The organism is Desulfobacter sp. (genome assembly GCA_028768525.1).
Lineage (GTDB): Bacteria > Desulfobacterota > Desulfobacteria > Desulfobacterales > Desulfobacteraceae > Desulfobacter.
This window is the reverse complement of record CP054837.1, coordinates 5,870,001-5,927,671: the sequence shown is the minus strand read 5'-3', so window position 1 is coordinate 5,927,671 and position 57,671 is coordinate 5,870,001. Positions and strand designations below refer to the sequence as shown.

The 57,671-nt window shown below is 50.6% G+C and carries 49 protein-coding genes, 2 tRNA genes and 2 rRNA genes (1 of these 53 only partly in view); 24 read left to right on the top strand and 29 right to left on the bottom strand.

Features of this window, described 5'->3' with window-relative positions; translation table 11 throughout:
• Nucleotides 1-44: 44 nt before the first annotated feature.
• Entirely contained in the window at nucleotides 45-1,001 is a 957-nt protein-coding gene (locus HUN04_26170; protein WDP93017.1) for an ornithine cyclodeaminase family protein, read from the bottom strand.
• A 165-nt stretch (nucleotides 1,002-1,166) separates the two neighbouring features.
• Between HUN04_26170 and HUN04_26165 the strand changes: the two genes are divergently transcribed.
• Nucleotides 1,167-1,793, top strand: coding sequence for a phosphoesterase (locus tag HUN04_26165; GenBank protein ID WDP93016.1), 627 nt, complete (start codon nucleotides 1,167-1,169; stop codon nucleotides 1,791-1,793).
• Here HUN04_26165 and HUN04_26160 read toward each other — a convergent pair whose 3' ends face one another.
• Together HUN04_26160 and amrA are read right to left on the bottom strand one after the other, a co-directional pair.
• Entirely contained in the window at nucleotides 1,794-2,063 is a 270-nt protein-coding gene (locus HUN04_26160) for a transcriptional regulator (GenBank protein WDP93015.1), read from the bottom strand.
• A gap of 93 nt (nucleotides 2,064-2,156) precedes the next feature.
• A complete protein-coding gene (gene amrA, locus HUN04_26155) occupies nucleotides 2,157-2,732 on the bottom strand; it encodes an AmmeMemoRadiSam system protein A (GenBank protein ID WDP93014.1) in 576 nt (191 codons plus the stop codon).
• A 338-nt stretch (nucleotides 2,733-3,070) separates the two neighbouring features.
• On the opposite strand from amrA, the gene HUN04_26150 reads away from it, so the two are divergent.
• Nucleotides 3,071-3,400: a hypothetical protein gene (locus tag HUN04_26150; protein ID WDP93013.1), complete on the top strand. Its 330-nt coding sequence runs from the start codon at nucleotides 3,071-3,073 to the stop codon at nucleotides 3,398-3,400.
• A 32-nt stretch (nucleotides 3,401-3,432) separates the two neighbouring features.
• Here the strand turns inward: HUN04_26150 and HUN04_26145 are convergent, their stop codons facing one another.
• On the bottom strand, nucleotides 3,433-5,010 hold the full coding sequence (locus HUN04_26145) for a DUF3369 domain-containing protein (GenBank protein ID WDP93012.1): 1,578 nt from the start codon (nucleotides 5,008-5,010) through the stop codon (nucleotides 3,433-3,435).
• Between the two features lie 12 nt (nucleotides 5,011-5,022).
• Entirely contained in the window at nucleotides 5,023-6,387 is a 1,365-nt protein-coding gene (gene purB, locus HUN04_26140) for an adenylosuccinate lyase (GenBank protein ID WDP93412.1), read from the bottom strand.
• A gap of 301 nt (nucleotides 6,388-6,688) precedes the next feature.
• On the opposite strand from purB, the gene HUN04_26135 reads away from it, so the two are divergent.
• From HUN04_26135 to HUN04_26125, 3 genes are read left to right on the top strand one after another with little or no spacing between them, the layout of a single operon-like run.
• Entirely contained in the window at nucleotides 6,689-6,973 is a 285-nt protein-coding gene (locus tag HUN04_26135; protein WDP93011.1) for an integration host factor subunit alpha, read from the top strand.
• A gap of 26 nt (nucleotides 6,974-6,999) precedes the next feature.
• The gene (locus HUN04_26130) at nucleotides 7,000-8,253 is read left to right on the top strand and encodes a M48 family metallopeptidase (protein WDP93010.1); all 1,254 of its coding nucleotides are present in this window, start codon (nucleotides 7,000-7,002) and stop codon (nucleotides 8,251-8,253) included.
• 5 nt (nucleotides 8,254-8,258) lie between these two features.
• The gene (locus tag HUN04_26125) at nucleotides 8,259-8,774 is read left to right on the top strand and encodes a YfcE family phosphodiesterase (GenBank protein WDP93009.1); all 516 of its coding nucleotides are present in this window, start codon (nucleotides 8,259-8,261) and stop codon (nucleotides 8,772-8,774) included.
• A 27-nt stretch (nucleotides 8,775-8,801) separates the two neighbouring features.
• Here the strand turns inward: HUN04_26125 and HUN04_26120 are convergent, their stop codons facing one another.
• A complete protein-coding gene (locus tag HUN04_26120; GenBank protein ID WDP93008.1) occupies nucleotides 8,802-9,440 on the bottom strand; it encodes a DnaJ domain-containing protein in 639 nt (212 codons plus the stop codon).
• Nucleotides 9,441-9,619: 179 nt separating this feature from the next.
• Here HUN04_26120 and HUN04_26115 point away from each other — a divergent pair, with 179 nt between their 5' ends.
• Nucleotides 9,620-11,332, top strand: a complete 1,713-nt coding sequence (locus HUN04_26115) for a DUF89 family protein (GenBank protein ID WDP93411.1) — start codon at nucleotides 9,620-9,622, stop codon at nucleotides 11,330-11,332.
• On the opposite strand, the gene HUN04_26110 is transcribed toward HUN04_26115, so the two are convergent.
• Nucleotides 11,329-12,942: a DUF4125 family protein gene (locus tag HUN04_26110; GenBank protein WDP93007.1), complete on the bottom strand. Its 1,614-nt coding sequence runs from the start codon at nucleotides 12,940-12,942 to the stop codon at nucleotides 11,329-11,331. The two genes, HUN04_26115 and HUN04_26110, sit on opposite strands and share 4 nt — an antisense overlap.
• Before the next feature lie 196 nt (nucleotides 12,943-13,138).
• On the opposite strand from HUN04_26110, the gene HUN04_26105 reads away from it, so the two are divergent.
• Nucleotides 13,139-14,023, top strand: coding sequence for a DMT family transporter (locus HUN04_26105; protein ID WDP93006.1), 885 nt, complete (start codon nucleotides 13,139-13,141; stop codon nucleotides 14,021-14,023).
• A gap of 18 nt (nucleotides 14,024-14,041) precedes the next feature.
• Here HUN04_26105 and HUN04_26100 read toward each other — a convergent pair whose 3' ends face one another.
• Nucleotides 14,042-14,449: a hypothetical protein gene (locus HUN04_26100; GenBank protein WDP93005.1), complete on the bottom strand. Its 408-nt coding sequence runs from the start codon at nucleotides 14,447-14,449 to the stop codon at nucleotides 14,042-14,044.
• A 104-nt stretch (nucleotides 14,450-14,553) separates the two neighbouring features.
• Nucleotides 14,554-15,219, bottom strand: a complete 666-nt coding sequence (locus HUN04_26095; protein ID WDP93004.1) for a uracil-DNA glycosylase — start codon at nucleotides 15,217-15,219, stop codon at nucleotides 14,554-14,556.
• A gap of 279 nt (nucleotides 15,220-15,498) precedes the next feature.
• Here HUN04_26095 and HUN04_26090 point away from each other — a divergent pair, with 279 nt between their 5' ends.
• The gene (locus tag HUN04_26090; GenBank protein ID WDP93003.1) at nucleotides 15,499-15,666 is read left to right on the top strand and encodes a hypothetical protein; all 168 of its coding nucleotides are present in this window, start codon (nucleotides 15,499-15,501) and stop codon (nucleotides 15,664-15,666) included.
• Nucleotides 15,667-15,844: 178 nt separating this feature from the next.
• Here HUN04_26090 and HUN04_26085 read toward each other — a convergent pair whose 3' ends face one another.
• Complete coding sequence (locus tag HUN04_26085; protein ID WDP93002.1) at nucleotides 15,845-16,615, bottom strand: amidohydrolase family protein; 771 nt, start codon at nucleotides 16,613-16,615, stop codon at nucleotides 15,845-15,847.
• Between the two features lie 352 nt (nucleotides 16,616-16,967).
• On the opposite strand from HUN04_26085, the gene HUN04_26080 reads away from it, so the two are divergent.
• Together HUN04_26080 and HUN04_26075 are read left to right on the top strand one after the other, a co-directional pair.
• Entirely contained in the window at nucleotides 16,968-17,414 is a 447-nt protein-coding gene (locus tag HUN04_26080; protein WDP93001.1) for a hypothetical protein, read from the top strand.
• Between the two features lie 36 nt (nucleotides 17,415-17,450).
• Nucleotides 17,451-17,909: a PEGA domain-containing protein gene (locus HUN04_26075; protein WDP93000.1), complete on the top strand. Its 459-nt coding sequence runs from the start codon at nucleotides 17,451-17,453 to the stop codon at nucleotides 17,907-17,909.
• 500 nt (nucleotides 17,910-18,409) lie between these two features.
• Here the strand turns inward: HUN04_26075 and HUN04_26070 are convergent, their stop codons facing one another.
• The 3 genes from HUN04_26070 to HUN04_26060 form a co-directional block, all read right to left on the bottom strand.
• Entirely contained in the window at nucleotides 18,410-19,276 is an 867-nt protein-coding gene (locus HUN04_26070; GenBank protein ID WDP92999.1) for an IS3 family transposase, read from the bottom strand.
• 32 nt (nucleotides 19,277-19,308) lie between these two features.
• Nucleotides 19,309-19,578, bottom strand: a complete 270-nt coding sequence (locus HUN04_26065; protein ID WDP92998.1) for a transposase — start codon at nucleotides 19,576-19,578, stop codon at nucleotides 19,309-19,311.
• Nucleotides 19,579-19,921: 343 nt separating this feature from the next.
• A tRNA-Arg gene (locus HUN04_26060) sits at nucleotides 19,922-19,998 on the bottom strand.
• Nucleotides 19,999-20,136: 138 nt separating this feature from the next.
• On the opposite strand from HUN04_26060, the gene tadA reads away from it, so the two are divergent.
• The 4 genes from tadA (at nucleotide 20,137) to HUN04_26040 (ending at nucleotide 23,252) form a co-directional block, all read left to right on the top strand.
• On the top strand, nucleotides 20,137-20,631 hold the full coding sequence (gene tadA / locus HUN04_26055; GenBank protein ID WDP92997.1) for a tRNA adenosine(34) deaminase TadA: 495 nt from the start codon (nucleotides 20,137-20,139) through the stop codon (nucleotides 20,629-20,631).
• Nucleotides 20,591-21,877, top strand: coding sequence for an adenylosuccinate synthase (locus HUN04_26050; protein WDP92996.1), 1,287 nt, complete (start codon nucleotides 20,591-20,593; stop codon nucleotides 21,875-21,877). The genes tadA and HUN04_26050 overlap by 41 nt, the downstream gene beginning before the upstream one ends.
• Before the next feature lie 46 nt (nucleotides 21,878-21,923).
• Nucleotides 21,924-22,000, top strand: a tRNA-Pro gene (locus HUN04_26045).
• Between the two features lie 115 nt (nucleotides 22,001-22,115).
• On the top strand, nucleotides 22,116-23,252 hold the full coding sequence (locus HUN04_26040; GenBank protein ID WDP92995.1) for a HAMP domain-containing histidine kinase: 1,137 nt from the start codon (nucleotides 22,116-22,118) through the stop codon (nucleotides 23,250-23,252).
• Nucleotides 23,253-23,291: 39 nt separating this feature from the next.
• On the opposite strand, the gene HUN04_26035 is transcribed toward HUN04_26040, so the two are convergent.
• The 8 genes from HUN04_26035 to HUN04_26000 all read right to left on the bottom strand — a co-directional run bounded on the left by HUN04_26035 (nucleotide 23,292) and on the right by HUN04_26000 (nucleotide 31,433).
• Nucleotides 23,292-24,428, bottom strand: coding sequence for a TRAP transporter substrate-binding protein (locus HUN04_26035; GenBank protein WDP92994.1), 1,137 nt, complete (start codon nucleotides 24,426-24,428; stop codon nucleotides 23,292-23,294).
• 175 nt (nucleotides 24,429-24,603) lie between these two features.
• Nucleotides 24,604-25,434 carry a menaquinone biosynthesis protein gene (locus tag HUN04_26030; protein ID WDP92993.1) on the bottom strand — a complete coding sequence of 277 codons (831 nt, stop codon included), beginning with the start codon at nucleotides 25,432-25,434 and terminating at the stop codon, nucleotides 24,604-24,606.
• Nucleotides 25,424-26,512 (bottom strand): amidohydrolase family protein, encoded by a 1,089-nt coding sequence (locus HUN04_26025; GenBank protein ID WDP92992.1) that lies wholly within the window; start codon nucleotides 26,510-26,512, stop codon nucleotides 25,424-25,426. The genes HUN04_26030 and HUN04_26025 overlap by 11 nt, the downstream gene beginning before the upstream one ends.
• 86 nt (nucleotides 26,513-26,598) lie before the next feature.
• The gene (gene mqnC, locus HUN04_26020; GenBank protein WDP93410.1) at nucleotides 26,599-27,648 is read right to left on the bottom strand and encodes a dehypoxanthine futalosine cyclase; all 1,050 of its coding nucleotides are present in this window, start codon (nucleotides 27,646-27,648) and stop codon (nucleotides 26,599-26,601) included.
• A gap of 27 nt (nucleotides 27,649-27,675) precedes the next feature.
• Nucleotides 27,676-28,773, bottom strand: coding sequence for an aminofutalosine synthase MqnE (gene mqnE, locus HUN04_26015; GenBank protein ID WDP92991.1), 1,098 nt, complete (start codon nucleotides 28,771-28,773; stop codon nucleotides 27,676-27,678).
• A complete protein-coding gene (locus tag HUN04_26010; GenBank protein WDP92990.1) occupies nucleotides 28,773-30,221 on the bottom strand; it encodes a DNA topoisomerase I in 1,449 nt (482 codons plus the stop codon). Before HUN04_26010 ends, mqnE begins: the two co-directional genes overlap by 1 nt.
• A 5-nt stretch (nucleotides 30,222-30,226) precedes the next feature.
• Nucleotides 30,227-30,652, bottom strand: a complete 426-nt coding sequence (locus HUN04_26005; GenBank protein WDP92989.1) for a hypothetical protein — start codon at nucleotides 30,650-30,652, stop codon at nucleotides 30,227-30,229.
• 16 nt (nucleotides 30,653-30,668) lie between these two features.
• Entirely contained in the window at nucleotides 30,669-31,433 is a 765-nt protein-coding gene (locus HUN04_26000) for a ParA family protein (GenBank protein WDP92988.1), read from the bottom strand.
• Nucleotides 31,434-31,941: 508 nt separating this feature from the next.
• Here HUN04_26000 and HUN04_25995 point away from each other — a divergent pair.
• The 10 genes from HUN04_25995 (at nucleotide 31,942) to HUN04_25950 (ending at nucleotide 52,109) form a co-directional block, all read left to right on the top strand.
• Nucleotides 31,942-33,795 carry an SUMF1/EgtB/PvdO family nonheme iron enzyme gene (locus HUN04_25995; protein WDP93409.1) on the top strand — a complete coding sequence of 618 codons (1,854 nt, stop codon included), beginning with the start codon at nucleotides 31,942-31,944 and terminating at the stop codon, nucleotides 33,793-33,795.
• Between the two features lie 15 nt (nucleotides 33,796-33,810).
• Nucleotides 33,811-34,716 carry a site-specific tyrosine recombinase XerD gene (xerD, locus tag HUN04_25990; GenBank protein WDP92987.1) on the top strand — a complete coding sequence of 302 codons (906 nt, stop codon included), beginning with the start codon at nucleotides 33,811-33,813 and terminating at the stop codon, nucleotides 34,714-34,716.
• Between the two features lie 126 nt (nucleotides 34,717-34,842).
• Nucleotides 34,843-37,695, top strand: a complete 2,853-nt coding sequence (locus tag HUN04_25985; GenBank protein ID WDP92986.1) for a response regulator — start codon at nucleotides 34,843-34,845, stop codon at nucleotides 37,693-37,695.
• Nucleotides 37,696-37,796: 101 nt separating this feature from the next.
• The gene (locus HUN04_25980) at nucleotides 37,797-39,356 is read left to right on the top strand and encodes a PfaD family polyunsaturated fatty acid/polyketide biosynthesis protein (GenBank protein ID WDP92985.1); all 1,560 of its coding nucleotides are present in this window, start codon (nucleotides 37,797-37,799) and stop codon (nucleotides 39,354-39,356) included.
• 121 nt (nucleotides 39,357-39,477) lie between these two features.
• Nucleotides 39,478-47,121 carry an SDR family NAD(P)-dependent oxidoreductase gene (locus HUN04_25975; GenBank protein WDP92984.1) on the top strand — a complete coding sequence of 2,548 codons (7,644 nt, stop codon included), beginning with the start codon at nucleotides 39,478-39,480 and terminating at the stop codon, nucleotides 47,119-47,121.
• Between the two features lie 325 nt (nucleotides 47,122-47,446).
• Nucleotides 47,447-47,920: a hypothetical protein gene (locus HUN04_25970; GenBank protein ID WDP92983.1), complete on the top strand. Its 474-nt coding sequence runs from the start codon at nucleotides 47,447-47,449 to the stop codon at nucleotides 47,918-47,920.
• A 47-nt stretch (nucleotides 47,921-47,967) separates the two neighbouring features.
• The gene (locus HUN04_25965) at nucleotides 47,968-49,395 is read left to right on the top strand and encodes a zinc-ribbon domain-containing protein (protein WDP92982.1); all 1,428 of its coding nucleotides are present in this window, start codon (nucleotides 47,968-47,970) and stop codon (nucleotides 49,393-49,395) included.
• 12 nt (nucleotides 49,396-49,407) lie between these two features.
• Nucleotides 49,408-50,415 carry a response regulator gene (locus HUN04_25960; GenBank protein ID WDP92981.1) on the top strand — a complete coding sequence of 336 codons (1,008 nt, stop codon included), beginning with the start codon at nucleotides 49,408-49,410 and terminating at the stop codon, nucleotides 50,413-50,415.
• Nucleotides 50,412-50,756 (top strand): hypothetical protein, encoded by a 345-nt coding sequence (locus HUN04_25955; GenBank protein WDP92980.1) that lies wholly within the window; start codon nucleotides 50,412-50,414, stop codon nucleotides 50,754-50,756. Before HUN04_25960 ends, HUN04_25955 begins: the two co-directional genes overlap by 4 nt.
• Nucleotides 50,757-50,885: 129 nt before the next feature.
• Nucleotides 50,886-52,109 (top strand): DUF4388 domain-containing protein, encoded by a 1,224-nt coding sequence (locus HUN04_25950; GenBank protein ID WDP92979.1) that lies wholly within the window; start codon nucleotides 50,886-50,888, stop codon nucleotides 52,107-52,109.
• Between the two features lie 38 nt (nucleotides 52,110-52,147).
• Here the strand turns inward: HUN04_25950 and HUN04_25945 are convergent, their stop codons facing one another.
• The 8 genes from HUN04_25945 to HUN04_25910 form a co-directional block, all read right to left on the bottom strand.
• Nucleotides 52,148-52,423 carry a hypothetical protein gene (locus HUN04_25945; protein ID WDP92978.1) on the bottom strand — a complete coding sequence of 92 codons (276 nt, stop codon included), beginning with the start codon at nucleotides 52,421-52,423 and terminating at the stop codon, nucleotides 52,148-52,150.
• Between the two features lie 12 nt (nucleotides 52,424-52,435).
• A complete protein-coding gene (locus HUN04_25940) occupies nucleotides 52,436-52,774 on the bottom strand; it encodes a roadblock/LC7 domain-containing protein (GenBank protein WDP92977.1) in 339 nt (112 codons plus the stop codon).
• On the bottom strand, nucleotides 52,771-53,262 hold the full coding sequence (locus HUN04_25935) for a hypothetical protein (protein ID WDP92976.1): 492 nt from the start codon (nucleotides 53,260-53,262) through the stop codon (nucleotides 52,771-52,773). The genes HUN04_25940 and HUN04_25935 overlap by 4 nt, the downstream gene beginning before the upstream one ends.
• Before the next feature lies 1 nt (nucleotide 53,263).
• Nucleotides 53,264-55,273, bottom strand: a complete 2,010-nt coding sequence (locus tag HUN04_25930; GenBank protein WDP92975.1) for a hypothetical protein — start codon at nucleotides 55,271-55,273, stop codon at nucleotides 53,264-53,266.
• Nucleotides 55,274-55,283: 10 nt separating this feature from the next.
• Nucleotides 55,284-55,889 (bottom strand): GTPase domain-containing protein, encoded by a 606-nt coding sequence (locus HUN04_25925; protein WDP92974.1) that lies wholly within the window; start codon nucleotides 55,887-55,889, stop codon nucleotides 55,284-55,286.
• 51 nt (nucleotides 55,890-55,940) lie between these two features.
• A complete protein-coding gene (locus tag HUN04_25920; GenBank protein ID WDP92973.1) occupies nucleotides 55,941-56,330 on the bottom strand; it encodes a roadblock/LC7 domain-containing protein in 390 nt (129 codons plus the stop codon).
• Nucleotides 56,331-56,662: 332 nt separating this feature from the next.
• Nucleotides 56,663-56,779: ribosomal RNA gene (gene rrf, locus HUN04_25915) — 5S ribosomal RNA — on the bottom strand.
• 238 nt (nucleotides 56,780-57,017) lie between these two features.
• Nucleotides 57,018-57,671: ribosomal RNA gene (locus tag HUN04_25910) — 23S ribosomal RNA — on the bottom strand (it continues 2,341 nt past the right edge of the window).

The window sequence follows — 57,671 nt, the reverse complement described above, 5'->3', positions numbered from 1 at the left end:
TTTTTCCAGACCAGCACCCTGAAAACATGACAAATGCTGAATTTTTAAAAATCAAGTTCAACACCGAAACCATTTTCTTTTGACAATTCATAGAGCACGGCAGCCACGGCCAGGTCAAACAGGGCCATGCCCACGGATTTAAAGAAGGTGGTACCGGCAGCTTGACCGCCTGCAGCCCCGGCTAAGGATGCAAAGGGATGGATGTTATCTTCTTTCACAATGTTACGTTCCAGGGGAATACAAATATCTCCGGATTCCTTTGCTGCAAAGGGGGTATCCACATACACCTGATCCGCTGTTTTAATTACAGCATCGGGAAACTCCTTCATGTCAGGCCTGAAGGACCCGATGGAGATAAAGGTTTTTCCCTTGACCAAATCACAGTCATCACTGAACAGAGGCCTGGCACTGGTTGTGGCCGCTATGACAAGCGCGGCATCCTTAACCAGGCTATCGGCATCCTCTGCCACCCGACAGGTGAGCCCGGGACAGTCCGCCGCCAATGATTCAGCCATTTTCTCTGCGGCAGCCCTGTTGGGATCAAAAATACTCAGGCTGCTGATTTCACGGTTCAGCAGCAGATACCTGGCCTGGCTCATCCCCTGGACCCCGGCCCCGAAAATCCCTGCTGTTTTTAATCCCGGATTCGTCAGCCTGTCTACAGCCAGCCCACCGACGGCGCCTGTGCGCTCGGCTGTCACGGCGGCACCGTCCATAATGGCCAAAGGCCTTCCGCTCATATTATCGGAAAGCGTCATGATCCCGTTCACCACCGGCACCCCCATCTGCGCCGCACCTGGAAATACCGAAACCAGTTTGGTGGCAAAGTAATCCCCTGCAAAGCAGGGCATGAGCAGCAGCGTATTGTCCCCGTCCCCCACGTGAATGCGGTCAGGCATATTGAATCCGCCGTTATTCATCAATTCATAGGCCCTTTGGACAGCATCCTGAATCCGTCCGCGATCAATTCGGGCAATATCTTTTTTATTAAGAAAGAGCATGAACTACCTCCGGAAACGTTATCAATTAGTCTCCCCATACCATAGTCATAAAAAAATCGCCATGAAAAGGGCAGTGGGCATGCAATTCACCTCAATTTATGCTATTTAAGCCCATTCCGATTTAAACAATAACACTAATTTTTTTTAAACATAAAAGGAAAGCGTATGGCCTCAGGCGGTGAACAAATACTATGCATCAACCGAAATACCCTGCCCTCCGCATGGGTTGAAAAACAAACCGTTCTTCCCATGGAGATTACCACATTCACCGAACAGTGCAGCCGGAGTGGATTTGCCTTTGCCGACCGGGCAGGGGCGGAGGAAGACCCTGGCAGAAAACAGATCATACCCTATATCCTGCTCCAGACCCGGGACGGATCCCTCACCGCCGCCTATACCCGCAGAGGCAGTGAAAAACGCCTCCATGACCTCTGGTCATTGGGTATCGGCGGCCACATCAATCCCATTGACAGCCGTAATAACGACAACGGAGGCCCCTGCCCCCCTTTCAAGGACATTTTAATCACAGGAATGGAAAGGGAACTTGATGAAGAGCTTATCCGGCGGCCGAAAAAAGACAGGCCTGAATTCATGGGAATCATCAGCGAAGATATCACCCCGGTGGGCAGTGTGCATCTGGGCGCTGTATTCAGAATCCTGACAGAAACCCCTGACGCCTATCTCCCCGGAGATGAGTTGTACCGTTTTACCTGGCTGCCCACCAATGACCTTGGCGGGATTAATATGGAGTTGTGGTCAGAACTGGCATTGGAACTGATTAACCGCCAGTGATTAATCGTTGAACTGATTCAGCAGTTTCAGCATGACTGAATCCTTGTTTTTCAGCACCTTGGAGCCCCGGGTGATTTTGCACAGGCTTATCCCGTACTTCTCGGCAATCTTGCGCTGGGTCATCCCCCTGTGGAGGTCCTTGAGCAGTTTCCAGCGAAGCGAAATATCCTCAAGCTCGGCCGGGGTAAAAAGGTCTTGAAAAAAATTGCTTAGCTCGTCCAGTTCTTTAATGGACAGGACCATTTCCAGAAGTTCTTGATCTACACTCATATTTAAAACTCACACAATTGTTAATCCGGTCATACCGCTTTTTTTGAATTTGCAGCGAATGTACCTGTTTTGCCGGAATTTACAAGTTAAAAATCATATTTTTTCAGAAAATGACCGGACTTCATAGGTATACACCTCCGGTACATCCGTTTCCCAGGCCGTTGGCGAAAGCCCGGCTTTCATACATAGACGGCTTAAAAAATCCTCTGCCTCAGGTAGTTGCTCCCACACCTGGGGCAGAAATGTGGCCCTGGCCCCTCTACTTTTAATAATCACCCCATGGATACCGGGCTTAAGCTTATCCACCAGTTCTTCCGGGCTGGCAAACCCGAGCTTTTCAGGCAGAGAAAGCAGACTGATCTCAATATCCATCTCATGGAATTCCTCAGCCGTCAAAGGGGTAAACCGGGTATCGCTGAACGCAGCCTGGCGTGCATTCTCCCGAACACCTTCACCCAAGGGATTCACCGGTTCAATGGTCCCGATGCATCCCCTCAGTGCCCCATGGATGTGAAGGGTGACAAAAAGCCCCTGTCTTTTCTTTAAAAACTCCGGGGTTTCCGCCCCTTCCGAAGGGACGTCACCGAATCCCAGTTTTTCTCCGATGCTGGCCCTGGCCAGTGCCAGAAGGATCCGGCCCTGTTCTTCCATTTTTGCGTCGCCTCCCATTTATACCACCTCCTGCAACTGAATTTGGAATGCAGATTAACACCCCGGCCCATATATTTAAAGCGAAACTTTGGCCTGCCGGGCATTCCACGCAAAATTCAAAACGAAACTTTAAAATACGGAGCAATTCACAGCAATTCAACGTAATTCAAAGATAAACCACATAGATTATCAACAGGCAAAACGTGGAACCATTGTATTTCCGACCCATTTTTTCCTCTTGTTTTCAAACGCTTAACAATAACCGGATTTGACTCGGTTATCAATCTCTACTATCGTGAAGTTTAATCGCAGAGGCAGACGAAAAACAAACTCACCACGAACCGGACAAACCTACAATGACGATTATTGACCGAAAACTAAGGCTCAAACTGATGGAAAACGGGGTGGAACCCACCCTGATTCCAGGTTTTATTCGTAGCCTTGCCAATGCATTTCTGGTCAATCCTGATATGTCCCTGTGCCAGGCAAACAAGCGTCTGAAATACCTGGGCTGGGAGGATATTGAAATTGATTACCACACCTTTTCGCTGGCAATCAATTCACTGGAAACCAAGGGCCTCAATCAATTGGAGTACAAATCCGCCCCCTGGTATATCTCAAGCTTCAAAACCGGTCCGGTCATCAAAAGCAGGCAACCGGTCCATTGCGGACTCCCCGTCACCTGATTACCTGTTATGCCTTTGGCGGATGCCCCGCCCTACTCGGGAAACCTGCGGTTTATCTCGTAAAACTCGTCAAGATGGCCTAAAAAGAGGTCAACAAGCTTGGAATCAAAATGGCTGCCTGAATCCCGCTTAAATGTATCCACGATCTTTTCCACCGGCCATGCCTCCTTATAGCACCGTTTATGACTCAGGGCGTCGAAAACATCTGCCACAGCTGCAATACGACCGTAAATATGGATGTCTTCACCTTTCAGCCCCCTGGGATATCCCGAACCGTCCCATTTTTCATGGTGTTCATAGGCTGTTATGGCCGCCGCCTTCATAATGGGCCGGTTTGATTTGTTCAGAATCTCATGGCCGATACGAGCATGGTCACGCATCACTTCAAATTCCTGACGGGTAAGCCTGCCGGGCTTATTCAGGATGGATTCCGGCACACCTATTTTTCCCACATCGTGCATGGGAGAGGCCAACCGCAGCAACTCGGCCTCATCATCATCCAATCCGTATTTTTTGGCCAACAGGTAACAGACCTCAGCCACTCTTGTAACATGGTGGGCGGTTTCCTGGGAGCGGGTTTCCACCACTTCCCCCAGAATCAAGATCACCTCTTTCTGGGTATTTATGATTTCCCTGGCAAGAGTGATATTGTCGAAGCCAATGGATACGTTGTTGGCATAAACCCGGAGCAGATACCTGTCTTCGGAGGAAAGACGGTCCGCATTTTTAAGCAGCAGCACACTGGAAACCCCTTCTTTGGTGCGGAAGGTCTCGATATATGTATCGGCCACAAACACCTCGCCCCCGGTCTTGGAAATACGGACGTATTCATTAAGTGCCTCTGTGGTCAAAACAGCCTCAATGGGAGTGCCGTCCATGCCCTCAAACTCACCGCTCCCGGCAATCATCAGCACCTTGCCTGTGGGCATACCGATAAAAAAACCTGAAGAAAATGGCGCCTCCTCCTTGCATTTAAAGATACGGCAAAGCTGTGCAAGGACCTGGCTGCCAAAGGCCCTGAAAGAGGTTTGATTAAATACGAGGGCAGTGGAATTAATAATGGCCTCCAAGCCTTCCTGGTTCCGCTCAATGGCCTTGAGGTTTTTATAGGCCCTCAGGCAGGCGGTTACGCTGGTAAAAAGACGCTGGGCGGTAAACTCTGGCTTGGTGCGGTATTCATTAATGTCGTACCTGGAAATGATGGCATGCTCGGGGGCTTTTCCCGGCTGACCGGTCCTAAGCACGATCCGGACAGTTTTGTTCTCCATTTTTTCCCGGATGTATTCCACCAGTTTAAGCCCGGTATCCTCCTCCTCCATGACCACATCCAGAAGGACCATGGCGATATCGGGTTCCTGATCAAAGATGGCTTTGACCTCCTGCCCGGAATAGGCACTGATCATTGCGACTTCCCGGTCCTCAAAGGTGAATCCCTTCAATGTGATCCGGGTGATGTCGTGCACATCCTTTTCATCATCAACAATCAGAATTTTCCAGGCACCCTCGATATCTTCCGGTCGCAGGGACTCCTCGCAGGGTTGGGAGTCTTCTCCGGCAAATTCAAGGGGGCCGTCAACTGCCTTTTGAGATTTCAGCCCCATATCTGCCATTTCTCTCCTTGATTATTTATTTTGAAAATACCTGTCCACAAGTGATTCCGCAAGGCCAATATAGGTATCCGGGCTGAGGGTTTCCATCCTCTGCTTCACCGGGCCTGGGACTTTTTCAAGCCCATCCACAAAGGCGGTCAGCTCAGCCTTGCCAATTTTCCGGCCCCGGGTCAGATCTTTTAACCGTTCGTAGGGATTTTCCTCCCCGTAAACCCGCATTACAGTCTGGAAGGGTTCTGCCAGCAGTTCCTGGTTGTCAGCCAGATCCCGGGCCATCACCTCGGCATTCAAGTCCACCTTGGCCAGTCCCTTCATGGCATTTTTAACCCCGATGGCAAAATATCCAAAAGCAGATCCCAGGCTCCGAAGCACGGTACTATCGCTCAAATCCCTCTGGAACCGGGATTTCTGGAGTTTCACCGCCAGGTGCTCCATCATGGAGATGGCAATTCCCATATTGCCTTCGCTATTTTCAAAATCAATGGGGTTTACCTTGTGGGGCATGGTTGAAGAGCCGGTTTCGCCCTTCTTCACCCGCTGCTTAAAATAGCCTAAACTGATATACCCCCACATATCCCGGTCAAAGTCAATCATGGTTGCGGCAGCCCGGACCATGGCATGGAGGACCTGGGACAGGGCGCTGTTGGGGTTGATTTGGGTGGTAAAAAGAATCGGTTCAAGATCAAGGTGCCGGGAAATGAAGCGTTCCGAGGCACCGATCCAGTCAATATCAGGGAAGGCAAAGAGATGGGCATTATAATTTCCGGTTGCCCCGTTTATTTTGGCCTGGACCTTTTTATTTACCAGAAAATCAATTTCCTGGTTCATCCGCCAGGCAAAATTAACAAGTTCCTTGCCCACAGTTGTGGGGGTGGCGGGCTGACCGTGGGTCCTGGACATCATTGGAACTGATTTATACGCTGTTGCTTTCTCTTCCAGGTCGGAGACATACCCCTTAAGCAGCTCCGCAATAATGGTTTTGCCCTGTTTGAGCATCAAGCCGTAAGCGGTGTTGTTGATATCCTCTGAGGTGCAGGCAAAATGGACCCATTCACGGATTTCCCCAAGTCCTGCCTGATCCATTTTCTCTTTGATCAGATACTCCACGGCTTTGACATCGTGGTTGGTCTTGCGCTCAATTTCCTTTACCCTCAGGGCGTCTGCCTCACAGAAAGACTCAACCAGAGTGTCCAAGGCCGAAAGATCCGGTATCTGTTCACCGGCAAGTTTCAGGTCATTGATAATAAACTTGAGCCATTCCACCTCCACTTTTACGCGGTGGCGGATCAGTCCGGATTCGCTGAATATCTCTGCCAGTTCCCCTGTCAACCTGGCATATCTTCCGTCAAGGGGAGTAATTGCTGCAACCTGTGTCATCATTTCTCCGTGGTGAAAACCGTTATTTCCAGAATTTTTGTTCCGGGATTCGAAACCTGCTAACATAATAGCATGGCGGCAAACATTTTTTCCATACAAATACCAGACTATGGGGGAATTCTCAATCTAAAACAGGCCATGTTACCATCCCCTGGCATTGCCCATGGAAACCGTCCGCGAAACATAACCGATCTCCCTTGACAAGGGCCCGGGTTTTAAAGTATTTTAGCACTTCATTTTTTTATGACAATCAATATTTGAATACCTAATATTATAAAAGGTATTGCAGGAGTAAAATTTTATGGCATTAACGAAAACCATCATTGCAGAAAGGATACAGGATCAACTCAACCTTTCAAGAACAGAGACCTATGAAATCATGGAAGAGTTCCTCGAAATCTTTAAAGAAACCATTGAAAACGGTGAAGACATCATGATCAGCGGTTTCGGAAAATTCTGCGTTAATGAAAAAAAGGCCAGAAAGGGCAGAAATCCTGCAACGGATGAAGAAATGGTCCTTCCGGCCAGACGTGTGGTCACCTTCAAATGCTCGGGCAAGCTCCGGGACCAAATCAATAACGCCTGACCCACACCAACACAGGACAGTTGCCGATGCTGCTGACAGACCAAACCATCACTGCCATTATACTCGCCACCCTGATCGGTGCCTACCTGATGAATCTGGCAGCGGATTATCTGAACATCGGCAACTTAACCGCCTCACTCCCACAGTCCTTTGAAGATGTTTTTGACAAGGACCGGTACAAAAAATCACAAGCCTACCTGAAAGCCGGCACCCGGCTCGGGCTGGTGTCCGCCAGCGCAGACCTGTTACTGCTGCTGGCGTTCTGGTTTCTGGGCGGATTCGGTTTTCTGGATGACTTCATCCGGGGCCTGGAACTTGGCCCGGTACTGTCCGGGCTGCTTTTCATCGGCATTCTGGCAGCCCTGAAATCCATTACCGCCCTGCCCTTTTCAATTTACAGCACCTTTGTCATTGAAGAGCGTTTCGGGTTCAACAAGACAACACCCGGACTTTTTATACTGGATATGGCTAAATCAATACTGCTCTCCGTTATTCTGGGTGCAGCCCTGCTTTCGGCCATTTTCTGGTTTTTCATGACGGCTGGCGACTGGGCCTGGCTGATCTGCTGGGGCGTCACCTGCATCTTTCTGCTGGGAATCCAGTATATCGTGCCCACCTGGATCATGCCCCTGTTCAACAAGTTCAGCCCATTGGAGGACGGCCCTTTAAAAGGGGCCATATTCGCCTATGCCAGGTCCATTGACTTTTCCCTGACCCAGATTTTTGTCATGGACGGCTCCAAACGCAGCGCTAAATCCAATGCTTTTTTTACAGGATTCGGCAAAAATAAGCGGATTGTGCTCTACGATACCCTGATCAAAGAACAGGAGACAGACGAACTGCTGGCCGTATTGGCCCATGAAATGGGGCATTACAAAAAAAAGCATATTCAGCGGCGGTTGGCCTTTGGGATCGGCCAGATGGGTATCATCTTTTATCTGCTCTCCCTGTTTCTCAACCATCAGGGGCTGTTCAGCGCCTTTTTCGTGGACACGCCTTCGGTCTATGCCGGACTGGTATTTTTCAGTATTCTCTTTTCACCCATCGACCTCGTAATTTCCATTATCATGCAGGCCGCTTCACGGAAGGACGAATACCAGGCAGACCGATTTGCCGCCCGGACAACTAAAAATCCCGGTGCCCTGATATCCGCTCTGAAAAAGCTGAGTGCCCACAACCTGTCCAACCTCACCCCCCACCCCTTTTTCGTTTTTTTAAACTATTCCCATCCCCCGGTGGTGGAACGGATTGCCGCCCTCAGCCTGATGGACAAAGCCTAAACGCCATGTCCAGGCTTCTGGTATTTGCAGATATCCACGGCAGCCTTGGAGCGTGGCTGACCGTCAGGGCCCTTCTTTCCGGGGATGACAGCCTGGCTGTGGCCGGAGATTTATTCGACACCAGGTATGGTAATTACGGAAATCCGGATTTTCAGCCGGACGAAATCCGCTCGGATCTGCGGGCCTTGAACCATTCCCTGCATTATGTATACGGAAACTGTGATGCGGCATCTTTTTGCCCGGGGTACGAAAACGAAAAAATATTTGAAGTATTTGGGAAAAGGATCGGCATCCACCACGGCCACAGGGCCTTTTCAGATTCCATTGGGCTTGATGTGCTGATCCAGGGACACACCCATTTATGCCACCTTGAACGGCAGAACGGACTCATCCTGATGAATCCCGGCAGCATCACTTCCCCCAGAAACCAACTGGCCACCTACGGTATGGTAGACGCAAATGGCGCCGCCCTTGTTGAATTGAAATCCGGAAAAATCCTGGCTGCCATTCCCTTTGAATAAAAAAAAGCGCCCGTACGGCGTGGCGTACTACTCTCCCAGGCCATCCACCCGACGGACGGGCGAAATCTTTTCCACCCTGCCGATGCCGCCTTCCTGGGATCGCTGCTGCACTGATTTCATTCTCTTTTTCAACGCCATGTAACGCCTGTAATTGTCATAGGGCATTGCCGGCCGCCGAACCGCCCTGCCCTCACGGCATGCACTCCCATGAAGGCCCGGCGCCACCCTATTGAACACCGACTTGAAATCCCTTTGCTTTTTTGGGGCAGCCTTCATTTTTCGGTCAACTTTCATTTTTCGGGAACGAACTTTTGCCTGCTCCCTCGTCCTCCCGGGCTGTTTTTTAAAAAAGGTACGGAAAGATGAAAAAACACCGAATTCTTTAACGGGTTCAGTTTTCGGATTCCTTTTCCGGACGTGGGATTCGGCTTCAGCCGCATTGCACTCCGGTTCCTGCTTTGCCGGTTCAGCCAGCAACGGCTTAAGGCTCATGAAGGCGGCGTTGATCTCCTTCATCCTGGCCTCGGCCCGCCGGGCCCCTTCAGGGTCTCCTGCAAAGCGGTCAGGATGCCAGATCTTGGCCTCGGCACGAAAAGCTGCCTTCACCTGCCTTGAATTTGCCTGGGGAGGCAGTCCCAGTATGCCGAATGCGGTTTTTCTGTCCATGACCGGACCATACCCCTGGAGGACGGTCAGGTCAAGGCCCGACAATACAAAAGGGATAATACAAATCCTTCCGCCCGGATTTGTAAATCCCAATCTAAAGTGATAAGGTTTTTTTGATATATTTGAGACGGCACAAAGGAGATCTTATGACTGAAGCTGCGCACACTCCATGGCGAATAATGGAAGATGATCCGAACCAGAACGCATGGCTCACCGCTTTCTTCCTTGAAAATCACATCGACCCCTTTGCCTACCCCACCAAGGTCGGCACCCTGGAACAGATCGAATTCATGGTTTTTCCAGAAATAGATGAACGATTCTACCCCTGCTCGGACAAAATGTTTTCCGCCATCATGTCCCGGAAAAACGGACGATTCATCAATGAGCGGTACAATGCCGTATACGACAAAATTATCGGGCTGGTGGATGAATTCATCGATTCCGAATATGATAAAAAATTTCTTAGGTCCCTGCTCAAAATTAAATATGACCACGAAATCAGCAGCCACCTGCTCATCCCCTCACGATTGGAGAAACGCCTCTATAAGATTTTTTTGAGCCGGACCCACATTGAAGACCCTTATGCCAACCGCAAAAAAGAAGAAAACAAAAGGGCCAGCAGGCTCATTGCATCTGAAACCTTTAAAAAGGCCTTGAACCACATCAACGGCACCATTGACAATATTGAGGAATTAAACCTTTACCAGCTGCGAAAAAAAATAAAAGAAATTGAATTTCTAAGGCTGCTCAGCCTCCTGGCCCAGGGGAACCTCTGGCAGGACAGGGACTTCAAGGTACCGTCCCTTGCAGCAGTCAAAGCGTTCTTTGATGTCAAAATTTCCGGCCAGGGCCTTGACCGGTTGCTCCCCCTGCTCCACCGGCCCAAAAGCAAATTCCTATGGCTGCTGGATGAAGCCGGTGACGCGGTTATTGATATCGCCATTGCCAAATTTCTGGCGGAACTTGGCCATGTTGTCATCCTGGCGGTCAAGGAAACCCCGTTTTTTAACAAGATCTCCCTCACGGATATCCGCACCGACAACACCCTGGCAGACGCCCTTGGAAACGCCCATTTCATCCATGACAAAACCATCAGCAAAAACAAGCTGGTCCAGCGTCTGAAACAGGATGAAAACCTTTATGTGGTCTCCGACGGGACCCAGGAAACCCTGAATCTGCTGCTGGTTTCCACCGCTTTTTCCAGAATATTCAAAGAGGTGGACTGCATAATTTCAAGGGGAAACGAGCAGAAAAACCGCCTCATCCATACCCATTTCCGGTTCACCCGGGACATCATCAATATAACAGCCGAAGAAGGCGGCCTGTCCGTAGTTTTCAAACCACGGCACCCGGATTTCATCAACTTTTCCCACACGGACCTTGAAGAAAAGGCCGGTAAGATAATCGACCAGATGAAAGGGGCCAAGGCCAGAAACATGACCGTTATGTTCTACAGCGGCATCATCGGCTCAATTCCCGGCAAAATCGATGTGGCCAAAAAAATCATGGGCCAATTCATCGACCACCTTCACAACCAGTCTGCAAACCTTTTCATCATCAATCCCTCGCTCTATTATGAACAGGGTATGGATGCCGACGACCTCATGTATATGTGGGAAATTGTACAGCGGAGCGGATATATTGATATCTGGCGCTTCCAGACCTCGGAGGACATCGCGGAAAGCTTTGCCCTATTGAATAAAAAGGTGCCGCCGGAATGGATCGGCAAAGATTCCACCTACAGCACCGGATGCACCAAGGAAATGCGGATTGCCCAGGATGTCCAGAAAAAAAACCCCGAAATGCAGCTCATCGGCCCGGCAGTAGACAAATTTATGCGAAGGGACGAGTACGGGGTTGGCTCCATGTACGATCAGCGCCTGGCCGATTAGGCAAGGCGCCTTGCGCCCTCCGCCCGGTTTAGGGAATCATAGCCCTTTTCCCGGACCAGATATCCGTAAATCCGTTCCGGAAAGGTCTCGCCGTGGTTCCGGCAGTCCAGGATATCGTCATACAAAGAGGCCAGGGTTCGTTCCGAATAGGTTTCCAGCTCGCCCCTGAGATAGGTTTCAAAGGAGACGATATCGGCCCGGTCCTCTTCCCGGGTCAGGGGTCTTCCGCCGGACATGATACCGGGATACTTGCTGATAAATGCGTTCTGCCATTCCACCAGTACATCGGCAATCAGGTCTATATAGCGGCTGTTGTTCTCCTTTGGGATGAGATTCTCCATCCTGGCATATTTATAGGTCATCAGATTTTTCTGCCGAACCTGGGCGTCCTCCAGGTCCTTGAGATAGAGGGACAGGGTCTTTGGGGACCAGACCATCAGCTGGGCGGTCCTGTGAAGCCGGAATTCTTCAGGGAAATCCCTGCATGTGGGGCAATTCTTCCGGGCCGGGTCCAGATCAGCCCGGTCATTCACCGTTGAAAACATCGCCCATTCCCGCTTAAGAATATTGGAGATCAATTCTCGTTTTGACAATTCCTGTCCGTCTCCCCCGGACGGGGCGGGTCCGGACTTGGCATCCCCCCTGGCTTGGCTATTGCCATCCGAGGCGCCCTGCCACTGCCTGCCCCTGAATTCCTCGTCACCTATCCGGCTTAGGATACTGGGCACATGGTCTATCAAAAAGGGGCGGTTTCCATCACTTACCCCCTTATCGCTCAGGGCCTGAATCATTTTCTGACAGATAGTATCCAGCAGCTCCCCGGCGGCCTGCCAGGCCTGCCCCCCGGAAGTGCCGGCATCATTTACGCCAAGAAGCCGGCATACCAGACTGTAAATGTCCCCGCCCATAAAAGGCAATTGCCGGGCACCGGCAGCCAACCATTTATAGTACGGCGCATAAGCTTTATTCAGCAGAAAGACCAGCTTGAAAATTTCTTTGCAGAATGCAGTCTTGGCCGTTTGAATCACAAAGGGATCATTGCGCTGGATTCCCCGCTGCCAGTTATACTGGCCGGATTGTCCTGCCCTCATGCAGGCGTCGGCAATTTTTTTAAGCCATATGTCCCGGGGATAGAATCCCTCCAGGTCCCTGCGCCATTGGGAAAATGTTCCCAGCGGATCGGAAAAAACCCGGCCGTTAACGCACAGGGCCAGGTTGGCACTGGGGATATCCCATTCATCAAGATTCTGGGGCGGGTGGTCCAAACCGGTGTACCGTTTGAAAAACGCCTCAATTACCATCACACCGACCCGGCCGGTTTCACCGGCGCTCTCCCGCCTCGGGCCGAAACCTAGAAAATCTTTAGGCAGCGCGTCGTAACATTCCTGAAGTTCACGGCCGTACCGCTGAAAGTCATCCCGGGTCACCCAAAGGCAGAATCCCGGTCCCCAGTCATGGTCCCGGGAAAATTCATCATCAAATCCAAAACATTCCGACCCCGGACCGGCCAACCCCACGGCCACCCTGTCCATCAACGCGCCAAACCGTTTTGAAAACGTATCTTTCCCCACTTCCGAATAATACCGCTCGCTTAATTCCAAGCCCTTCATCTCGCTGCCTTATTTTGTATCCTTAAATCCAGAATGTTGACTGATAAATTGTTCCCCGCGACCTTCCCCGCCGGAATAAACCGGCGCATCTATCCTATGCAAGGGCGGTAATATACCAGAAAAAAACATCCGCCGCATCCCTAAAAATTCTTTTTTAACTGGATTATAGATAGTGGATACCCTATAAGAGAATGCCATGATGCCTGAAAACAAGCAGATTGACATAAAAGGAGTGGTGCTGCTGATTATTCTCTGCGCCTCCTGGGGGGTAAACCAGGTGGCCATCAAAATCGGAGTCACCCAAATCCCCCCGGTATTCCAGGCCGCACTCAGGTCCGCGGGTTCAGGCCTGCTGGTCATGCTATGGATGAAATTCAAAAACCAGCCCATATTTGCCAGGGACGGCACACTGCCATGGGGAATCATCATCGGCACCCTCTTTGCCGGCGAATTCATCCTGATCTACTGGGGCCTCGAGTTCACCAACGCCTCCAGGTCTGGCATTTTTCTGAACACCTCTCCTTTTGTGGTGGCCCTCGGTGCCCACCTCTTTGTAACATCAGAAAAACTGAGGCGCAGTCAGGTATTGGGGATGCTCATTGCCTTTTGCGGGATCATGATCGCATTCCATGAATCACTCAAGATGCCAAGCCGGGAAATGCTTCTGGGAGACGCCATGATACTTGGGGCAGCCCTGCTCTGGGGCACGGTTACCGTCACCATCAAGGCCTCTCCCCTCTCCCGCATCCCACCGGGAAAAACCCTGTTATACCAGCTGGGTATATCAGCCCCTATCCTTTTTGCAGCCTCAGCAGCCCTCGGGGAAACCGTGGGACTGAACTGGCGTCCTGAGGTCACGGCCTGCCTGGCCTACCAGATCCTATGGGTCGCCTTTATCACCTATATTGCATGGTTCTGGCTGATCCGGGAATATCCGGTATCCAAAATCGCCCCATTTACCTTTCTGACCCCTTTATTCGGGGTGGCAGCCGGTGCCGTTGTCCTGGGCGAGCCGCTGACGGCCGCCCTGATCTTTGCCCTTATCCTGGTGGGAACGGGTATTTATCTGGTAAACAGGTAATTATCTGGAAATTTCTGATCAAAACTGTTTAAAAATTCTGGCCAACGGGTGTCCCTTGGCCTCAATGCTCAGGTCGTTATAATAGCCGAACGCCGTTAAATCGGCCTCATACCCTGCCTTTATCAACCGGTTTTTTGCCCGTTCCAAAAGAGACTTTGCCTCATCAGGTCCGGCTTTTTCTTCTCCCAGGTGGGTAAAGGAATGGAGAAGCACCTTGGACACCTCCCATTTCCGGGCCACCCATTTGGCGTTTTTCACCAATTTGGTTTCCGCAGAACTGCCCGCTTCCACGTCCCCGGGCTCCACATGCACAAAGGCCACCACCACCTCATCCCGCTCACCGGACGCCGACTCCGGAACATCTTCAAGGGTCTTCATGGTCGGGGTCCAGACAAATCTGTCGCAATACCAGAACAAAACTCTCATATCATATGATCCTGTCACTTATCCTCATTATTTATTCAAACCCAGGGCAAATTCTTTTGCAGTCTATCCCAATCCACCCTTTCGCCTTGCCAATAACGCATCGCCTATCCACGAACTATTTGCAGGAATTGTTCTCTGAATTTTTCAGCCCCGCCCATAGCCGGATGCCTTACCTTTTCCGCGTGTATGCCGATCTTGTTTAAACTGATTTCGGCCTTATTTCCCAGGGCTATGATTTTTCTGAAATTGAAAACGTCTAAAAGCATCCTGATGACCACCTCGCCCTCCTTCAGCTCCGATACGGTTGGCGTTCTGTTGGATAAAATATTGCCACAGGCTTTATACGGATGCCATGGGAACGCATTCCAGAAAACAAAATTCCTGGTATCCAGCCCCTCACTTATCAATTTCCCCCAGACAATTGTTGCTGTGGGTTCATTGAAGCCGTCTTTGTGCCTCCTCTGGTTGCTCGTTCTGTTCAATGGGGTGTTGCACACATGTTCCGGAGCAATTCCCTTGTGCCCCATCTTTCCAAGAACAATTCTTTCCGAGGTCATCGGAATACCGGTAAAATGCCCGCCCTGGTATCCAAGTGCTTCAGCCAAGAGAAGGTATTCAGCCTCTTTGCGCTCAGCCAGATAGGATTTAAGATTGGATAATCTTTTTTTCGGTCCGTCCTTATCAATATCGTTGTCGGGGTCAGTGTCAACCCATGGATTAAAAACCAGGTTTGATTTGCATCTTCCTAAAGCATTATAAAATGATTTCAATTTACTTCCTTTATCCTTACTTTCCACTGGCCATTCGTCTTGAAAAATAAAACTATAACATCCACACAGGAAATCTCAATATCAGCATCTCTTTGCCTGTAGGCACAAAAAGCAATATTTTATAACTTTTTTTACCTAATTTTCATTCTTTTTTATCCACGGTTTCGCAAAGCCAAATCATACAAAACCATAAACCATTGATAATTAAGCAACATCTCTCCTGGCATCTATTTTGCTATCTACCATAGGCGAATATCGATCACACTCAGGAGGCCATAAATGAAAACAATACTTGTCCTGGCAGTAATTACAGCCTGCATACTCACCTCTTCTATTGCATTTGCAAATATCATTTCCTTTTCCCAGACAAAGTTTGACCCTGCATTCATGCTTGGTATTGGATTTTTCCTTCTTGGTCTTGCAGGGCTTGGGAGAAAATTCACCTAAATTTTTCTTAACCGCCTGACAACCATCAGTCATTTCAAGGCAAACTCTCCGCAGTCGCAAGGAGCAATTCAAGGTAAAGCCTATGTCTGAACATTTGTTTGCTTCGGTAGGGGGAAAATTTCCCGGCTGATCTTATAATCTGCAGTTCAATGCCGCCGGACGGAATGATATATAGAAGTCATATATTGCTCTCAGAGAGTAATCGAATTAAATTCCCGGATAAAACCGCCTTTTCAATAGCCTTCCTCAAATTAAGGTCTATGATTTTTTTGAGTTCGGCAGCAGGATCTCCAAATGGGAAATCCGACCCAAACATGATTCGCTCATATCCATAATTCTCCAGGTAATGCTCAATTTCATAAACAGATGCAAGGGCTGTATCCGCATATACTCTTGGATTTTCCCACAATCCTGCCTGGGCAATCTTTTTATACCCTCCGTTTAGCCCCCCGAGATGGGGAATGATAACCCGGGCATCAGGGGCGTAATTATTTATAAATTTAAGGGTATTGGAAAACTCCTCCTCCAGAACAACGGGCATATTTTTTTGGGTTATTGTCTTTATGGCAGCCTCGCACTTGCCCGAGTCATACTCATACTCAGGTTCTGAAGGATGTCGGTGCCATTTTATGCCCTTATGTTTAGAAGTGATCTGATCTACGGCAAAATCATTCCAGATAAAAAAATAGGGGATGACTTGAAGGTCATTGTTGCCAGCACTTAAAAGGTACCGGTTTGCCCGGGTCCGTCGATTGACCCAATAATCATTATCCTGGAAATAATAGTCAGAGCGGTCATATATTTCAGCCACCGGAGGAAAGGCAACGACGCCTGAGATCCCCGTGTGCCTTGCATAGGAAAAATAAGACTCAAAAGACTGGTCAAATGAATGATCCTGTATACCACAGTGGGCATGGGCATCAATTATGATAGGATCATCTGCGTTCATTACCAAAGGTCCTTGAATGAATTATTTATAGAATGGGGTTACCCAATTTAATTATCATATTCAATTTTGAGGATCAAAGTTTATTAATCATCCCCAGGAAAATTCACACAGGCCTGATTATTTTGGCATTGCACTCTTATCTTGTACGCGGGGCTTTATGGGGAAAATATTGGTCACTATCATCTCCAATTTGTCCAGACAAGCCCCGTTAATCCACATTGCCCATTTTTCCATTGCCTATTCATTGATATCGTGGCAATTACAAATCATGAAACCAAAATCCGGCCGAGACTGACATGATACAATCAAAGCAGGTTACAACCAGCTAGGCTTGAAAATCATAGGGAAACGCATGTACTTCAACGTAACATATTCGTCTATCTACAATTGGAAAGGTTCCGGAACCGAAAGAGAACAGAACAATCCAAACCTATTGGATTCGTTTTGTCACCTGATTATTGCCCAAGAAGCCATTACCGGCGCCACCTGGGTACTTCTAATAGACCAGGGAGATGACACTGGAATATCAACAACCAACAGTATTGAATACATTATCCCCCGAATTTGTGAAAAATTCACCTTGGAGATTTCCAATTTAAGAGCGTTTGAAGTCTGGCCACACCACAAGGATGACCCTAATCTTAAATACACAGAAATTGTTATATCCGATGTAAAATTTGACAACGAGGGGGATTGGGTTCTTCGCAACGCCTGGCGACCTGCGGATAAACGGGATGCCAAAATCCTGGAACAGCTCATTGAAACGGTTGGGGATAAAGTGATCCGGGAAGAAGAGTGATTCGTTTTTTTCGGTGCCTGTACAAGGAGGCATTCGATGAAAAGCTGTACCAAAATGACTAGAGGGATCAAAATGAAAAACTCATTGGCCATAAACTTTTTAATAGCTGCTGTGATTCTTTCTCTCTTGAGCGGCTGCAAGACGACACCCAAGCAAATATCCACTTCTCCTAAGAATCAAGTAAAAATTTTTCCAGTAAAAATAGTATCTGAGCCATCAGGTGCCAAAATTGAAGTCAACAAAAACTATGTTGGAGAAACGCCGCTAACAATCAACATAGAGGGATGGGAAACAACCCGCACATTTATTCGCAACTACTCAATTATTGCACACCCGGTAAAAGCAGGTGGTCAAATGCAGTCTAAATGGTACAGGGGTTGGAATGAACCAAGCCTATCCCGTGGAGATAAGATCCCGAACACGATCTATTTCAATATGAACCTGATTTACCCCACCCTTTTCCCCTCTGAAATTCCTAGGGCCGTTTTTCCCTGAATCAGAGTCATGCTATTTGATACTCTCGGCAATAGAATCCAGTATTGGCTCAATTTGATACCTTTTCTCTAAAGGCGCTCCGGCTTGAAAGATATACAAACGGTCATTCCCGGTAAGTTTTTAGCCTTTTAAAACTATCCGATTTGTGCAAATTGAGGATAACGAAAGCTAAATGCAATATTACCTTTTTACTAAAAGTTAGCGTCCATCTATTCGTAGAATCAGCTTTCGAGTTTTCCACCCCCATCTTAAGCACTGCATCGTGATTCATCACGTAATATTATTTAAAGTTTACCCAATTAACTACAAAATAAAGTTTTACGATTTGACTTGCCCCCTTCTTTAGTACAACCCGCAATGTTAGGAAGGCTCCGAATTTTCAAAATATTGTTGTTGTGTACCACTTCCTTTGCTACTTTTCAAATACCTGCCCAGGGGATAGGGCAACGCTGGGGAGCGACCCGAGCACTGCGGCAGGTGCCAATACGGATGGGCCATGTTCATAGCGTGGCCTTTTCCTTTGGCCCATCCGGATGGCCCGTAGGCGTTAAACCCCGGGGGCTTGGGGGCAGAGCCCCCATATAAGATTGTTCCCATTCCTTTCTAATGTTTTCCGGTGTCTGATATCCCAGGCTGCTATGCAATCTTTTCGTGTTGTAGTACTGGCGCCACGTCTCTATGATTGCCCTGGCATCCGGGACGGAATAGAAGACCTCCTGATTCAGACATTCGTCTCTGAACCGGCTGTTAAAGCTTTCTCCAAAAGGATTCTGCCATGGTTTGCCTGGCTCAATGTACTTGGTTTTCACCCCTTGCTCTTTGAGCCAGTCCTGGATTTTATATGCAATAAACTCAGGCCCATTATCGCTCCTGATGTATGTTGGAACCCCACGGGTTGCAAATAGAATCTGCAAAACGATTTTCACCTGTGAAGATGGTATTGAGGTATCAATGTGGATTGCCAGGCTTTCTCGTGTATATTCGTCAACCACCGTTAAAAATCTCAGCCGCTGCCCTTCAAGGCAGGAATCTTCCATGAAATCATAGGTCCATACATGATTGGGATACTTCGCTGATATTGGCAGCGTTGTCCCCTTGCCACGCCGCCTCTTGCGCCTGACCCTCGGCACGCACAGCCCTTGTTCCTGCCAGAGCCGCTCGACTTTCTTATGATTGATGATCATCCCGGATCTGACCAACTGCATATGGGCCTGGCGGTACCCATGCCTCGGATACTTACCAGAGAATGTTCTTAGCCAGATAACCAAAACAGTGTCATCCCTTGGGTTTGCTTGGTATCTGTAGCTTGACCGACTTATCTTCAAAAACAGACATGCTTTGTATTCTGAAAGGCCCCGTTCCGTCATAGTATGTACGGCTTTCCTGCGATCCGGGACCTTTACCACTTTTTTGAGACCACCGCCTTTAGAGCATCAACTTCGAGGTCCCGTTCAGCCAGGAGCCTTTTTAATCGTACGTTCTCCTTCTCCAACTCTCGCAGCCGCTTTACATCCGGAACGGACATGCCACCGTATTTCTTTTTCCAGCGGTAATAGCTTTGCTCGGAGAATCCTCCCAGCTTGCAGAATTCAGCGATAGGTCTTTCCTGTTTCTCGGCTTCAAGCAGAATTTTGACGATCTGTTCTTCAGAATAGCGTTTCTTTTTCATCTTGATCTCCTTTTTAGCTCGGAGATCCTAACATATCACATTGTACTGTTTTTGGGGGGCATGCCCCACCACTACAACACAATCAAGGAATCACTCAAGACTACCTGACCGTGTTCTTTTAGTTCTGTGATATGGAATGGGGGTCAGCTTGAGAAACATTTAGAAATGAGGACCGTTTTTCAATCAGGGAAAATGTGATTGGAAAAAGAAAAGCGGAACAACCTTCACTTTATATCATTTTAAATCAGCCCCCATCACTTAGAAAGTGGGGGCTATGTGGGGGTAGCTTACCAAAAAACTAAAAAAGGCTTCCAACCTGAAGGCTGAAAACCCTTGCTGTTTGTGGCGCGCCCGGCGCGATTCGAACACGCGACCCCTTGATTCGTAGTCAAGTACTCTATCCAGCTGAGCTACGGGCGCCCAAACAACTCGGACTTTATACCAGAGGCTTTTAGCTATGTAAAGCTATTTTATGGATCTCGTGAAGTTTTTTTTACCCCAGGCCGGATTAATAATTTGACCTTGAAGAAAAAGGCTTATATAAGTGTACGTTGGAAGATGAATGATGAATACTACATGATGCTTGCCATTAAGGAGGCACAAAAAGCAGAAGAGATGGATGAAGTCCCGGTGGGGGCTGTCATTGTGGATGAGAACCAGCGGATCATCGGCCGGGGGTTTAACCGGCCCATTTCTACCCATGATCCTACGAGCCATGCGGAAATCAATGCCATACGCGCGGCCTGTAACCGCCTGAACAATTACCGTCTGCCTAAAACCAGCCTCTATGTGACCATCGAACCCTGCATCATGTGTATGGGCGCCATTATTCATACCCGGATCGACCGGGTTGTTTACGGTGCGCCGGATCCCAAATGGGGGGCGGCCGCTTCATTATATAAAATGGCGGAAGATCATCGATTGAACCACAGCCCGGAAATTGTGCCGGGCATATGCGAAGAAGAAGCAAAAGCGATTATTAAAGGCTTTTTTAGAAAAAAAAGGAGAAACCGTGACAAACACAGTTGTTGTGGGAACCCAGTGGGGGGATGAAGGAAAAGGAAAAATAGTTGACCTGCTCAGTGAACATGCGGACTGCGTGGTCAGATTCCAGGGCGGAAACAATGCCGGGCACACCATGGTAGTTAACGGCAAGGAAATTATCAGCCACCTGATTCCTTCAGGCATCATCCAGCAGAAAAAATGCTACATCGGAAACGGTGTGGTGGTCGACCCCTTTGTACTTTTAGATGAAATCGATTACCTGACTGATAATAATATTGATGTCTCCCCGAAAATGCTGAAGGTAAGTAACCGGGCCCACATCATCATGCCTTACCACCAAGAAATTGATAAGGCCAGGGAAGAGAAAAAGGGAAAAAACAAAATCGGAACCACCGGCCGGGGCATCGGCCCCTGCTACGAGGATAAGGCGACCCGCAGGGGAATCAGATTCTGTGACCTGCTGGATTTTGATTTGTTCCAGGAAAAAGTCATCACCATCATGGAGGAAAAAAACTTTTACCTGAAACATTATTTCAAGGCTGAAACCCTGGATCCGGAGCTTGTCATCGACCAGTTCAAAAAAGTAAGGGAACGCCTGCTCCCATACATTGATGACGTATCTGTTTCCCTGTTCGAAGGCATCAAGCAGGGAAAAACAGTTTTGTTCGAAGGCGCACAGGGCACTCACCTTGATATTGAACACGGCACCTACCCCTTTGTCACCTCCTCATCCACTGTATCCGGAAATGCAGCCAACGGTTCCGGTGTGGGACCTGGACAGCTCAATGAAATCATCGGCATTGTAAAAGCCTATACCACCCGCGTGGGAGCGGGTCCCTTCCCCACAGAACTCTTCGACGAAACAGGTGATAAAATTCAGAAGACCGGTGCAGAATTCGGGGCCACAACGGGCCGCAAGCGCCGCTGCGGATGGCTGGACATGGTCGTACTCAGAAATTCCGCCCGGCTGAACAGCCTCACCGGACTGGCCATCACCAAGCTGGACGTTCTGGATGATCTGGATGAAATTAAAATCTGCACCGGGTACAGCTACGATGGCAAGGTCATTGAACATTTTCCTCCTGAAATCAAAATTCTTGAAAAATGCACCCCGGTGTATGAAACCCACCCCGGCTGGAAGGAAAATACTTCAGGCATCACTGAATACGACCAACTGCCTGAAAAAGCAAAAAATTACCTTAAACGTGTGGAAGAGCTTTCCGATGTTAAAATCAAAATTGTATCCGTTGGTCCGGGCCGGGAAGCAACAATTATAAAAGAAAGCATTTTCTAAATTGACTTTTCTTTTTTTTTGGTATATCTAATAGCGTCTTCAGCGTCGGGATGTGGCTCAGCCTGGTAGAGCACCTCGTTCGGGACGAGGGGGTCGGAGGTTCAAATCCTCTCATCCCGACCAGCTTTTAAGACAGTTTCATAAAAACAAGCGCTGCTTTGTCAGCGCTTTTTTTATTGACAGAAATCCGCTCCACACTTATCCTCACTTTCAACGTATCATTATTGCGAGAGAAGTTATGGATACATATTTTGCCCCGGCACGCCGAACAGACCGGCGGAAAATAAGGAATCAGATAAAGGATATCAGCAAAAGCCCGGTAATGAATGCTGTGCTGGAAGTTTCCTCCGGGATTCTGGTGGTATTGAATCAGGACCGGCAGATCGTTGCGCTGAATCATGTTTTTTTGGAGGAACTCGGCCTGCCAGACATTGAAGATGTACTGGGATTGAGGCTCGGGGAAAGCCTGCGCTGTATCCATGCATTTAAAGAGCCGTCGGGCTGCGGCACCACAGAGCACTGCGAAACATGCGGTGCGGCGATTGCCATGATGTCGGCCATTGACGACGACATCGAAAAGGAACAGATCTGCGCTCTTGTATCCGACCGGAAAGGGAGTATTTCAGATATCTGCCTCAAGGTACGTGCCAAACCCATCACAGTTGACGGGAACCGCTGGATTCTATTTTACGCCCACGATATAACCCAGCAGCAATTTTGGCTGAATATGGATCGCGTCTTTTTTCATGATATCAACAATACCCTGACCGCCCTTTACGGCAATGCCCAGATGCTGCAGATGACCGAACCGGATAACCGGGATATCGCCGCCATTTGCAGAAGCATCGAACGGCTGGTAAATGAAATTGGCGTTCAAAAAGAGTTTTCCCACCACAGGGATGCCGCATACACACCGGTTACACTTCCTGTCTGCATGAGCCAGATCAAAAAGGAACTGGAAGGAATCATCAGCGGCCACAAAGCCTCTTCCGGCAAAAGGATTTCATCCGACTGGCCCAAAGAGGATATCATCCTGAACACGGATCACCTCCTCCTGGCGCGGGTACTCGGCAACATGGTGATCAATGCCCTGGAGGCCACACCGCCGGCGGGAGAGATCCGCATCGCCGTCACCCTCCTGGACAATACCTCAGTAAAATGGGAAATCTGGAACCGGTCACACATCCCGGCTCCGGTGCAAAAACGGATATTCCAACGGTATTACAGTTCCAAGACAGGAAAGGGCCGTGGGCTTGGCACCTATTCAATGAAATTATTCGGTGAATCCTATTTAAAAGGTAAGGTTGCCTTTACCTCCTCTCCGGAAAAGGGCACCACCTTTACCTTTACCCTTCCCTTGGAGGCCGGTGACTGATTGGCCAGCTACCGGTTAAACAGACTTTAATAAAGCCATTTATAACTGGTACATCTCTTCGCTGGTGCGTTGCCAGCCGGCGGCATGGCTTTGGAACCGTCGATAGGACGCATAAACACGCCGGCTAAGGCGGTCTGCGCCTCCGGCTTCGGCCACCACTGTTCGGGCGATGCGCTCCAGCCCCTGAAGCACCGGCTTTGGAAACCTTCGAAGCTGGACCCCGTTGCGGGAAACAAGAGTTTTCAAGGCCCTGGAGTTCCGTTCCTCATATTCAGCCAGCATCCAGGTATTGCATCGGCTCGCAGCGGCCTCCACTATGGCTTTAAGATCAGCGGGCAGGCTTTTCCAGGCGTCAAGGTTCACCATGGCTTCAATACCCGTACCTGATTCCTGCCATCCCGGATAGTAATAATATCTGGCGGTCTTATGCAGCCCCATTTCCAGATCATGGTAGGGGCCGGCCCATTCCGTGGCATGGATGAGGCCCCCGGCCAAACGGTTTCGGATTTCCCGGCCGTCGACCACAACCGGCTTTCCCCCGGCCCGCTCAAGGACCCTGGCGCCAAGGCCGCCAATCCTCATCTTCAGGCCCTTCAGGTCTTCCATGGTATTGATTTTCCGGTTGAACCAGCCCCCCATCTGCATACCGGTGTTGCCCGCCGGAAAGGGTTTCAGGTTAAACCGGGCATAGACCTCGTCCCAGAGAGCCATGCCGCCCCCGGAATAAAGCCAGGTATTCAGGGCCTGGGCGTTTAATCCAAAGGGGACAGCAGAAAAGAAATACATGGCCGGTGATTTATGGGCCCAGAAATACGAGGCGCCGTTCCCCATTTCAATTTCACCATTGCTTACGGCATTAAAAATTGTCAGCGGCGGTAAGGCATCATCTTCGCCCAGGATCCGGATATTAAGCCTGCCGCCGCTCATCTCGCCCACCCAGCGGGAAAAGTTCTCAGCCCCCTCCCCCAGTATGGGAAAGCCGGCGGGCCATGCGGTTGCCATGCGCCATTGAATGGCGTTCCCGGTCCGGACTTGCTTTTCTCCCGCTGCAGCAGCAACTTTTGACGGGGCACCGCCCAGCACGCCGGCGACACCGGCAGCTCCAACGGCAGCACCAACCCCCACGCATTTGATGAACTCCCGCCTCCTGTTTTCCGGCCTCTTCTTATCCGGCATAAGCGGTCTCCTTTCCGGTTGAGTCGTTACAAAGATGACTTCCATAAAAAACAGTCACGCATTCGCAGTTTTTCACCTCTGGCGAGACGCCCTGGGTAAAATGAATCGGCCACCATGGCTGTTATTAACAGCCATAGTACAAAAAATTCATAGAAGTCAAGGCTGTGGCCGGAAATCAGGGGGTAAAAAACTTAATCTCAGCCTTACGGGCCAAAATGCCTTGGTCATGGAGAGAATCGAAGAAAACTCCCATGGCCCTGACCTTGGACCTGTCGAGGTCACAAATGAGCAACTCATAATATAATTTGATCAAATCACTGGAAAGGCAGAGCTTTTTCTGCCCGGCTCTGATAACGGTATCAAGATTCTTATATCCCATGGCCATGGAGGAAAGCAGCAGGTTATGGGCCGCAGCCGTCATATCCGGGTATTTCTCTGCAAAGGACTTTCTGACCACCCAGAGGGCAAAAACAAAGGGCAGGCCCGTCATCTCATGCCAGACCCGCCCCAGGTCAAACCGGTTTTTGAAACGCCGTTCCCAGGGCTGGGTCAGGGCGGTATCCCCGATGACCATTATCGCGTCCACATCTGCCGGCACCTGGTCGATGGCGGTCACGGATCCGACCCTGAACCGGGGGGTAATCCCCCTGCGGGAAAAAATCATTTTCAGCAGCGAGGAAGAGGTGGCCGACTCATTGGAAAACATCACCTGTTTTCCGCTTAGTTCGTCCAGGGGATAATTGCTGGCGCAGATTACGCTGAGCACGTCACCGTTGCAGGAAATGGAAAGATCCGGCAGCACCAGGAGGTCTTCGTGGTTCATGGCGTAGAAGGCCGCCGATATCGGACTGATATCTATCTCCCCCTTTTTGATACTGGCATTCAGGGCCGTGGGCACATCAGGCACCAGTTTCAGCCATTTGGGAAGCATGCCGTGGTCCAGGCCGTAATAGACCGGAGAGGCGTTGATATAGGAAATTTTTCCCATTAATACATTAGATTTCATTGGCGGTCAGTCTTTCAAAAATTTGATTTTGGCCGGATACAGATAGGTTTGCATATAAAAAACAGGCAGGCTTCCCAGGGGAGAGCTCTCCCCAATTCTGCCCAACGCCCAAGGCCCTGGCCCCGTATACCGTAGCCATTGAAAATAGTATTTCGGGCCGGAGGTCCGGATATTTGCGCCGGATAAAGGCCATTTCATCAAACAGATTCAAGGAATCGCAGGAGGCCAGGCTGTCCGTTCCCAGGGCCGGTTCAATCCCCTTTTCAAGCATGAGGCCAATATCGGGCAGGCGCCGGTGGAGGTTTTCGTTGCTCCTGGGGCAGATACAAACCCGCGTGCCGGTCCGGGCCAGAATCTCCATGTCCCGGGCATCGGCCCGGAGCAGATGGACAGCCAGGGTCCCGGGCCCTAAAATGCCCAGGCGGTTCAAATACCAGACCGGGGTGGTGTTGCCCAGAGGCCAGTCCCCGGTATCAATGCCCCTGGCGGCCAGAAAATCGGCCCAGGCGCCGGCGCCTGTATCCAGAAACTCCGATTCCGTCCGGGATTCAGCCAGGTGGATGGAAAAGACAAGGCCGCTGGCTTGGGTGATCTTTTTCAGCCGGCAAAGCCTGTCCGGCCCTGTGGTATGCGGGGCATGTCCGGCCATGGAATAGGAAAGGTCCGGTGATTTTTCAAGGCCGTCACTGATATCCATTCCCCCTAAAATTTCCTGGAACCAGACCCCGGAAAGCCCCAGGTTCCTGAGGATGTCCCGGGTAATACCAAGGGTGGAAATTTCACCGACCACCCCTGTGCCCATGATTGGAAGGCGTTCAGCTTCGGCGGCGGCAGCCTCCCGAAGGCGCTCCGTTCCAATGGCTTCCCGCCTGGCGAGCAATTCCTGCACCCATACCGCAAATCCCCGGTCAAAGGGGACAGCGCCGTGGAGCGCGGACAATTCCAGGTGGGTATGGGCATTGACCAGTGCCGGCAGTATGACGCCCGGTCCCAGATCCGTCACCGTCCCCCTGGGTTTTACCCTGGAAACGGATTTAATCTTTCCATTTTCGGTTTCAATATATCCGTTTTCAATCACCTGATCCCGGCTGCAGACAATCCAGCGACTGTGGAAGCAGCCCCCGGCAGCCGGATGAATGAATCTTATTCCGGATCCGGGTCGGCTCATAGCAGGTTGTAGTAGCAATCACGCTGCCGGGGCTCAAACCCTGCGGTTTCAATGAGGCGGCGCAGTTCGCTTTCAGGCAGCATGAAATCCACCCCTGCCGAGGCCACCACGTTTTCTTCGATCATGGTGGACCCCATATCATTGGCACCGAAAAACAGGGCGGCCTGGGCGATCTTGTCCCCCTGGGTCACCCAGGAGGCCTGGACATTCTCAATATTGTCCAGAAAAACCCGGCTCAGTGCCAGGACTTTTAGATATTCGGCACTTGTTTTTTTCCTCACATGGATCTTAGTGTTGGTGGGCTGGAAGGTCCAGGGAATAAAGGCGGTGAATCCGCCTGTTTCATCCTGGAGGGAGCGGATTTTTTCCATATGCTCTATGAGATGGATATCTTCTTCCAGGTGGCCGAACATCATGGTGGCCGAAGACCGCATACCAGCCTTGTGGGCTTTGCGCATGACCTCAAGCCAGGCATCGGCCCCGCATTTGTTGGGAGACGCCTTATGCCGGATGTCGTCGCAGAGAATTTCCGCCCCGCCCCCGGGAATGGAGGCAAGCCCCGCCGCCTTGAGGCGGGCGATGGTGGCTTCAACGGTCAGTCCTGATTTATGGGCAATAAAATCAATTTCCGGTGGAGAGAACCCGTGAATGTGGATGGGATAATTCCCTTTGATGAACCTGAGCATCCCCTCGTAAAACTCAATGCCCAGGTCCGGGTGCATCCCCCCCTGAAGCAGGATCTGGGTACCGCCGAGGTCCAGGGTTTCCTGAATTTTGGCCCCCAGTTCCTCCTGGGAAAGAATATATCCCTTTCCAGAACCGGGGGTGGCATAAAAGGCGCAGAATCTGCATCCGGACACGCACACATTGGTATAGTTTATATTCCGGTCCACCACAAAGGTGACCCGCTTTTCCGGATGGAGTCGGAACCGTCGGGCGTTGGCAAGCCCGCCCAGGGTCAATAGATCGGCATGGCGTAGGAGTTCAAGGGCCTCTTCGCCGCTGATGCGCCGGTCTGCCTGGATATTTTCAATAATATGTTTCATTTCTCGCTGCATCTTTTTCTGCCCGTTTTATGAATTGGCGGCAACCGGATTGTAAAAGGAATCCCGTTGCACCGGCTCAAATCCGGCTGCCCGGATCATGTGCACCATCTCATCCCGGGCCAGCCCCTTGGCGGACTTGGCCCCTGCCGTATGGGTAATCCGCTCCTCGATGATGGTCCCGTCCAGATCATCGGCTCCGAAATTCAGGGCCACCTGGGCCAGGGACTCGCCGATCATCACCCAATAGGCCTTGATATGGTCAAAGTTGTCCAGCATCAGCCGGGCTGCCGCAATATTCTTCAGATCGTCCACCGCCGTTGTCGGGGGCAATTCCTCAAGCTGGGTATTCTGTGAGTGGAAGGCCAGGGGAATAAAGGCGGAAAACCCGCCGGTCTCGTCCTGGATCTCCCGAAGCTTCATCAGGTGTTCCACCCGTTCCTCCATGGTCTCTATGTGGCCGTAGAGCATGGTGGCATTGGTCTTTATTCCGGCCCGATGAACGGTTTTGACGATTTCAAGCCACCGCTGGTGGCCGATTTTCTTAGGAAACAGCGCATCATGGATTCTGGTGTTCAGCACCTCAGCCCCTCCGCCTGGCATCATGTCCAGGCCGGCGTCCTTTAGCCGCGCCACGGTATCTTCAAGGCTCAGCCCCGACAGATTGGACAGATAATCTATCTCCACGCAGGTAAATGCTTTGACGGCCGCCCCCGGCCGGATCCGCTTCACCGTTTTTAGCAAGTCGATGAAATACTCAAAGGTAAGCTCTTCATTGAGGCCGCCGACGATGTGAAGCTCGGACACGGGCTCGTCAATCCGTTCCAAAAGTCGCTTTTCAATCTCGGCAATGGGCCAGATATAGGATCCGTCTTCCCCCCTGTCCTTGGCATAGGCACAAAACTTACACCTGTTTTTACAGATATTGGTGTAATTCAGGTGCTGGTTATAAACATAAAAGGCTTTTTTGCCGTGCCGGGCCTGCCGCACATGGTCGGCTATCCTTCCCAGCCCCTGGAGGTCCGGGGTATCATAAATACAAATCCCGTCTTCCTTGGAAAGACGGGAACCCTGCCGCACCTTGGCGAAAATACGCCCAAGCCGGTCGTCCATAAAAGGAATTTCCATTACCGCCTCTTTCGTCTCCTTACAATTTTCTTTTTCTTTTTTTTGGGTGCGGCCGCATCCGCTGCTGCCGCCATATTTTGTTTGGGGTCAAGAAGGTTGTTTTGGGTATAGGAACAGGCTGCCCGGGGGCACTTCAATCCTTTTTCCCCTGTCGGGCTATCCATTTCAGTTAAAAAAGGATTTTTGCACAGCGGACATTCAAAATGATACGGTTTATCCCAGGACACAAACCGGCAGTCCTTCCGGCTGCATGAAAAAAAGACTTTTCCCTTTTCTGTGGTCTTTTCTTCTATTTTGCCTTCGGCGCACAGGGGACAGGGCATGGCCAGTTCCATTTCAAATGCAGCGATACGGGATTCGATATCATCCTCGTCCCCGGGATCTTTGCCACCCTCAGTCCGGGCGCTTTCCGCCCTGCGGGCTTCCTCTTCTTTGAGACGGATCTCCTCTTCCAGCGCCTTGAGCCGGGCCTCTTTTTCAGCCATCAGCGCTTCCCTGGCCTCCAGTTCGGCGGCCTTTGCTTTTGCCTCCCTGGCCTCTTCCCTTACAGATTCCAGGGTTTTCTCCATCTCGTCCAGGGCCTTGAGCTGGCGGGCAAGGTCTGCTGCAGCCTCTTCGGCCTCTTTTATTTTCTCATCCTTTTCGGCCAGTTGCCGGGCAAGGTCTGCAGCCTTTCTGGCCACCTCTTCGGCATGGCGGATTTCCTGCTTTTCCGCCTCAATTTCCTCTTTGGTCGGCCCCTTGTCGAACACATCCTGGACCTTGACCCGCTCCCGGTATTCTCCGGTTTTCTTTTTCCGGGTCCGGATCAGCCGTGAGAGGCGGTTAAGGTTCTCTTTTTTCAACTGAGTGGAAATTTCTCTGGACCTGGCCGTAACGGTCTGCTGGACCCCCTCAGCCATTTCGCTGGCCCGCTGTTCGGCCCGGTCCTGGGATACGGCAACGCCTCGGGTTTTCAATGAACTGGCAAAGCTCTGCTTGGCCAGTTCCAATGTCTTTCTTCCGGAGTTCACCTCGTCGTTCATCTGGAGGACAAAGGCAATGAGATTCATGCCCTGCATCCCCGGGAACATGGAATCCAGAAGGCCGGCCATCATGAAAGCGGCCATTTCAGCCCTGAGTTCGCCATTGGTTTGGCTGATATAGCCACTGTTCAGGGAGGCGGTAATGGCGCTTTTCAGATAATCATCATTATCCAGGCCGATATCCACCAGCTCAGAAGTAAAACTGTCCACGGTGTAACGCTCAGGGGGAAAATCCGCATACTGTTTTATCTCCCGTTCCCGCTCCACAATAATGGTAACACATGAAATGGTGGCCAGATTAAAGGACATCATGGCCGAATCGGAATCCACATCAATGAATGCGACAATTTCCCTGGTAAGGATTTCATCCAGATGGCTTCTGACATCTTCCGGGGTGGTGCCGTTTTCCTGAACCGATTCCATCTACCTTATTCTCCTTCTTTATTGATTTCAGAGATCATATCCGCAATTTCCGAAACCATCTCCCCCCCTCTGGCCTGGCGCTCCTCTGGCGGCATTCCTGACAGGGGGCCGTTCTCCATTGTGGCCTCTCCTGGTTCATCCTCTTCTCCGGCTGCAGGATCGTCCTCTTTCCGGGTGCTGATCTCAAGACATTCTCCTTCCCGGTTGAATATCACCGAGAGGGGAACCTTGATTTCAAAATCGAATTTATACGCAATCTCATTATTGTGGACAATCAGGTTGCCGTCTTTGTAGTCCACATCGTCCTGAACTGAAAATCCGTGTTTGTCCAGGAGCATCTGTTCAATGGCATCCCAGTCAAGCTCGGCATTGATCGTATCAATAAATTCCTTCTCACTTTCCTGGATAGATTCTGAATTTGTAAGCTTCAAAGGATCACCTCAATTTTCAGTTAAACGAAAGGATGATTTCCCTGGCAAGGCCCAGATATGCCCGGGCCGCCGGGGCATTTACATCATAAAGCACCAGCGGGGTCTTTTTGCCGACGGCTTCCTGAACCGTTCTGTCATCAGGAATACGATTGTCATAGAGCAGGTCCCGCATGCCGCTGCCCCCCCCATCAACATCCCCGTCTGCCCAGTCCTGGGAATCGCTGCACCTGTTCAGGGAAATACCGGCTATTTTCAAATCCCTGTCATGGGACTTGCGGATATATTGGACGGATTTCAGCAAGGCGTAAAAATCCCCGATCCAGCCATCTTCCCCGCTCATTGCAGCGACCAGCCGGTCCGCGGCGGTCATGGCCGCAATGCTCAAAAAACCACAGGATGACGGGGCATCCAAAATAATAAAATTGTAATCCCGGCGGATATCTTCCATGAGCAACCTAAGTATTTTCTCGTTGGCTGCTGCTCTGGACAGGTTCAAGGAAAGGGCAAATAAGTCCGTGCCTGCCGGAAGCACATCCAATGAGGGGAACTGAGTTTTGACCACCGCCCGGTCCAGGGGAGTCTTTCCCCTCAGCACCGAGGCCAGGTCAAAAGGGCATTGGACTGTCTCCACGCCGGACCACCGGCTTACCGCCCCCAAAGGATCGCAGTCAACCAGAAGAACTTTTTTATTATAAAGGCCCATGGAAGCAGAAAGATTCAAGGCGGTTACGCTTTTTCCCGACCCGCCCCTCGGCCCTGAAATTGTCAATATATGGCTCATAGTTTCTATATTCTTAGCATATTTCTAAAAAATAGCAACGGAAAAGGTCGGTTTACGGGGCTTCTGCCCTATGGCGACTGATAAATCGTTCGGTTGAAATCTCCTTGCGGATATATCATAATACAGAAGCGTTGACACCATAAGGAATCTGACCACATCTAAACTAATTAGGAGAGCCGCTCCCTTGGCCAATGTATCCATTACATTATCCGGCATTCACCAGACCATAGAGAACCTCAACTACAGGCCCGGAACAGTAAAATACAAAGCGGTTCAGGCCATTCGGTCATTTTATCCCTCCGAAGACGCCCTGAACGAATTAACAGCCATAGATGCGGACGCCCTGATCCGACGGATATGGGATACCGGGGATAATCCAGCCAAAATCAGATCCAAACGGCGTAATTTTACCAGCCTCAGGTCTTCCATCAATTCGGATTTGAACAAATTGGTCAAAAAAGAGTTGAATCCGGAAAACATCATCATTACCGAAACCAATATCTTTGATATGACCGAGGAGGCCAAAACCAGCCTGCTTCACTCCTTTACCGACGCGGTTAAGACAGGTGATATTGACCTGGCCAAGGCCACCGACATCCTCAAGGCTGTAACTGACTTTCTGGACGAAATCGATATTACCGCTACCCAGGATCAATCCCTGGACATCATAGAAGAAATTAAAAAAGTGTTGTCCCGGCTGGGGGGGCATATTCTGGAAGGTGACGCCGAAGAAGATATAGAAGAAGTCGAGATTGATGAAGACGAAGACATAGAAGAGGTTGAGCTGGATGAGGATGAAGAGATAGAGGAAATCGATGATGAGCCTATTGATGAAGACCTGGATATCGAAGAAATAGAGTTGGATGAAGATGAAGACATTGAAGAAATCGAACTGGATGAGGATGAGGAAATTGAAGAAGTTGAGTTGGATGAAGACGAAGAGCTGGAGGAGGTGGATGAAGATCTTTTAGATGAAGACGACATTGAAGAGGTTGAACTGGATGAAGATGAAGACATTGAAGAGATTGAACTGGATGAGGACGAAGAATTAGAAGAAATCGATGATGAGCTCATGGATGAAGACCAGGACCTCGAAGAAATCGAGTTGGATGAAGATGAAGAGCTCGAAGAGGTGGATGAAGATCTTTTAGATGAAGATGACATTGAAGAGGTCGAACTGGATGAAGACGAAGACATTGAAGAGATTGAGCTGGATGATGACGAAGAATTAGAGGAAATCGATGATGAGCTCATGGATGAAGACCAGGACCTCGAAGAAATCGAGTTGGATGAAGATGAAGAGCTCGAAGAGGCGGATGAGGATCTTCTAGATGAAAACGACATTGAAGAGGTCGAACTGGATGAAGACGAAGACATTGAAGAAATTGAGCTGGATGAAGATGAAGAATTAGATGAAATTGAAGAACTGGATATTGACGAGGATGAAGAGGTAGAGGAGATCCAGTTAGACGAGAATGAAGAGTTAGAAGAAGTCGATGAGCTTGACGAAGAAGAGCTTGACGCCCTGGAGGAATTCAGAAAAGCAAGGGAACTGGCCGAGCACTTTGACGATTCCCTGGGAGACCGGGAAAAAAAATTCAATGCCTATGTCAAAATCCCCCAGGGCATTTACACCGTCGGTACCCGCAAATCTCTGAAAACAAGCCTTGAACTCCAGCAGTTTGAAATGCCCCTGGTCTATATAGGGAAATTTCCCGTGACCAATGCATTGTTTGAAATCTTCATCGAACAGACCGGATATCTGACCACGGCGGAAAAAAAAGGTTACGGCGTGGTCTACCATGCCCGGTATCAAAAAAAGGGGAACCGGTCCTCCTGGCGGAAACAGGCGGGATTCAGGGATGTGAAAGGGGCGTGCTGGTATCAGCCCGACGGCCCCGGATCATCCCTCCATGACAAACGGAATCATCCCGTGGTCCAGGTCAGCGTTGAAGACGCACTCGCCTACGCCTCCTGGATCGGGCGCCGCCTGCCCACGGAAGCGGAATGGGAAGCCGCCGCCCGGACGGACCTGGGCTTTAAATACCCCTGGGGCAGCACCTTTAACCCCAAAGCGCTGAACATCGAACAGACCGGTTTTTCAGCCACCTGTGCAGTGGATACGTTTGAGGCCCATGCCAATGAATTCGGCATGTCGGATATATTAGGCAATGTCATGGAGTGGACAACGGACAGGCAATATCCCCCGGTCAATACCAAAGGAAACCAAAAATATAATGTGGCCAAGGGCGGGGCCTGGAATGCAACGGAGAGCGTCACCATCAGCTCCCGGGGACTGTTTAAGCAGGATTTCACCGCCAACACCATTGGATTCAGATGCATCTCGGAACTATTTCAATAGGAAGATACCCCCACCATGACCCAAACCACTGATCTAAACCAATGGGCAGATGCCTACATTGATTTTCTCCTCATTGAAAAGGGACTCTCCGCCAACAGCATAGAGGCCTACACCGCAGACCTGATCTCCTATATCACATATCTGGAAGGCAACAAGATCACGGACATCTCCCAAACAGATACCGCCGCAATTCTCGGCTGGCTCGTCCACCTGACCCGCAACGGCCTTTCCCCCAAATCCAGGGCAAGGCATTTGACCACCATCAGGGGGTTTTACAAATATCTCTCCGGAGAAAAGCGGATCACTAAAAATCCCATCAAAGATGTGGAACTGCCTAAAACGGGCCGAAGCCTTCCCAAAGTCATTTCTGTTGCCGAGGTGGAGCTTCTGTTGGCAGCGGGCGATCCCAGGAACCCCAGGGATTTGAGAAATATTGCCATGATGGAAATCATGTACGGAGCGGGGTTGCGGGTGTCGGAACTGATCAGCTTGAAACTCAACGATGTCAATCTTGAGGCAGGATTTGTCCGGGTCATGGGTAAGGGGTCCAAGGAACGCATGGTCCCCATGGGTACCCAGGCCAGGCAGACCACCGGCAAATGGATAGAAACGGGACGCCCCCTTGTCCTCAAGCAGTATACCTCGGACTGGCTTTTTGCCGCCCGGGCCGGCAAGCCCATGACCCGCCAGGCCTTCTGGAAAATCATTAAAAAATATGCCGCAATTGCCGGCATCTCCCGGAATGTCAGCCCTCACACCCTGCGCCATTCCTTTGCCACCCACCTTCTGGAAGGGGGGGCGGACCTGCGGTCGGTGCAGGCCATGCTGGGCCATTCGGATATTTCAACCACCCAGATCTATACCCACATTTCCAGGGAGTATCTGGTAAAAATGCACCAGGCCTTCCACCCCAGAAGCTGACTGAAAATAAATTGGGTGCAAGCCCCTCTCACCTGTGGTAAGGTTGGAAACATCCGATTCAACCGTTATTTTAAAATTAACCCCTGAACAGGTACCTTGCAGGCCAATGGGAAATAAACTGCGAATATGCAGAAACCATTATTTCATACCATAAGGCCGGGCTTGCTCCTAGTGTGCGTCGCCGCCATCCTGACGGGCTGTGCCCGGGAAAAGGCAGCCGTCAGCACCATCCGGATTTACCCGGCCCCCTACAGGATGCAGATATCGTATCCCATCCAGGACCAAACCGATCTGCCGGCAATCCCCCGCCGTCCATATACCGGCGGTGCCCTCCCGCCCGGGCTGGATAAAGATGCCCAACTGACCTTTTCGGCCGATTTTTATATTCCTAAAGATTTAAGGAACAGGCCCCTGCTCCTTTTTATCCCGGCCCTCCCCTATCCGATGACAATACATATCAATGGCTCTCTTGTTTTTATCGGCGGTACCCCCGCCTCCCGGACCCGCCTGGACAAGTATTACGGAGAGCGGGAGTTTATCGCACCTGAAGTACTTAATACCGACGGCCCCAACCGCCTGACAGTAATGATCGTCCCCAGGCAGATGAGGCTGGCCCTGCCCGACATATTTTTCGGCGGCTATGAAGATGTCTCCTCAACAGCAGTCTGGTATAACATTGGTAAGTACAATCTGATTTTCGGCTTTTCCATGCTCAGTCTTTTCCTGAGTATTGCCTTTGCACTCTTCTGGGCCGGTACGGGGCTCAAGAACATGAATCAGATTTATTTTTCCCTGACCTGTTTTATGCTCTGCACGGCCTACCTGCATCTTTGTTTTGCCAACCCGGCCATGGACGGGCTTTTTTTCTGGCAGTTATCCCGGTTTAGCTTTTCGGCATCCATCATCACTGTGTTCTTCTTTGTCATGGATTTTATCGGAGCACGTCGACTGACCCACTCCCGTCCCGCCAACCTGGCAGGAACCGGCCTGCTTATCCTGATGGCCCTGCTTTTTTTTACCCGGGAAACCAAACACGAAATTCACCTGGCTTTCTCACTCACCTCTGCCTGGCTCATCGGGCCGGGGCTGGTAACCGTGCTTCTGATCCTCTTATGGGACATGATCCGAACAAGACGCAAGGCATCCGTGATTATGGTTGTTTCTTTTTCACTCACCGCCCTGGCGGCGTTCAGGGATCTGGCCTTTGAACGCAGTTTTACTCAGGCCGACGTATGGGTCCTGCCCATAGGGTATATGGCAATGGAAATCGGCATGATAATGGTTTTGGTGCTTGAACAGAAAAAAATGTTCACCACAATTGCCCGACAGAAAAAGGAAACCGAACAGATGAACCGGCAGCTTGCTCTGGCCAAGCAAAAGGCCGAACAGGCCAATCAGGCAAAAAGCAGATTTCTTGCGACCATGAGCCATGAAATACGAACCCCCATGAACGGAGTAATCGGCATGAACCGGCTCCTCATGGATACCAGTCTGACGCCGGACCAGACCAGCTATACCATGGCCATCAAAGAGAGTTCGGAAACGCTTTTAACCCTCCTTAACGACCTTCTGGATTTTTCAAAAATCGAAGCAGGAAAAATGGTATTGGAAGAAACCGAGTTCAATATCCATACCCTGTTGAATAACCTGGCCTATACCATGGGCTTCCGTGCCAGGGAAAAAGAGCTGGACCTGATCTTTGAGCCCGATTCCAGAATTCCTCCCTTTGTAACTGGGGACCCGGTCCGGCTGCGTCAGGTTCTGACCAACCTTGTGGACAATGCGCTGAAATTCACCCCCCAGGGATGGATTAAAATCCGTTCTGAACTGGCGGACCGTAAGACCGGCCACCTCGTGGTTCAATTTTCCGTTACAGATTCAGGCATCGGTATTCCCGAAAAAAAGCAGAAATTACTTTTTAAGGATTTTACCCAGGCCGATGCCTCGGATACGAGAAAATTCGGGGGAACCGGGCTGGGACTGGCCATATGCAGGCAACTGACCCGGCTTATGGGCGGTGATATCCAGGTATCCAGCGAACCCGGGCAAGGCAGTTGCTTCACCTTTGCCATTCGGATTAAAACATCCCCAAGAGCTATGAATAAAATAAACCACGACAAAATGGCTGGGGTAAACGTTCTGGTCATAGATCCGGACCCGGCATCGGAAAAGGAAACCGTTCGGCTCCTTGAGTCTTGGTTACTGAAGGTGGAATCGGTGCAAACCGGGGCCTCGGCCATCAACCGATTTAAGACCGCCGCCCAAAAAAACGCCCCTTTTCATATTGCGCTGCTGGATCCGGACCTGCCAGATACGGACGGCCCGACATTTGTCCGGACCCTCATCCAAAACAATGCCCTGTCCGACGGCAAAACCGCTCTTGTGGTAACCCCCCGTCCGGGCCGCCGGGGAGATGCCGCCCTGTTCGAGTCCGCCGGAGCGGTTGCCTATTTCACCAAACCGGTAAACCCTTCGGATCTGTACAACTGCATGATCATGCTCAGGGAGCAGGAGGGCAAGACCGGGGACACTCAGGATAAACTGATCACCACCCACAGCATTCATACCCGTAAAAACGCAGCATTCAACCTCCTTCTGGTGGAAGACCATCCCATCAATCAGAAGGTGGCAAAGGGAATGCTTGCCAAACTGGGCTTCAGGACCGATATCGTCCCGAATGGTCAACAGGCCCTTACAGCCCTGGAAACCAAAGCCTACGATCTTGTCCTCATGGACTGCCAGATGCCGGTGATGGACGGATACCAGGCCACACAGGCCATTCGCAAAGCCCCTCCCCACCGCCTTGATAACAAAATCCCCATCATAGCCATGACGGCCAACGCCACAGCGCCGGACCGCCAGAAATGCCTGGATTCCGGCATGGATGACTATATTTCCAAACCCATCCGGCCGGAGCTGCTCTCCGCCATTCTTGACAAATGGCTGCTCCATCCCCGGCCAGGCCGGAAGGAACACTGATATGAGCAAGGCACTGATATGAGCATTGATCACAGGCCCCCACCTATGGTAAAAGACTGCCTTGAGAATTCACCATTAACCCTATGCTGAAGAAAAAATATATGACATCCCAATCTGTTTTACATGAAGCCCTTACCCGGGTTGCCACTCCTTTTCTCGTAACCGAGTCCCAGGGGGAAATTCTCGTTGAAGAAAAGGCAGACCTCACCGTTCCTTTGCAACCCGGCCAGGCTATTTTGCCGGCTGTCACACCCAAAAGCCTGGGTGACCCGGAATTCCGGAAACGACATGGCCTGGCATATCCCTATGTGGCAGGTGCCATGGCCAACGGGATCTCATCCACCGGCCTGGTCAAAACCATGGCCGAAAACGGAATGCTGGGTTTTTTCGGTGCCGGAGGCCTTAGCCTCGAACAGATCGAAGCTGCCGTCGTTGAGCTAAACAGCACCCTTGGCCATAAACCAATGGGGTTCAACCTTATCCACAGCCTGGGGGATCCGGACCACGAAATGGCCACGGTTGAGCTATACCTGCGCCACGGGGTCCGCTTGATATCGGCCGCCGCATTCATGCGTATGACCCTGCCCCTGGTTTATTTCCGGGTCAAGGGTATTTACAGGGACGAAAACAATGGGGTGGTCACCCCAAACCAGATCATCGCCAAAGTCTCAAGGATAGAGATTGCCAGACAATTTTTTGCCCCGCCGCCGGAAAACCTGGTGAACCAGCTGCTGGCAGCCGGAAAAATAACCCGGGAGGAGGCCGCGCTGTCAAAGGAAATCCCCATGGCCCAGGACCTTACTGCGGAAGCGGATTCCGGGGGCCATACCGATAACCGGCCTGCCCTGGCCCTGCTGCCCACCATGATCGCCTTGAAAAACCAGTGCATGGAGACCTACAACTACTCATCCCCTCTTTGTGTGGGCCTGGCCGGGGGGATTGCCACCCCTGAATCGGCCGCCGCGGCCTTCAGCATGGGGGCCGCTTATATTCTCACCGGTTCTGTGAACCAGTCCTGTGTGGAAGCCGGCATCTGCGAGGACGTCAAAAAACTGCTCTGCCAGGCAGAGCAGGCAGATGTGGCCATGGCACCGGCCGCTGACATGTTTGAAATCGGGGCCAAGGTCCAGGTGCTCAAACGGGGGACACTCTTTGCCGTCCGGGCTGAAAAGCTTTACCAGTACTACAAAAATTACACCCGTTTCGAAGACCTGCCTGAAAAAGCCAGAACAGAGATCCAGGACAAATTCCTTCTTACGGACTTTGAATCTGCCTGGCAGTCCACAAGGAAATTCTTCCTGGACCGCGGCAACCCCAAGGAGGTGCAGCGGGCTGAACAGGATCCCAAACATAAAATGGCCCTGGTGTTCAGATCCTATCTGGGCCAGTCCTCACGATGGGCCATCCGTGGCCTGCCGGAACGGCGCATGGACTATCAAATCTGGTGCGGCCCAGCCATCGGAGCCTTTAACCAATGGGTGAAGGGCAGCTTTCTGGAAGACCATGACAAGCGATGTGCAGCGGAAATCGGGCTCAACCTGCTCTTCGGTGCCTGTGTTCATACCCGGACCGCTTTTTTAAGGGCCCAGGGCATTGATGCCGACGGCGGCGCCACCGCCTTTTCCCCCTTGGAAAAAGAGAGGCTGTCCCAGCTGATTTAAGGGGCTGTTTTAATGTAAAACTTTTGTCAATTCCCCCGTGGACGGATGATTCTGTAAACCAGGCTTAGTATATTTGCCGAACTTAAAAAATTAACTTTTAGCACCAGTTACGAAATCATCCATGACACCACAACAGAAAAGTCATATCGGCCACCCCGTCGCTGTCATCGGCATGGGATGTATTTTTCCCGAATCCAGAAATCTGAAAGAATACTGGCGCCTGCTGTTCAACGGCAAAGATGCCATAAAACCCATCCCGGAAGAGACCCATTGGCGGCTCAAGGATTATTATGATGAAGATCCGGCCTGCCCCGACCACACCTATTGCACCCAGGGCGGATTTATACCGGAAATCGCTTTTGACCCTTTGAGCTACGGTATTCCGCCCAACAACATCGAAGCCACGGACACCTCACAGCTGCTGGGCCTGGAAGTCGCGCGCATGGCATTGGCCGATGCCGGATACCCCGTCGGTCACGAGGCGCTCCACAGACAAAAGGTTAATGTCATCCTGGGGGTCACCGGAACCCAGGAACTGGTCATTCCTTTAGGCGCGCGGCTGGGGCATCCTTTATGGAAAAAAGCCATGATCGACGGGGGCCTTGCCCCTGAAAAAACCGACGAAATTCTCCAGCGGCTTGACCGTTCCTATACCCAGTGGCAGGAGAACTCCTTTCCCGGCCTGCTGGGAAATGTGGTGGCCGGCCGAATCGCCAACAGGCTGGATCTTTCCGGCACCAACGCCGTATCCGATGCCGCCTGTGCCAGTTCCCTCTCCGCCATACATACGGCCGTGATGGAACTTCAGACCGGCCGGTGTGACATGTCCATCACCGGCGGTGTGGACACCCTCAACGATATTTTCATGCACATGTGCTTTTCCAAAACCGGTGTCCTTTCACACTCCAGCGATGCCAAACCCTTTTCAAAGGATGCCGACGGAACCGTACTCGGTGAAGGCGTCGGCATGCTGGTTCTAAAACGGCTTTGTGATGCGGAGCGGGACAATGACCGGATCTATGCGGTCATCCGGGGCATCGGCACCTCAAGCGACGGCAAAACCTCGGCCGTCTATGCCCCCGAGGCCAAGGGACAGGTCAGGGCCTTAAAAGATGCCTATGAGCGCGCCGGGGTGGATCCCGGTTCGGTGGGGCTGATTGAAGCCCACGGCACCGGCACCCGGGTGGGGGACAAGGTTGAATTCACTGCATTAAAGAAATATTTCGGCAATGATGCCGGAGCAGGTGCCACCGCCATCGGATCCGTAAAATCCATGATCGGCCACAGCAAGGCCGCCGCCGGCGCCGCCGGCATGATCAAGACCATCCTGGCCCTTCACCACAAAGTGATCCCGCCCACCCTCAAAGCAGCGGAACCGGACCCCGAGCTTGAAATCAACGGGTCATCCTTTTACCTCAACGACAGGTCCAAGCCCTGGGTGAAAAAAAATGATACCCTTCGCCGGTCCGGGGTCTCGGCCTTCGGATTCGGCGGCTCCAATTTCCATGCCGTGCTTGAAGAATACGGCCCGGAAAAACCCCATGTATCCTGGGACGGATCCGTTCAGATTCTGGCGGTCTCTGCACCGGATAAAAAAGGGCTCACTGAAAAACTCAACCACATGCGGGAAACGCTGGCCGCCTATGATCCCAAGGATGTGCCCGAATACACCCAGGCCGTCGCCTGGCAGGCCTTTGAATCCAGACAGCGCTTCTCGGTTAAGGACCCGTTCCGGATACTGATTTTGATCACCGGAGACGATGATGCAACCAATTTGATCGGCAAGTCCCTGGATACCGTCAACAACGGCACTGCAGCAACTCCACCGGTGTTTTACGGTACCGGTACCCCCCAGGGCAAACTCGGCTTCGTGTTCCCCGGTCAGGGCAGCCAGTACACCGGCATGGCCAGAGACATCATCTCCATCTTTCCCGAAGCCATGGATGCGTTCAACCTCGGGCAGGACTGCCTGGGCGCCGAACACCGAGATTCGGACCTGGAGTCCCTGAGCCGGTACACCTTTCCACTGCCCGGCCACGCCATCGGCAAAAAAGAGGCCGAGGAAAAGCTCAGGCAGACCCACATTGCCCAGCCGGCCATTGGCGCCGCCACCCTTGCCATGTTGGAAATTTTAAACAGGTTCGGCATTTCACCGGAAATGACCTGCGGCCATAGTTTCGGAGAACTCTCCGCCCTCTGCGCCGCCGGATGGCTGGATAAAAAAGACTTCCTGAAACTGGCCGCAGCCCGGGGCCGGTATATGGCGGATGCAGGCAAAACAGGGGATGATCCCGGAAGTATGCTGGCCATCCAGGCACCCGTGGAAAAAATCCAGGCCCTGCTCGACAACTCGGGCCTGGATCTGGTTCTGGCAAATAAAAACAGCCCGGCCCAAGGGGTTCTTTCCGGCAGCACCATGGACATAGACAAGGCACACAAGCTGTGCAAAAAACAAAAAATGAGAGCGGTCAAACTGCCGGTGGCCGCAGCATTCCACAGCCGCCTGGTTGAAAATGCAGCACGCCCCTTCAGTAAGGATGTGGCCCAAATAACATTGGCGCCCACCGCCGTGGCAGTCCTATCCAACACCACTGGACAGGTCTACCCGAAAGCGCCCAAAAAGGCGGGGACGCTTTTAGGCAATCAACTCATGCACCCGGTGAACTTCACGGACAATATTGAGTTTATGCATAAAAACGGTATCTCCACCTTCCTTGAAATCGGGCCGAAATCCGTCCTCACCGGTCTGATCAAAACGATCTTAAAGGGAGAAAACATTCAGGCCTGTGCCCTGGATGCATCCGCTGGTAAAAAAACAGGGATTTTTGACCTGGCAGCAGCCCTTTGTGCCATAGCTGCCAGGGGCCATGACGTCGATCTCACCCCATGGGAAGAACCGGCCCAGGCACCTGTCCCCAAAAAAATGAAACTCATGATCAGCGGGGCAAACCCGAAACCAACCAGGGAGCAGCTCCCACCGGCCGCCCCTGCAGTAAAGCCCCTTGCACCGGCCGCACATCAGATTCCGGCGGAACCTGGTCCGGCCACTCCAATGGAAAAACAGGCACCACTGAGCAGCAGTACCCAGGCAGACAGGGCCCACAACACGAATTATTCCCAAAATCGAGGAAGAATTATGACACCCTCCACCCAGACAACCAGCCAACCTGTAAGCAACCAACCGGCAAGCCCCCAGACCGCACCGGCCACGGGAAGTCAAATGGACATTCTCACCAGGGGACTTGAAGCCATCCAGCAGCTCCAGGCCCAGACCGCAAGGGCCCATGAAAAATTTCTGGAGACCCAGGCCATGGCCGGGCAGTCCCTGGCCATGATGCTGGAGCAGACCCGGTCCGGCGCGGCCCCCGCACCGGCCTATACCGCCCCCATGCCAGTGGTTCCTGCCCCTGAAATCCCGGCCCCGAAACCTGCCGAGACTCCGGCGCCTCAGCCAGTATATACAGCGCCTGAAACACCGGCACCGGCGCCATCGACCCAGACTCCGGCTCAGCCGGCCCCTGTGCAGAAAGCAGCGCCCCATGGCGAAGATGCTTCGGCGCCCGCTCAGACGCAAAACACGGGTATCCAATCCATTCTTTTTGAAACGGTGAGTAAACTCACAGGATTCCCCGTTGAAATGCTGGAACCTGAGATGGATATTGAATCCGACCTGGGCATTGATTCCATTAAAAAAGTTGAAATCATATCTGAACTCGAAAAACAAATGCCCGGTGGCCAGAGTGTTTCACCGGACCATTTGACCACCGTTCGCACCCTTGAGGATATCTGCCGGGCCATGGGCGACACCGATGCCCATTCAGGCAGCATTCAGCCTGCCCCGGAGCCGGTGGCTTCCCCGTCCCAGGCCGGCGGTACCCAGGATTCAGAACAAACCTTCAATGTACTGGTGGGCATTATCAGCGAACTGACAGGATTTCCCAGGGAAATGCTGGAACCTGAAATGAACCTTGAATCCGATCTTGGCATTGACTCCATCAAACGGGTTGAAATTCTGTCTAAACTGGAGCAGGAACTGCCGGACGTTGGCACGGTTTCCCCCGATGAAATGGGGACATTAAAAAGCCTGGATGACATTGTCCGATACCTTTCACCGGACACCCAAGAGAACACTGAACCAGAGGGGGCTGCACAGCCCTCCAAAAAAAAAACTTCGCTTGAAAGCGTAACCGGGTCAGAGACTGATGAAACGGTGCCGGAATCACCTTCGGCGCCGCTTCTCCGCCAGGAAATAGGGCTCACCCCCTACCCCACCAACCAGATCCGCTTTTACAACGGCACACGGATCCAGGTATCAAACAACCGTACCGTTTACCTGACACGGGACGGTGCCGGGATTGCCCAATGCTTTAAAAAGGAATTCGTCAAAGCCGGCATCAAGGCGGAACTGATCGACCCGGGTAAAAGCCCGGCACCGGATCTGCCCGATGCCGCAGGCCTTGTGATTATCGCCGAGGCCTTTTCATCCTCAGATAACCAGGCTGCAAAATCCTTTCTATCTTCCGCCTTTGATCTGGTAAGGACCAATGCAGGATATATTGGGGCTGCCGCAAAAGAAAAGGGAGGGTTCCTTACCACGGTGAGCTTTGGGGGCGGCGCCTTCGGCTTCGACGCCGCGGCCCCGGCAGGCAGCCCGGTTTACGGCGGGCTGGCAGGGCTGGCCAAAACCGCCGACCTGGAGTGGCCCGATGTACTCTGCCATGCCCTGGACCTGCCATCGGATGCCGATACAGCAAAATCATATGCCGAAGCTGCCGTGGCCCTGATGATGACCCACGGTGCCGTAGAAATGGGGCTGCAGGGAGACCAATGCGTTATCCCCACCCTTGAATCCAAACCCATTCCTCTGGCAGCCGAGAAAGCGGTTCCCCCAGAATTCGGCACCGAGGACGTGGCGGTTATTACCGGCGGCGCCAAGGGCGTGACGGCCGAATGCGCCCTGGCCCTTGCCCGGGCATCCCATCCAAACATCGTCCTTCTGGGCAGATCCCCGGCCCCCTTTGCCGAACCGGAATGGATCGCAAACCTGACAGAACCCGGTGAAATGAAAAAGGCCATCCTTGCCAATGCCTTTCCCGGAGAGAAACCCAAACCAGCAGCGGTTGAGTCCGAATACCGGCGCCTTGTCTCCAACAGGGATATCCGGAAGAATATTGATCGCATCGCGGCCCATGCCGCCCAGGTCAGGTACCATTCCGTGGATATCAGGGATAAAGACCAGGTTGCCGGCGTTCTTGCCGATGTGCAGGCAGAGCTGGGACCGGTAACCGCCCTCGTCCACGGGGCCGGCGTACTTGAAGATAAGCTCATTGCCGAAAAATCAATGGAACAGTTCACCCGGGTTTTCAATACGAAAATTGAAGGGCTTGAGTCCCTTGTTGAGGCGGTTGATGTTGAGCGCTTAAAATATCTGGTGCTCTTTTCATCCATTGCAGGACGGCTGGGCAATCAGGGTCAGTGCGACTACGCCATGGCCAATGAGGTATTGAACAAAACCGCCCAGGCCATGGCAGTTTCGCACCCCCGATGCCGGGTACTCTCACTGAACTGGGGTCCCTGGGACGGGGGGATGGTCAATGACGCTTTGAAAAAGGAATTTTCCAGGCGGGGCGTCGCGATGATTCCCCTGGCCGCCGGCGCAGCTCAGATGATAATGGAAATGGCAAATCCCGACCATACAGCTGTTGAGGTCGTTATCGGAGGCACCATGAATCCTTCCCCCCAAAAAAAGAAACCGGTGCTGAACAGAGCCTTGTCACAGAATCTGGGCGTCAAGGCCAGTCCAATCGTCAATGACCATAAAATAGACAACAAACCGGTCGTCCCCTTTGCCCTTATGGCCGACCTCATGGCCTGCGGTACTGAAAAAAACAATCCAGGGCTCAGGTTTACCGGGATTGACAATCTGCGGCTGCTCAAGGGTATCACCCTGGGCGGCGATGATATTGCGGTTCATGTCAATGTAGGCAAATGCCTTCGACGGGACGGCCTGTTCACCGCACCGGCAACCCTGGCCTCTGAAAATATTTCCGGAGAGGCGGCCATACATGCCGAAGCAGAACTAATACTATCTGACACCCTCCCCGAACCGCCGGTGTTGTCCCAAGCCGCGTTTATGGACCTTAAACCCTGTGAGATTACCCCGGCCAGGGCCTATGACGAGATTCTGTTTCACCGGGAAGGCCTGCAGAGCATTATTGACATATCCGGGATCTCGCCCAAAGGAATGGAGGTCACCGCCAGAACCGCTCCAGAACCCGGGGCATGGTACGACGCCCCCCACACCAGAGAGTGGTCAGTTGACCCCCTGATGCTGGATACGGCATTTCAGACGGCCATCCTCTGGACCCATGAAACCCGGAACCAGGTCTGTTTGCCCGCATTCTTCGCCAACCTGAGGCTGTACAAATCCTATCCGTCCAGGTCTGGCAATATACGGGTGCTGTTCACGGTGAATAATGAAACCCGCCATAAAGTACAGGGCTATTTCACCTTCCTAGACGAAACAGATACCGTCATTGCCAGCATCATGGGCTTTGAGGCATTCATCGACCCGGGATTGAAAACCAAATTCAAACCAGCCCCCCTCTTCAACAGGGACAGGATACTGGCATTTGCCCAGGGTGACCCGTCGGAAGCCTTTGGGGAGGCCTATAAAGCGTTTGATAAAAAACGTGAAATCGCCAGATTGCCACGGCCCCCTTATTTTTTCATGGATTCAGTGACCGTGGCCGACCACAAGGCATGGGAAATGGCACCTGGGGGCTGGATTGAAACCACCTATGAGATTCCCGAAACCGAATGGTATTTTACAGCCAACCGGTCCAAGGCCATGCCCTTCTGCATTCTTTTGGAAATTGCCCTCCAGCCCTGCGGGTGGCTGGCTGCCTATGCCGGCTCCGCCCTGAAGAGCCAGGAGCGGCTTCATTTCAGGAATCTTGGTGGAGATGCCACACTGGTTGCCAATCCCACATCCGAATCAGGCACCCTTACCATCCGGGTCCGAATGTCGGATGTTTCCCAGGCCGGCGGAATGATCATCCAGGATTTTGAAATGGAAGTTCAGAACAGGGGCAATCTCATTTACAAAGGCACCACCAACTTCGGTTTTTTTACGGCCGATGCCCTGGCCAACCAGGTGGGCATCCGCACCCCGCGTTTTTATCAGAAATTGCATGGCAATGCCCAGGCAATATCCTTTGAAAACGATGCCCCTGTCACCCCCGATGACACCTCGGTCAGTCCGGATACCGGCATGCCTTCCAAGGCCCTTAGAATGATTGATACCATCGACCATTTGGACATTGAAGGTGGTATCCATGGCCGCGGCCTTGTCCAGGCCGTAAAAACGGTCGATCCACAGGAGTGGTTTTTCAAGGCCCATTTTTATCAGGATCCCGTCTGCCCAGGTTCCCTTGGGGTGGAATCCTTTCTCCAGATGCTACGCTTTTTCCTGGTCAAAAAATACAGTATCAATCCAGCCAAATATAAAGCGGCCATGGCAGAAAACAACCGCCATAAATGGATCTATAGGGGACAGATTATCCCTGCAAATAAGAACATACTGATTCAGGCCCACATCAAGGAATGCTCGGATGAAAACGGCCGCTATACCATTGTCGCGGACGGGGCTCTGATGGTGGATGGTATCTGCATCTATGAAATGGAAGATTTCAGCATGGCGTTTGTTCCGGCAGAGGAAAAAACCGCTGTTGATGAACAGCTTGAAAATGCAGAACAGAACTGATTCGGGATACATCTTTGATGCGATTTCCCGATCACAAAAAAGGAGCAGCAAATAAATTACTGCGACATATCATCACATTCTGACGATATACAGCCAAAGCCACCAGATACAACCACAGCCCGAATCCTTTAGCCGATGTCTTATTTATTAGGACCTTGATGCTGAGATAACCATTGACAGGGGACGAACAATCCTGGCATAAAAAATGAAACAAAGTCCGGGATGAACCCAATTTTGCTTTTTGGGCCCCACGGTACAGACAACCCGGGAGAACCGGCGGCGCCAAAGGCCGTTTGCGTTTCCCCCCCAGCAACAGGATTCGGTAATGGCGTTATCTTCAGAAGAGATCGCCGCCCTGGTATTCAAACAGGCGGTACAGTCTAATATCGGAGAGCTGGCCCTAGACGGCCCCATGCTCAGTGTTTTAATGCAATTTGACGGAAAAAAAACGCTCGGGCAGGTGGCGGGGCAATTGAGCATGAGTATGACGGATATACGACCGGTGGTGGCCAAGCTTGTCGAATCCCGGCTGATTCAACGCGTTAGCGCGGCCGTTGCCGCTGTGGATCAGGACTTTATGGATTTTCTGACCTCCCAAATGGCCATTGCCATCGGTCCCCTGGGCGGCCTGATTATTGAGGACAGCATGGAAATTCTCGGATATGCCGGCAGCCATCTTCCCACACGACAGGCTGCCGAATTGGTGAATCTATTATCCAGGGAAATTCCAAGGGAAGAAAAACGGATCGAGTTCAAGCAGGCCATGCTTCAAAAAATCAGGGAAAAAGGCTACCTCTAAAATCAGGAGTCCAGAAAAAGGAATAAATCCGTGACAAGGAGACGATAATGAAGGTTGTATGCAGCGGCTGCGGCGCAGAGTATAAAATTGATTCCACGAAAATCAAAGGAACCAAGGCCTGGTTCAAATGTAAAAGCTGTTCAGAAAATATAATTGTTGAAAAAGAAGATATCCTTGATACGTTCTATCCCGTTGAAAATCCCGCTGTAGAAGATTTGCTGGGCGGGGATGGAGGAGGGACGGCTGAACAGAACCCAGATTTATCAGATGCATTCTCCGGTTTCGACGGAATTGATGAGGCAGATGGGATTGATGGGGTAACCGAGGCGGCTGCAGGGACCGGTCCCCAAAACACTGAGCCCCGCGGTGAAGAAAACGTCCAGGCATCACCGGCCCCACCCAAGAAAAGACACCTGTTCGGTCTTACTGCCAATGTCATTTGTCTTATGCTATTGGTTAGTTTAATCCCCGGGGGGCTGTATTTTGCCATCTCTTCAAAATATTCCCATGATAGAATACTCAACGAAACATACAGGACCGGGACCATTGTTACCGGACAGCTGGCAAGCCAGGTGGACGAATGGCTTGATAAAAACATAAGAGTGTTAAAGGCGGTGACCAAACTGCCGGCCATCCAGTCAATGGAGCCGGAAAATCAAAGAGAAATTCTCAATGCCATCCAAAGGGAATATCCCTGGATTTACCTGGTCTTCACCACGGATATGAAGGGCCTAAACATCGCCAGAAGCGACGGAAAACCCCTGAAAAATTATGGAGACAGGCAGTATGTTAAAACCATCGTCAACGGTTCCGATCTGGCGTGGCAGACCCTTATCGGAAAAACCTCCAAAAAGCCCGCACTGGTGCTTGCCGTTCCGGTTATAAAAGACGGGAAACCCGTCGGCCTGATCGCAGCGGCCATGACGAGAAGTGCCATTTCAGAACGTGTCACCCGGTTTAAACTCGGAAATACAGGATCAGGGTTCCTGGTTGACAACAATGGCAAAGCCGTGGCTCACCAGAACAATGCCTTTGTACTCAAGCAAAAGAATATGAGTGCCCACCCCTTAATCGACGCTGCCAAAGCCGGCCGCAAGGACAGGGTTGAATTTATTGATGCGGACGGCAAAACCGCTATTGGATTTACCGCTCAAACGGCCATGGGCTGGACCCTGGCCATCCAGCAGGATAAGGATGAAGCCCTGGCCCCCTTAAAACAGGCCCGGAAATCTGCCATTCTGCTGCTCTGCGTCACCCTGGCCGTCGTTGTCATCATCGCCCTGATTGCCAGCCGCTCCCTTGTCAGGCCCATTAAGGAACTTACCGATGCTGCCAACCGCATAAGTGTCGGAGATATGGATGTGGAAATCAAATCCCGGTCCAAAAATGAAATCGGCGACCTTGCAGATGCCATCACCAGGCTTCAGGACAGCATCCAGATTTCAATCTCGCGCCTCCAGCGCCTTAAAAAATAAAGTGGCTTGGTTATGCTGAATTTACTTTTATTCACCAATGATCCCGGCCTTCAGGATGAAGCCCGAAAGGCCATAACCGGCAAAACATATGCGCTGGTCACGGCCCCCAACTACCAGGAAGCTGTGGGCATACTCGGCCATGTGTTTATTTCAATGGTGGTTGTGGATTTCAATCTGTCACGGATCAAATGTACAGCACTGCTGGAACATGTACAGGAGCATTACCCGGATATCCCGGTAATTGCCCTGTCATCGACGCCTCTGGATCAAGAGGATCTGCCACGGAATATTTCTGCATCTTACATGGGAAGCCCCTTTGTTAGCAAAGACCTCCAGCAGATCATCGAAGCTGAAATCCGAAATCTGATCAGCGGCGGAACCATAAGCAACGTATCCCCCCCTTCCCTGGCCCAACTCCTGGAAATGGAGGGTAAATCCTGTATTTTACGAATTTTTGAAAAAAAGGCCAAAGCGGGCGGCCTGCTTGTGTTCCGGGCAGGTAAACTCATAGATTCGCGGTTCGGCGGTTTCAAGCCCATAGAAGCGGCCTGCAGAATCCTGGCCTGGGACGAAGCGGATATTTATATTCAAAACAAAGAATATCCGGTCGAGGACAGGATCAACCTGGACCTTAAATCCATCATTGTAAGATCCGTCCACATGAAAGATGAGGGCCAGACGGCAGTTGCACAGCAGCCCCCCCCAGCCGCACGGCAACCAAAGTCACAACCCAAAGAGGCTTTCCCCAAAAACCTCGGTAGTTTTCTGGACAAACACTTGGACAACCGCAGCGGAATTGTAAAAGTCGGATATGATGCCCATGCAGAAGAGCTGCTCCGGGATGTCCGCGACCTGGGGCCCCTTTTCGAACTCGGCCGGCTCAGGCTTATCTGTGCAGATGACGGCGCTGAAAACGGACTGTTTGTGGACGGACCGGTTCCCACAACAGTCACGCTCAGTGCCCAGAGCCCGTTGGAAAAAATAACCCTGTTGATCACCCGGTTTCTGGATATCATATGAAAAAAATATTTGATGCAGTCATCGGTCTGGACCATGTATATGGCGCCGCTATCATAGACGCCGACGGCCGATCCGTATATGACCCCCTGAACCTTAACAAATTTTCAGGGCAACAGCCGCAGGAGCTTTGGAATCAACTGACCCAGTCCGGCAACTTCAAAAGAGAACTGGATCTTGTTTTTGAAAAAGGGCGCCTTTACATCCGCAAAATTGATCCGAACTACCTGTTGGTATTCATGGATACAAAAGGATCCGTGGCGTCCCTGAAGCTCACCTGCGATCTCATAGAACCCCAACCAACAAAACCCAAACCGAGAAAAAAGTTTCTTAATCTTTTTTAACCCTGCAGGCAGATCATGATGTTGAACAACGTACCTTTTTCTCTATCATTGTATTGCCCCGTATAATGTGGCATAGTATGAAAGCAATACCAGTGCTGCGTAACTATCATCATGACAGAGGATGGAACCATGAATCTTCAAGGAGATTTTGAAGGCTTAACACTTGCCAGTATTCTTCAGTTGCTTTGCAACGACCAAAAGACAGGCATATTAACCGTAACCAGGGGCAAGGATAAAAGCAAAGTCTATTTTGATCAAGGAACCATTGTCTATGCAACCGCGGCGGTAAAACAGGCACGGCTGGGATTTCTGCTGAGAAATGACGGTATTATTTCAGTCCAGCAACTGCAGAAATGCCTCTCCTTTGCCAAGGCGGAAAATCTTCATCTGGGAAAAGTCCTGGTGGAAAAAGGGTATATCTCTTTAGATACACTGAAAAAATATAATACCAAACAGGTTGAGGCCATCCTGTATGATCTTCTCTTCTGGGAAAAGGGGATATTCGGATACAGGGATGCCAAACTGAACCTGAAAAACATGATCGTTACCCAGCTCAATCCCATGAAACTCATTCTTGAAGCCTCCAGACGAATTGACGAACTCTCGGTTTTGCGAAAGGTCATTCCATCAGATAAACTGGTTTTCAAAATGTCGGGGAAAGTCAAGAGTAAAGAAGAGATAAAGCTCAATGCAAACGAATGGCGGGTCTTATCCCTGATAGACGGTTCACGCACTGTCCGTCAAATCATCCGGGAAAGCAGTTATGATGAATTCGCCGTTTATAAAATCCTCTATTCGGTGATCTCCTCTGGCCTGATTGAACAGAAAGAGGAAGTCCAGTTGGAAAACGGCGATAATGAAGAGTATCTGACAGCTGTTGTCACCGTTTTCAGCGACATCCTTTCAACAATAAAGAAAACCATCTCCGAAGAATTGGGGGAACGGACCGAGACCTTGTTCCTGGAGAGTGAAGCCAATCTCAACGACCAGCTTCAAAAGGTGTTTAAATATTTCAATCCGGACAATCCCAAAAACAAAAACCTTGAGGCCATTGAAAAGGGGCTGGATAGCATCGACCTGGCAGAAGACCCCAAAGAATTCATCATTTCAGGTTTTGTGAGCTATTGCGAACAGATATTGAGGAAAATCGGAGAACTCCTTGGCGTCCAGCCGATAGCCGCAGCCATGGACGACATTGAAAAAATCCTGGGGTACATCCGGCAATACCAGGCCGGTTCAAAGATAAAGGACAGGATTGTCACCGATATGAAAACATTGATAAAAACAATTGAATCTGAATTCAATATCAATAAAGATAAGCCCAAAAAAGGATTGTTCTCTTTATTTTCCTAAAATTTTTCTTTTTATTACCCCCCTTTTTTGCGTCAGCATCAGGAGTCGGCTACTTTTGCACCGCCGTAGGCCAGAAAAGAAAGGGCCGCAGTTCTGAAAAGCGCGCGAACAATCTCAAGCAGTTCTTTGTCCACAAACTGGTCAAGAATAACAACATAATCCGCCACAAATAAAAGGCAGGTCGTCACCAGAATCAAATTAATAACCTTGCCTACTTTTCCTCCAGCATATTTGACCCTGGCCTTATTAAATACAAAAATAATAATCAGATAAATGACAAGTGTAAAAACAGAAATTATAGTCTGAGCAGTCATGAAGCCTCCCTTTTAATCTGATTTTCCAACAAGGACATCCAGAAACTCCATGACAGCCGAAGCCGCCCTAAAATTCCTGATACCTGTTTGTTTTATCACTCCGAGATAATAATTACCAACAGGAAATATCAAAACATTCCTGTTGTTTTGACGGGAAAAAGACGCATATTTAAAATATTTTTTCCCAATAACTGAAAGCTTGCGACCACAGAAATAAACCATCCTTGATAATTTCTCAGGCGCTTTCATATCGTCATTATGGGCAAGGATATTCCCCTTTCCGTCCAACAGGATGTAACCGTCAACTCCGTTGATCCGTTTGACATTGGATAATACCTCGGCCATTCTCATTTTAAAGCCTTTAACCCTCTCCCCAGTTTATTGACGAGTTCAATGACCTCCCTGGGCAGGTCTGGCACTGCCGCAACCACAATGGCATACAATTGCGGAGCAACCTTAAAAACCGAAAAATATTTATCGGAGATCACCACGGTCATTTTTTTCATATCGGGGAACGTTCTGTCACCGCCGCTGTAACCCAGTGAGAGGCCCGAACCGAGGGATTCGATATCCTTCCGGGTTAATACCGGCGGCATTTTTTCGCCAACCAGCCCCTTTTTTTCATGGTATAAAAAGGAGCCGATAATGCCGGGCAAAGATTGAACCGCTACGAAAAACGGAGTAAATCCTTTCACCGGACCTGAGTCTGTCTCCTGGACATTTAGGGCATAAGCGTTGTGATACCCGCAGGCACTGCACTTAAATACGGCCCGCCCGCCTGCAAAGGCTGCAGGTTCCAGGTCATTTTTCTGACCGCAGTCTTCGCAAAACAGAATCATTTTATTTCCGGAATCTGGATGTCAGTTTTCCCCAGAACCCGCTTTTAGCCTTAGGGGTTGATTCATCAACTTCTTCAGGTTGGAATTCGTCATCAAGGGAGGCTGCGGCATCGTCAACCGCATTTTCTGCTTCTGTCAACATCTCTCCAGCCGATTCAGTTTCACCAAATTCAGACATTTCCTGCTCTGTACCGTCACTTTCGCCGTCGGGTAATGCCTCCTCCACGCTGTCAGCCAGAACATCCTCAGCAAACAGCTCGCCGGCTTCAGTTTCTGTGTCGTCGCCAAGCAGGCTAGGGGCATTGGCGGAATCACGAACATATTTTGACAGTCCGGACAATATCTCCAAAAGTGTGCGCTTGTCCTGATCGGCAGCCCATATCTGATTTAATCCGGCAATGTCTTCCAGGGCCTGGGTATAAATGCTTTCATCTTCCAGTACAGACGGGGTAATCAACAAATTCTTCAGCCGGGCCAGAACGGGTTCTGCTGGATCGTCTTCCTCCAAAGATTCAACCAGCAGGGACGAGTCAAGCTCAGGAACCTCAGGTTCGATAAATTCGATACCTTCTTCCGGAATCATTTCCAGAGGCAGCTCCTGATCCCCGCTGCTTTCAAACTCAGTGGCAAAATCAAGGGGCGGAGCAGGCTGGTCCATGTCATCCAGAACCTGATCATCAGATTCGGAAAGCGTATTTAAAGTTTCAATCCCATCATCTGTCCCAAACGCAGGTTTAACCCCTTGGTCGGGCTTAATCAGGCCGGAAAGGCCAGGTTGAATATACTCTTCTTCCTCCTCATCTTCTTCCAACACCGGTGCGACAGGTGGCGGCACTTCGGCAGCCTGAAACGAATCCGCCGAGTCAGCAGACTCAATTTCCGAGATACTGTCTTCAGAAACATCAAGATTAAAAAACTCATCCAGACGGCTTTCTATTTCAGGTATAGGTTCGGCGCCGTCCCGCTCTGGGATGTAACTTTTGACACCTTCCCCCTGCGATCCGGAATCAGCAGGCATCATGCCTGCAGGAGACTCTTGTGAAGGCCCGTGAAGTTCTGCCAAATGGATGGCATCAAGCAATTCATCCGCAGGTGAGGCTTTGGGCGAAAAGAGATCGCCCATGACATCCCTTGGCTCTTCAGGTGTACCTTTCTTTCCTGCAAGAGCCGGAGTTATCCCTTCTCCGGGTTTAGATGATTCTGAAAGCACGCTCAACGTCGCCTGTCCTGCCGGAACCGCTGACGACCCCACGTGTGACAACGCCGGCGGCAATTCGTCTTCCGGTTGAGGCGAAGGCGAAACAACTGCAGTTTCTGTTTTGGTGGAAATGCCCTGCTTGAACTCGTTGTACTTGCGGATATCGCCTTCGATCAATGATTTCTTCTCAGCCACGGCCATATGCGGATTTTGTACCAGCTTTTCATAATCTTGAAAAACAGATTGCAGCAACAGGATGGAATCTTTGTCGGCGTTTGACCCATGCCGTGCTATATATCCCCCGATACTGTGCATTATCCGTAAAAAAGTAAAATGCACCCGATTGGATTTGAGTCTCTCCTTAAGATGGCTAATGACATGGTCAAAACTTTTCAGGGTATGGTTTGAAATTTCCCAGTCCACCGATAATATGACCGCTTTAAGTTCTTCGAATTCTTTTTTTGATACAGGAGGGGCTTGGGAGATGGCGGCTTTCAAAGATTTGAACTCCATTATGGCCCGATCAAGTATTTTTCGGGCCTCAGCCGAGTTTCCAGGCATGCTGACCATCGTATCCAATTGATTTCCCAGAGATTTCAGGAGAGGCACGGCCTCAGGATGGGGGCTGTCGATTCTGCCGATCAGATACGTGGTGATGGACTGCATCATTTTAACGATGGTACCTGCACTGTCCTGAGGATTGAGTTCATCGTCAAGATCTGACAAAAGGCTTTGAAGAGCTTTGGCTTCCTCCTGCCCTGCCCCGGATGCCAATGCGTCGATCTTTTGCGTAATCTTAATAATCGAATCCAAAACAACCTCCTTAGAATATCTGATCCTGAATAGATCCGAGGGTCATTGATATGATCTTTTTTAAAGTTGGAATCACATTCCCTCCGTTTACGGCATTGGCCTCAAAAGCCGGAACTTTCAGCAGCCCGTTCAGATCCTTTTGCAGGGTTTGCGATGACAAAGTAGGGGTATCGGTTTTTCTTAGGTCAATTTTGTTATACTGCATCACCAGCGGTATCTTGAAAAGATCCAAATTATAGGTCTGAAGATTTTCATAGAGTTGGTTCAACGATTCAATATTTTTTTTCCGCTGGTTTTTTTGAACGTCTGCTACAAATACGATTCCATCGACGCCCCTGAGGACAAGCCTCCTGGTGGCATTGTACTTCACCTGCCCAGGAACAGTGTACAATTGTATGGTAACATCGAACCCCTTTATTTGCCCGACATCAAAGGGAAGAAAATCAAAAAACAAAGTCCGGTCGTCGTGGGTCTTTAGGCTGACCATCTCTGTTTTGATCTGCTCGCGGTATTTCTGGTTGATGTATTCCAGATTAGTGGTTTTTCCGCCTCTGCCCGGTCCATAATAGACAAGCTTAATCTGGACTTCTCTGGTTTTTACATTGATGAGCGCCAAATTTGTTCCCCCTCTAAACTCAGGGTTTACTGCAATTTTATCAGAACAGGATTATTCCTCAGATGAGAGAGCCTGCAATATTTCTTTAATTGCCTCGGCGGCTTTCAGCCTCACGATTCCCAGTGAAATATCCTTGTTAAACATTGAGATCAGTAAGGTCTCGTTATCCACTTTGCTGAAATGGATACTGGATTTTTCACCTTTATGAAATAAAAGGGAGAACTCAGACTCTCCAACCAGTTTTGCCATTGCATCCACTGCTGCGAAATTCCCAGCAGCAAGAGCGGCAAATGCAGTGGAGTCAAGTGCAGTTTTGCCGTTGTCATGTTTGGCGATGGCATTCCCGCTCATGTCCATGTAAATAACATGGTCAACCCCAGTAGCGATAAGATGGTTCTTAATGGCGTTATCTATGGCATTTAATTGATTTTTATTATACATAGTAAAATGTGTACCTCAATTCTGGAAATTGTGCAATATTTGAACTGCATATTTTTATCCTGACCAGCCCAACAATCCCGATCCCAAGAAAAAGATGCAATATCAATACCACAGAATCGATATATATTTCCATGCACAATCCAACTCAAGCATAATGGAAATAATATTAAATAATTGCATATGGGTTGTAAAAAACGGGCCAACTCATGGCTGCAATAAAAAAGGCCTAAAGCGGCCCGAATTTGTTATAAGCTGAACAATAATTGACAACTATAATACAAACTAAAAAGCCCTGGCCAATCTTTATGACTGACCAGGGCTTTTGAAAAATAATCCGGCAGCGTTCTACTCTCCCACACAGTCTCCCATGCAGTACCATCGACGCTAAGGCACTTAACTTCCGTGTTCGAGATGGGAACGGGTGTGACCACCTTGCCATTGCCACCGGATTAAATCGGGTTGGACCTGGGACTTCAGAATGCTGTCTTGCTTGCGTGTCCCTTGGATCCAAAATTCGTTTAATTCGCTGTAGTAATATCTATGGCAAAGTAAATTTTAGTGAATTTCAAGGCGCAAGCATTAATTTTAAATAAGGTGTAGTGGACTACTCCGTTTTAAAATTGATGCGTAGCAACGAAGAAATTCGCAAAATTTACGCAGACATCAAAGCGTCTAAATTTATTCGTGGAAAAAAGTGGCTAAGCCTCACGACCTATTAGTACCGGTAAGCTGAACATGTTACCATGCTTACACACCCGGCCTATCAACCTTGTAGTCTTCAAGGGGTCTTCAGTTCAAAAGAATGGGATATCTAATCTTGAAGTTGGCTTCCCGCTTAGATGCTTTCAGCGGTTATCCATACCCAACTTGGCTACCCAGCAATGCCCCTGGCGGAACAACTGGAACACCATTGGTTGGTCCATTCCGGTCCTCTCGTACTAGGAACAGATCTCCTCAAATATCCTACGCCCACGAAAGATAGGGACCAAACTGTCTCACGACGTTTTAAACCCAGCTCACGTACCACTTTAATTGGCGAACAGCCAAACCCTTGGGACCTGCTCCAGCCCCAGGATGTGATGAGCCGACATCGAGGTGCCAAACCGCCCCGTCGATGTGAACTCTTGGGGGCGATAAGCCTGTTATCCCCGGCGTACCTTTTATCCGTTGAGCGACGGCCCTTCCATTCAGAACCGCCGGATCACTAAGACCTACTTTCGTACCTGCTCGAAATGTCTCTCTCGCAGTCAAGCTCCCTTATGCCTTTGCACTCTACGGCTGGTTTCCAATCAGCCTGAGGGAACCTTCGCGCGCCTCCGTTACTCTTTGGGAGGCGACCGC

Excerpts from the sequence above, each read along its gene's own strand:
- HUN04_25995 (WDP93409.1), top strand. The coding sequence starts at position 31,942 with ATGACCGAGGAGGCCAAAACCAGCCTGCTTCACTCCTTTACCGACGCG.
- HUN04_26170 (WDP93017.1), bottom strand. The coding sequence starts at position 1,001 with ATGCTCTTTCTTAATAAAAAAGATATTGCCCGAATTGATCGCGGACGG.
- HUN04_25935 (WDP92976.1), bottom strand. The coding sequence starts at position 53,262 with ATGATTCTGTTTTGCGAAGACTGCGGTCAGAAAAATGACCTGGAACCT.
- HUN04_25970 (WDP92983.1), top strand. The coding sequence starts at position 47,447 with ATGGCGTTATCTTCAGAAGAGATCGCCGCCCTGGTATTCAAACAGGCG.
- HUN04_26080 (WDP93001.1), top strand. The coding sequence starts at position 16,968 with ATGTACTTCAACGTAACATATTCGTCTATCTACAATTGGAAAGGTTCC.
- HUN04_25960 (WDP92981.1), top strand. The coding sequence starts at position 49,408 with ATGCTGAATTTACTTTTATTCACCAATGATCCCGGCCTTCAGGATGAA.
- HUN04_26125 (WDP93009.1), top strand. The coding sequence starts at position 8,259 with ATGTCCAGGCTTCTGGTATTTGCAGATATCCACGGCAGCCTTGGAGCG.
- HUN04_26160 (WDP93015.1), bottom strand. The coding sequence starts at position 2,063 with ATGAGTGTAGATCAAGAACTTCTGGAAATGGTCCTGTCCATTAAAGAA.
- HUN04_25950 (WDP92979.1), top strand. The coding sequence starts at position 50,886 with ATGAATCTTCAAGGAGATTTTGAAGGCTTAACACTTGCCAGTATTCTT.
- HUN04_26000 (WDP92988.1), bottom strand. The coding sequence starts at position 31,433 with ATGAGCCATATATTGACAATTTCAGGGCCGAGGGGCGGGTCGGGAAAA.
- HUN04_25920 (WDP92973.1), bottom strand. The coding sequence starts at position 56,330 with ATGTATAATAAAAATCAATTAAATGCCATAGATAACGCCATTAAGAAC.
- mqnC (WDP93410.1), bottom strand. The coding sequence starts at position 27,648 with ATGAAACATATTATTGAAAATATCCAGGCAGACCGGCGCATCAGCGGC.
- HUN04_26150 (WDP93013.1), top strand. The coding sequence starts at position 3,071 with ATGACGATTATTGACCGAAAACTAAGGCTCAAACTGATGGAAAACGGG.
- HUN04_26075 (WDP93000.1), top strand. The coding sequence starts at position 17,451 with ATGAAAAGCTGTACCAAAATGACTAGAGGGATCAAAATGAAAAACTCA.
- HUN04_26030 (WDP92993.1), bottom strand. The coding sequence starts at position 25,434 with ATGAAATCTAATGTATTAATGGGAAAAATTTCCTATATCAACGCCTCT.
- HUN04_26070 (WDP92999.1), bottom strand. The coding sequence starts at position 19,276 with ATGACGGAACGGGGCCTTTCAGAATACAAAGCATGTCTGTTTTTGAAG.
- HUN04_26085 (WDP93002.1), bottom strand. The coding sequence starts at position 16,615 with ATGAACGCAGATGATCCTATCATAATTGATGCCCATGCCCACTGTGGT.
- xerD (WDP92987.1), top strand. The coding sequence starts at position 33,811 with ATGACCCAAACCACTGATCTAAACCAATGGGCAGATGCCTACATTGAT.
- HUN04_26135 (WDP93011.1), top strand. The coding sequence starts at position 6,689 with ATGGCATTAACGAAAACCATCATTGCAGAAAGGATACAGGATCAACTC.
- HUN04_25975 (WDP92984.1), top strand. The coding sequence starts at position 39,478 with ATGACACCACAACAGAAAAGTCATATCGGCCACCCCGTCGCTGTCATC.
- HUN04_25940 (WDP92977.1), bottom strand. The coding sequence starts at position 52,774 with ATGAGAATGGCCGAGGTATTATCCAATGTCAAACGGATCAACGGAGTT.
- mqnE (WDP92991.1), bottom strand. The coding sequence starts at position 28,773 with ATGGAAATTCCTTTTATGGACGACCGGCTTGGGCGTATTTTCGCCAAG.
- HUN04_26115 (WDP93411.1), top strand. The coding sequence starts at position 9,620 with ATGGAAGATGATCCGAACCAGAACGCATGGCTCACCGCTTTCTTCCTT.
- tadA (WDP92997.1), top strand. The coding sequence starts at position 20,137 with ATGAATGATGAATACTACATGATGCTTGCCATTAAGGAGGCACAAAAA.
- HUN04_25955 (WDP92980.1), top strand. The coding sequence starts at position 50,412 with ATGAAAAAAATATTTGATGCAGTCATCGGTCTGGACCATGTATATGGC.
- HUN04_26110 (WDP93007.1), bottom strand. The coding sequence starts at position 12,942 with ATGAAGGGCTTGGAATTAAGCGAGCGGTATTATTCGGAAGTGGGGAAA.
- HUN04_26065 (WDP92998.1), bottom strand. The coding sequence starts at position 19,578 with ATGAAAAAGAAACGCTATTCTGAAGAACAGATCGTCAAAATTCTGCTT.
- HUN04_26090 (WDP93003.1), top strand. The coding sequence starts at position 15,499 with ATGAAAACAATACTTGTCCTGGCAGTAATTACAGCCTGCATACTCACC.
- HUN04_26035 (WDP92994.1), bottom strand. The coding sequence starts at position 24,428 with ATGCCGGATAAGAAGAGGCCGGAAAACAGGAGGCGGGAGTTCATCAAA.
- HUN04_25945 (WDP92978.1), bottom strand. The coding sequence starts at position 52,423 with ATGACTGCTCAGACTATAATTTCTGTTTTTACACTTGTCATTTATCTG.
- HUN04_25980 (WDP92985.1), top strand. The coding sequence starts at position 37,797 with ATGACATCCCAATCTGTTTTACATGAAGCCCTTACCCGGGTTGCCACT.
- amrA (WDP93014.1), bottom strand. The coding sequence starts at position 2,732 with ATGGGAGGCGACGCAAAAATGGAAGAACAGGGCCGGATCCTTCTGGCA.
- HUN04_26120 (WDP93008.1), bottom strand. The coding sequence starts at position 9,440 with ATGGACAGAAAAACCGCATTCGGCATACTGGGACTGCCTCCCCAGGCA.
- HUN04_26010 (WDP92990.1), bottom strand. The coding sequence starts at position 30,221 with ATGGAATCGGTTCAGGAAAACGGCACCACCCCGGAAGATGTCAGAAGC.
- HUN04_26040 (WDP92995.1), top strand. The coding sequence starts at position 22,116 with ATGGATACATATTTTGCCCCGGCACGCCGAACAGACCGGCGGAAAATA.
- HUN04_26130 (WDP93010.1), top strand. The coding sequence starts at position 7,000 with ATGCTGCTGACAGACCAAACCATCACTGCCATTATACTCGCCACCCTG.
- purB (WDP93412.1), bottom strand. The coding sequence starts at position 6,387 with ATGACACAGGTTGCAGCAATTACTCCCCTTGACGGAAGATATGCCAGG.
- HUN04_26100 (WDP93005.1), bottom strand. The coding sequence starts at position 14,449 with ATGAGAGTTTTGTTCTGGTATTGCGACAGATTTGTCTGGACCCCGACC.
- HUN04_26105 (WDP93006.1), top strand. The coding sequence starts at position 13,139 with ATGATGCCTGAAAACAAGCAGATTGACATAAAAGGAGTGGTGCTGCTG.
- HUN04_25965 (WDP92982.1), top strand. The coding sequence starts at position 47,968 with ATGAAGGTTGTATGCAGCGGCTGCGGCGCAGAGTATAAAATTGATTCC.
- HUN04_26165 (WDP93016.1), top strand. The coding sequence starts at position 1,167 with ATGGCCTCAGGCGGTGAACAAATACTATGCATCAACCGAAATACCCTG.
- HUN04_26145 (WDP93012.1), bottom strand. The coding sequence starts at position 5,010 with ATGGCAGATATGGGGCTGAAATCTCAAAAGGCAGTTGACGGCCCCCTT.
- HUN04_25985 (WDP92986.1), top strand. The coding sequence starts at position 34,843 with ATGCAGAAACCATTATTTCATACCATAAGGCCGGGCTTGCTCCTAGTG.